Below are 56787 nucleotides of genomic sequence, written 5' to 3' on the forward strand. Positions count from 1 at the left end.
CAGGACTGCTCCGGAGAGTGCGGCGACACCGAGGAACTTGGCGGCCTGCTGGGTCGTGGTGAGACCCCCGCCCGAGCGCTTCTTTGGCATGGGGGCAGCCTAATCCGTAGTTATGAGCGTTCTGTAGGAACGGGGGCCTCTCGGAGCGTTCGCGTACCAGACCGTGACATCCGGATGCGGACGGGCTCGCGCCCCCGGTGTACAGAAAGGCACGGCGAACGGGCACACCCCCATGAGGCGCCTACGTTCTCATTCGCCGGACAGGCGGACAGGCCTTGGCCTAAGCTGCTCTCAACTGTCACAGCAGTCCGGTTCCGTATCAACCCCCCTGCAACCCCATGCACCTCTTCTGGTCATTCTTCTCCCGGCCGACGCACAGGTGATTCGCACATCCCGGCGCTCCCGAATTCGCCCCGTGTGTCACTGAACGTCCGTTGCCATTCGGGTGTGCTGTCCCGTTTTCGCGGAGTTAGTCGCGCATGTCTTCCCCTCACTCCCCTGGGTGATCTGCCGCATACGCATAGTCCGTTCGGACCATTCAAGATTGGGCCCGAAGGGGGTGTTGTGCTGTCCCCACCTTCCGTAACGTCCTCAACTGGCAGCGGTGAATATGCCGCTACCGCCGTGGGGGAGCCTCGATTCGGGAGAGGACGGCGCCGGCATGGGCTGGGTAACCGACTGGAGTGCGCAGGCAGCCTGCCGCACTACCGATCCGGATGAACTGTTCGTACAAGGGGCAGCGCAGAACAGGGCCAAGGCGGTGTGCACCGGATGCCCGGTGCGGACCGAGTGCCTGGCCGACGCGCTGGACAATCGCGTCGAGTTCGGCGTGTGGGGCGGAATGACGGAGCGGGAGCGCCGCGCACTGCTGCGCCGCCGGCCCACCGTCACGTCCTGGCGCCGCTTGCTGGAGACCGCACGCAGTGAGTACGAGCGGTCCACCGGCATCATGCCCGCGGTGATCGGGCTGGAGGACGACGAACTGCACGAGACGTACGCGGCTGTGGGCTAGGGCGCTGCGGGAGGTCTACGCAGTTCCGGGAGGTCTACGTCGCTCCGGCCGGAGCCGGGGCGGAACCGGAGGCCAGGCGGTCGCCGATGGCCCGCAGCCCGTCCAGGTCGTGCACGTCGCCGGGCAGTGCGGCCACCGCGGTCACCAGGACCTCGGGGTGCAGCTCGATGAAGCGGTCGCGGGTGTGCTGTTCCCGCGCGACGACCTGCATGCGCTCGGCGTGCAGACGCAGCAGACCTGCCGTCAGTTCGTCGATGTCCACAGGGACTTCGGCGGTGGAGTCCGTCGTGCCCTTCGCATGCGGCTCGGGCTGGTTCGCGTGGCTGTTGCTCTGGCTGTGTGCGTTGGCCTGGGCGTCTTCTTCGGTGTTCTCGGGGTCGTGCTCGTGCTTGTGTTCGGGGGAGAGCTGCGTCGTGCCGGCTTCGGGGGCGGTGACCACAGGGTCGGGGGCCTCCGGGTCACCAAGGCCAGCCTTCCCGGCCGCCTGATCCACAATGCGGGCGTCGTCAAGATTTTCTGCGGCGGTCAGCGCCTGCTCGGCGGAGAGCCGGGCGGCCTCGCTGCCGTGCGCCCGGTTGAGGACGAGACCGGCCAGCGGCATGTCCTCCGCCGCCAGCCGCTCCACGAAGTACGCGGCCTCGCGCAGTGCGTCCCGCTCCGGGGTCGCGACCACGAGGAAGGCCGTACCGGGGGCCTGGAGCAGTTTGTACGTGGCGTCCGCCCGGCTGCGGAAGCCGCCGAACATGGTGTCCATCGCGGCGACGAACGTCTGCACGTCCCGGAGGAACTGGCCGCCGAGCAGCTTGCCCAGGGTCCCGGTCATCATCGACATACCGACATTGAGGAACTTCATCCCGGCCCGGCCGCCCACCTTCGCGGGCGCCATCAGCAGCCGGATGAACTTCCCGTCCAGGAACGAGCCGAGCCGCTTCGGCGCGTCCAGGAAGTCCAGCGCGGAGCGCGAGGGAGGGGTGTCGACGATGATCAGGTCCCACTCGTCGCGCGCCCGCAGCTGCCCGAGCTTCTCCATCGCCATGTACTCCTGCGTACCGGCGAAGCCGGCCGACAGGGACTGGTAGAAGGGGTTCTCCAGGATCGCGCGTGCCCTTTCCGCGTCCGCGTGCGCCTCCACGGTCTCGTCGAAGGTCCGCTTCATGTCGAGCATCATGGCGTGCAGTTCGCCGTCGCCCGCGATGCCGTCGACCCGGCGCGGGACGTTGTCCAGCTGGTCGATGCCCATGGACTGCGCGAGCCGGCGGGCCGGGTCGATGGTGAGGACGACGACCTTCCGGCCGCGCTCGGCCGCCCGTACGCCGAGGGCGGCGGCCGTCGTGGTCTTGCCGACGCCGCCGGAGCCGCAGCAGACGATGATCCGGATGCCCGGATCGTCGAGCAGCGCGTCGGTGTCCAGCCCGGGGGCCGCCCCGAGGGCCGGCTCCGGGATGTGGTCCGTGGCCTGCGTCATGCGTCCGCCCCTTCCCCTACGCCCTGTTTACGGAGCTCCGTGGCCAGGTCGTGCAGTGCGGCGAGGTCCACCCCGTCGCCGACCAGCGGCAGCTCGGCGGTCGGCAGGCCGAGCCCGGCCAGGACGGCACGCTGCTCGCGCTCCAGGCCGACGCGCTGGGCATGTTCGGAGGCCTGCTCGATAAGGGGCCGTACGAGGGCGGCGGAGCCGGTCACCCCGGCGCGGGTCAGCGCCTTGGCGATCTCCTTGCGGCGGCCGGTCGCGCCGGTGCGCAGGGTCTCCTCGTCGACCAGGTGCGGGCGCACCATGTTCACGATGACGCGGCCCACGGGGAGGTCGGCGGCGCGCAGTTCGGCGATGCCGTCCGCGGTCTCCTGGACCGGCATCTCCTCCAGCAGGGTCACCAGGTGGACGGCGGTCTGCGGGGACTTCAGGACCCGCATCACGGCCTGGGCCTGGTTGTGTATCGGGCCGATCCTGGCCAGCCCCGCGACCTCGTCGTTGACGTTCAGGAAGCGCGTGATGCGGCCGGTGGGCGGGGCGTCCATGATCACGTAGTCGTAGACGAACCGGCCCTGCTTGTCCTTGCGGCGTACGGCCTCGCAGGCCTTGCCGGTCAGCAGGACGTCCCGGACCCCGGGCGCGATGGTGGTGGCGAAGTCGATCGCGCCGAGCTTCTTGAGCGCCCGGCCCGCGCCGCCGAGCTTGTAGAACATCTGGAGGTAGTCGAGGAGCGCCTGCTCGGCGTCGATCGCCAGCGCGTGCACCTCGCCGCCGCCCGGCACGACGGCGATTTTGCGCTCCTCATAGGGCAACGCGTCGGCACCGAAGAGCTGCGCGATGCCCTGTCTGCCCTCGACCTCGACGAGGAGGGTACGCCTGCCCTCGGTCGCGAGGGCGAGCGCGAGGGCGGCGGCGACCGTGGTCTTACCGGTACCACCCTTGCCGCTGACGACCTGGAACCTGCTCACGTATTCGAGCCTAACCAGTCAGGCCCCGGCCTACGCACGGGACCGGACGTGCCAGGCGTTACAGTCAGGCCCATGACCAAGTGGGAATACGCGACCGTGCCCCTTCTCGTGCACGCGACCAAGCAGATTCTGGACACCTGGGGCGAGGACGGCTGGGAGCTGGTCCAGGTCGTTCCCGGCCCGAACAACCCCGAGCAGCTCGTGGCCTACCTGAAGCGGGAGAAGGCCTAGTGGCGGGCGCCGTCGAGGCTCAGCTCGCCGAGCTCGGCCTGACCCTGCCCGCCGTCGTGCCGCCGCTGGCCTCGTACCAGCCGGCAGTGCAGTCCGGGGTGTACGTGTACACCTCCGGCCAGCTCCCGATGGTGGACGGCAAGCTCGCCGTCACCGGCAAGGTCGGCGCCGAGGTCACGCCGGACGAGGCGAAGGAGCTCGCGAAGACCTGCGCGCTCAACGCCCTGGCCGCCGTGAAGTCGGTCGCCGGTGACCTGGACCGGATCAAGCGCGTCGTGAAGGTCGTGGGCTTCGTCGCCTCGGCCTCCGACTTCACCGGGCAGCCCGCCGTGATCAACGGTGCGAGCGAGCTGCTGGGCGCGGTCCTGGGCGACAAGGGGGTGCACGCACGCAGCGCCGTGGGCGTCGCCGTGCTGCCGCTGGACGCCCCGGTGGAGGTCGAGGTCCAGGTCGAGCTCGTCGACGCCTGAGGGCCCCTTCCCGTACGCGCCTGAGGGCCCCTTGCCGTACGTCCTTCTCGTACGCTCTCCGATCCCGCCCGGTCCCCGCGACCGGGCGGGATCGCGTGTGTGACGGGCGGATGGTGGGTGCGGCGGGCACGATCGGGTGTGTACGGGGCATGTCGGGTCCCTGTGATGATCACGGAGCCTCTCGAACATCGACGCGGTTCCGGATAGCCTCCGGCCATGTCCCAAGGTCAGTGGTACCCCCCGGAATGGCCCGAGCGGATCCGGGCGCTCGCCGCCGGTGAGCTGACGGCCGTGGCACCCCGGCGGGCGGCCACCGTGATGCTGCTCCGCGATCCGGGGCCCCAGGGCGCGACGCCCGGCCCTGTGGTGCACATGCTGCGCCGGCGGACCTCCATGGCGTTCGCCGGAGGCGCGTACGCCTATCCGGGTGGCGGTGTCGATCCGCGCGACGACGACCGGCTGATCGGGTGGGCCGGGCCCTCGCTGGAGCACTGGGCCGCCCGGCTCGGCGTGGCGTCGGTCACCGAGGCGCAGGCCATCGTCTGTGCGGCGGTCCGCGAGACCTTCGAGGAGGCGGGCGTCCTGCTCGCCGGGGAGAGTGCCGGGACGGTGGTCGGCGATACGACCGGGGCCGACTGGGAGGCCGACCGGGAGGCGCTGGTCGCCCGCGATCTGTCCTTCGCGGAGTTCCTGGACCGGCGCGGGCTGCTGCTCCGCTCGGACCTGCTGGGCGCCTGGGCGCGCTGGATCACCCCGGAGTTCGAACCGCGGCGGTACGACACCTGGTTCTTCGTCGCCGCGCTCCCCGAGGGGCAGCGCACCCGGGCCGTCTCCACGGAGGCGGACCGTACGGTGTGGATCGCCCCGGCCGAGGCGGCCCGCCGCTACGACCTGGGCGAGCTGCTGATGATGCCGCCCACCGTGTCGACGCTGCGGGCCCTGACGCCGTTCAGGACGGCCGCCGAGGCGCTCGGGGCGGCGGACGTCCAGGACATGACTCCCGTACTCGCGCAGGCCCGTCTGGAGGGGGATGAGCTGGTGCTGAGCTGGCCGGGGCACGACGAGTTCACCAAGCACGTACCGACGGCGGGCGGGATGTCCACGGCGGGCGAGGGCTCCAAGGCGGGCGAGAGCGGGGGTGCGGCATGAGCGACGCAGCCGCCCTCCCGGGACAGCCGCGCGGAATCGTGGCCTCCGGGCCCGCGACCGCCCGTACGGTCAACGTCCTCGCACCGAACCCGTCCGCGATGACGCTCGACGGCACGAACACCTGGATCGTCGCGGAGCCCGGCTCCGATCTCGCCGTCGTCATCGACCCGGGGCCCCTCGATGACGGACACCTGAGGGCCGTGATCGACGCGGTGGAGCGGTCGGGGCGACGCGTGGCCCTTACTTTGCTCACGCACGGCCATCCTGATCACGCGGAGGGCGCGGGGCGGTTCGCCGAGCTGACGCGGACGAACGTACGGGCCCTGGATCCGGCGCTGCGGCTGGGGGACGAGGGCCTCGGGGCGGGCGATGTGATCACCACCGGCGGCCTGGAGCTGCGCGTGGTCCCGACGCCGGGCCACACCGCCGACTCGCTCTCGTTCCATCTGCCCGCCGACCGGGCGGTGCTGACGGGCGACACGATCCTGGGCCGCGGTACGACGGTGGTCGCGCACCCGGACGGGCGGCTCGGCGACTACCTGGACTCGCTGCGGCGGCTGCGCTCGCTGACGGTCGACGACGGCGTGCACACGGTGCTGCCGGGCCACGGGCCGGTCCTGGAGGACGCGCAGGGGGCCGTGGAGTTCTACCTGGCCCACCGCGCGCACCGGCTGGCCCAGGTCGAGACGGCGGTCGAGGCGGGCCACCGTACGCCGTCGGACGTGGTGGCCCGGGTCTACGCCGACGTGGACCGCTCCCTGTGGCCGGCCGCCGAGCTGTCGGTACGGGCCCAGCTGGAGTACCTCGCGGGGCACGGGCTCATCTAGGGCGGCCGTGTGAACGTAAAGGACCCCGCGTCGGCCGGAGTGCATCCGGTCGGCGCGGGGCCTCAGTACGTTCAGCAGGTCACATCACGCGACGGGTCAGCGCGAGCGCTTCGCGAGGCGCTCCACGTCCAGCAGGATGACCGCGCGGGCCTCCAGGCGCAGCCAGCCACGGCCCGCGAAGTCCGCGAGGGCCTTGTTGACCGTCTCGCGGGAGGCGCCGACCAGCTGGGCCAGCTCCTCCTGGGTGAGGTCGTGCACGACGTGGATGCCTTCCTCCGACTGGACGCCGAAGCGGCGCGACAGGTCCAGGAGGGCGCGGGCGACACGGCCCGGCACATCGGAGAAGACCAGGTCGGACATCTGGTCGTTGGTCTTGCGCAGGCGCCGGGCGACCGCGCGCAGCAGCGCGGTGGCGACCTCGGGCCGGGCGTTGAGCCAGGGCTGCAGGTCGCCGTGGCCGAGGCCGAGGAGCTTGACCTCGGTCAGCGCGGAGGCGGTCGCCGTACGCGGGCCGGGGTCGAAGAGCGAGAGCTCACCGATCAGCTCGCCGGGACCGAGCACGGCCAGCATGTTCTCGCGCCCGTCGGGCGAGGTGCGGTGGAGCTTCACCTTGCCCTCGGTGACCACGTACAGGCGGTCACCCTGGTCGCCCTCGTGGAAAAGCGCGTCGCCGCGCGCGAGGGTCACCTCACTCATCGAGGCGCGGAGCTCCGCGGCCTGCTCATCATCGAGCGCCGCGAAAAGCGGGGCGCGCCGCAGAACGTCGTCCACGAGTTCTCTCCTTGTCGGCCTGTTCAGGGAACCGTGGTCCCCATCATGCCGGACGGTAAAACAGTGCGATCAATCACAAACCAGTTTGACGCACGGGCGTGCCGGTCCCTACGGCAGGGGGCCGATCGGGGGTGGATACGCGGTGACCGGGGCGGTTGTCAGTGGCTGGCTCTAGGCTGGCCGGGTGTCCAGAATGCCGGGGAGTACACGGGCCGAGGGGGCTGATGGGGTGTCGGGAAGGCCTGATTCCGCTGTGGGCGAACACTCCCCGGTTCGCCCGGAGAGTGCCGCAAATGGCTCTCCGGAGGGCCCGGGAAAGCGGTCCGTGAGATGGCCAGGAGGCCCGCAGTGACATCGTCGAAGACCGGAACCGCAGCCAAGGCACCCAAGGCGCCCAAGGCACCCAAGACACCCAAGGCGCCCAAGATCCCCAAGGGCGAGTCGCACCTCGCGCTGGTCCGCCGCGCCCGCCGCATCAACCGGGAGCTTGCCGAGGTCTATCCGTACGCCCACCCCGAGCTGGACTTCCGGAACCCCTTCGAGCTGCTCGTCGCCACGGTCCTCTCCGCCCAGACCACCGACCTGAGGGTCAACCAGACCACCCCCGCGCTCTTCGCCGCCTATCCGACGCCCGAGGACATGGCGGCGGCCGATCCGGAGGAGATGGAGGAGCTGATCCGGCCGACCGGCTTCTTCCGGGCCAAGACCAAGTCGCTCCTCGGCCTCTCCGCCGCCCTGCGGGACGACTTCGGCGGCGAGGTCCCCGGCCGCCTGGAGGACCTGGTCAAGCTCCCCGGCGTCGGCCGCAAGACCGCCAACGTGGTGCTGGGCAACGCCTTCGGGGTCCCCGGCATCACCGTGGACACGCACTTCGGCCGTCTGGTCCGGCGCTGGAAGTGGACGGACGAGGAGGACCCGGTGAAGGTCGAGGCGGTGATCGCCGACATCTTCCCGAAGAGCGAGTGGACGATGCTCTCGCACCGGGTGATCTTCCACGGCCGCCGTATCTGCCACGCTCGGAAACCGGCCTGCGGCGCCTGCCCCATCGCGCCGCTCTGTCCTTCGTACGGTGAAGGGGAGACCGACCCCGAGAAGGCCAGGAAGCTGCTGAAGTACGAGATGGGCGGCTATCCGGGCCAGCGGCTCAGTCCGCCCCCCGACTTCCCGGGCAAGCCCGCTCCCGCGCTCGGGGCCGTCTGAGGGAGTGCGGCATCGAGCACGCTCCCGGCGAACCACGGCGAACCACGGCGCATCACGGCGCACCACGACGAACCACGGAATGGCTCGGAACGAAATGGCCGACGACAGGCGTTGTGAAACCAGGGCAACGAGGGGGGTGCCGGTGACACACACGCACACGCACACGCGCACGGATGCGGACGCAGTCGCGGACGCAGTCGTAGACACCGACGCGGACGCGGACACCCGCGCGGCGCTCGACCGCGCGGCGGTCGACGTGACCACCGCGGGCCTGCCCGCCTGGCTCGACCCCGTGGCCCAGGCCGCCCGCAGCGTCCGCCCGCAGCAGCTCAGCCGCTTCCTGCCGCCCGAGAGCGGGGCGGGCAGGCAGTCCGCCGTGCTGATCCTCTTCGGCGAAGGGGCGCGCGGCCCCGAGCTGCTGCTGATGGAGCGCGCCGGCACCCTGCGCTCGCACCCCGGCCAGCCGTCCTTCCCCGGCGGCTCCCTCGACCCCGACGACGGCGACCAGGCCACCACCGGGCCGCTGCGCGCCGCGCTGCGCGAGGCCGAGGAGGAGACCGGCCTCGACCCCCGGGGCGTCCAGCTCTTCGGCGTGCTGCCCCGGCTGTACATCCCCGTCAGCAGCTTCGTCGTGACGCCCGTCCTCGGCTGGTGGCGTGCGCCCAGCCCGGTCGGGGTGGTCGATCCGGCCGAGACGGCCCGGGTCTTCACCGTTCCCGTGGCGGATCTCACGGACCCGGCCAACCGGGCCACGGCCGTCCATCCGAGCGGCCACAGCGGCCCGGCCTTCCTGGTCGAATCGGCCCTGGTCTGGGGATTCACGGCCGGAGTGATCGACCGGATCGTGCACTACGCGGGCTGGGAACGCCCGTGGGACCGGGCCAGACAGGTGCCGCTCGACTGGCGCGCATGACACGCTGGCTGTCCTGCTGCGCTGTACCGGGCCCGGCCCGGACCCCGTCACCCCCGACGGGCCAGGTGACGAAACTGCGAGGCTATTGACGGTGAACGTGCTGGACATCCTGCTGCTGCTCGCCGCCGTATGGTTCGCGGTCATCGGCTACCGACAGGGTTTCGTCGTCGGCATCCTGTCGGTGATCGGCTTCCTCGGGGGCGGTCTCGTCGCCGTCTATCTGCTGCCGATCATCTGGGACCGGGTGACCGAGGGGGCGGAGGTCTCCACCGCGACCGCCATCGGCGCGGTCGTCATCGTCATCGTCTGCGCCTCGATCGGCCAGGCCTTCACCACCCACCTGGGCAACAAGCTCCGCAGATACATCACCTGGTCGCCCGCCCGCGCGCTGGACGCCACCGGCGGCGCCCTGGTGAACGTGGTGGCCATGCTGCTGGTCGCCTGGCTGATCGCCCTGCCGCTGGCCCGTACCTCGCTGCCGACCCTCGGCAAGGAGGTCCGCAACTCCTCGGTCCTCCTCGGGATCTCCCGGGTGATGCCCCAACAGCCGCCGCCCTGGTTCCAGGACTTCTCCTCCGTCCTCGCGCAGAACGGCTTCCCGCAGGTCTTCAGCCCCTTCGCCAACGAGCCGATCACCGAGGTCAAGCCCCCGGACCCGGCCTTGGTGGGCAGCCCGGTCGCCGCCCGCGCCAAGAAGTCGATCGTCAAGGTCGTCGGTACGGCCCCGAGCTGCGGCAAGGTCCTCGAAGGCACGGGCTTCGTCTTCTCCGGCCGCCGGGTGATGACCAACGCCCACGTCGTGGGCGGCGTCAGCGAGCCGACCGTCCAGATCGGCGGCGAGGGCCGGCTCTACGACGCCAAGGTGGTCCTCTACGACTGGCAGCGCGACATCGCGGTCCTGGACGTCCCCGACCTCAGGGCCACGCCCCTGGAGTTCACCGGCCCGAACGACGACGCGCAGAGCGGCGACAGCGCGATCGTCGCCGGCTTCCCGGAGAACGGCGCCTACGACGTCCGCTCCGCCCGCGTCCGCGCCCGTATCGACGCCAACGGCCCCGACATCTACCAGCGGGGCACCGTCCTGCGCGACGTCTACTCCCTCTACGCGACCGTGCGCCAGGGCAACTCCGGCGGCCCGCTGCTCACTCCGGACGGCAAGGTGTACGGAGTGGTGTTCGCCAAATCGCTCGACGACCCGGACACCGGATACGCGCTGACGGCCGACGAGATCCGCGAGGACATCGAGATCGGCCGCACGGCCAACCAACAGGTCGACAGCCAGGGCTGCGCCCTCTGAGGCGGCCCAGGCCCTGAAAGCCCCCCGCCCTGAAAGCCCCCAGCCCTGAAAGACCCCCGCCGGTCAGCACACGCGGATCGGCGGGGGGCGGGGTTGTCAGGAGATGGCGATACCGGAGAGATCAGCTACGGGGGTGGCGCAGCCGCGCAGAGACCCAGCGGGCCCGACGGCGGAGGATGCGCGAGATCCCGAGGCGGTGATTCCCGATCCGGTGATGATGAAGGTCCTGCACTTGGTGCACCCGGCCCAGGGGGCCGCCCCCCTCATGAGTGCTCGCACCGGCTGTCGCGGTGGAGCGGCGGTTGCGTGCTTCGTCAGTGAAGTCGTGCGTCCAGCCCATACCCCGACGTCTGCCCGTGACCCAAGGTCGGTAATCGTGCGCGAGTCAGCCAATTGGCTTATGCGGCAGGCAAGTGGCTGTTCGTCGCACGGCTGTGCCCCTGGCGGGTGCGCGGCTACCGGTCGGGCTCGGGATCCTTGAGCCAGTTGATGAGTTCGGTGGAGAAGGCGATCGGATCCTCCTCGTGGGGGAAGTGACCGACACCGTCGAAAAGTCGCCACCGGTAGGGCGCCTCGACGTACTCGCCGGACCCCGCCGAACTCCGGGTCCGGACCGCCGGATCGAGTGATCCGTGCAGGTGCAGGGTGGGCACGCGCACGGGCCGCTTCATCCGCCGGTTGAACTGGACCCCGTCCGGACGCGCCATCGAGCGGACCATCCAGCGGTACGGCTCGATCGAGCAGTGCGCCGTCGAGGGGATGCTCATCGCCCGCCGGTAGACGGCCAGGGTCTCCTCGTCGGGGAACTCCGGCGTGCGGGGCCCGGCCCAGTCCTGGACCAGCCGGCCCACCAGGGCGGCGTCGTCCGCGACGAGCTGACGCTCCGGCAGCCAGGGGCGCTGGAAACCCCAGATGTACGAGCCTGCCCGCGACTGCGCGAAGTCGGACAGCATCGAGGAGCGCCAGCGGCGCGGGTGGGGCATGGACGAGACGGCGAGCCGGCGCACCAGCTTGGGCCGCATCACGGCGGCCGTCCAGGCGAGGTAGCCGCCCAGGTCGTGGCCGACCAGGGCCGCGTCCGGCTCGCCGAGGGAGCGGATCACCCCGGTGACGTCGAGAGCCAGGTTGGCGGGGTCGTAACCGCGCGGTGTCCGGTCACTGCCGCCCACCCCGCGCAGGTCCATCGCGACGGCCCGGAAGCCCGCGTCGGCGAGCGCGGGCAGCTGGTGGCGCCAGGTCCACCAGAACTGCGGGAACCCGTGCAGCAGGAGGACCAGCGGCCCCTCGCCCATCTCGGCGATGTGGAACCGTGCGCCGTTGGCCGCCACGTCGCGGTGGGTCCAGGGGCCGTCGAGCCGTACGGGGCCTCCGGCGCCGGCCGGGCTCGCCGAGCCCGCCGGACCGGATGCGCTGGAATCGGGAACCGTCATGTGGACGAGCGTGCCACAGCGGAGGGCTTGTCCTTACCCGCCGGCAGGGCCTCCACGCCCGTACCGGCCGCGAGGCTGGAGCCGGAGCGCCGGAGGATCGCGTCGGCCTCGATGGCCGGGCGGGGGTGCGGCTTCGCCTTCTGCAGGACGGCGGCGGTCTGCTTGGCGGAGGCGATGGACTTCTCCGGCGGCTTGATCTTCTTGAACTTCCGCAGGCCGATGAACCCGATCAGGGCGGCCAGCAGGATGAAGGCGCCGGCCACGATCAGGAACGACCACGCCAGGCCGAGCCCCAGGTTGTGGATGCCGTACGCGGCCGCGAAGCTCAGCATCGGCATCGTGAAGAGGAGCAGCACCCCCGCCGCGATGAACGCCGCGCTGCCGATCGCCCCGCGCTTGACGTCCTGGCGTACCTCCGCCTTCGCCAGGGCGATCTCGTCGTGCACCAGCGCGGACATCTCGGCCGTCGCCGCGGCGACCAACTGCCCGATGCTGCGGTCCGCGCTGCCCACGTAGTTGCCGGGGTCGCTCATCCCTGACTCCCTCTCCGTCTTCGACACACCTGATGTCAGATCATGCCGGACTGTCCGGCTCGTTGCGCGTTGCCCCCGCCTGTTGGGCGCGACGGCGGTGTTCGGCCGCCTTCTTCTCGTAGATCGCGGCCATCCGCAGGTGGTACCCCGGATCGTCCTGTTCATAGACGTCCGGCACCCCGGAGCCGTCCTCATCCAGCTCTTCGGCGTCGAGGAGGGCACGGTACTTGCGGACGCGTATCCGGAGCAGTACGCAGGCGAGAAGGGCCGCGGTCAGCGAACCGATGAGCACGGCGGCCTTGATCTCGTTGGTCATCTCGGTGTCGTCCGTGAACGCCAGCTCACCGATCAGGAGGGAGACGGTGAAGCCGATGCCCGCCAGGGACGCGAGAGCGAGTACGTCGGCCCAGGCCAGGTCCTTGTTCAGCTCGGCCTTGGTGAAGCGAGCCGCGAGGTAGGTGCCGCCGAAGATGCCGATGGTCTTACCCACGACGAGGCCCAGCACGACGCCGAGGGTCTCGGACCGGGTGAAGACGCCTGCCAGCGCCTCGCCGTTCATGGAGACCCCTGCCGCGAACAGGGCGAACAGCGGTACGGCGACCCCGGCCGAGATCGGCCGGACCAGATGCTCGATGTGCTCCCCGGGCGAGTGGGATTCGCCCTCCCGGCGGGTGCAGCGCAGCATCAGGCCCATCGCGACACCGGCGATGGTGGCGTGGACGCCGCTGTTGTACATCAGGGCCCAGATCGTCAGCGCCAGGGGCACGTACACGTACCAGCCGCGGACCTCGAAGCGCAGCAGCAGGTAGAAGACGACCAGGCCGGCGACTGCCCCGCCCAGAGCCAGGAAGTTCAGGTCCGACGTGAAGAAGACGGCGATGATCAGGATGGCGAAGAGGTCGTCGACGACGGCCAGGGTGAGGAGGAAGGCGCGCAGCGCCGACGGCAGCGAGGTGCCGATCACCGCGAGGACGGCGAGGGCGAAGGCGATGTCCGTGGCGGTGGGCACGGCCCAGCCGGCGAGTGAACCGCCGCCGATGACCACCGTAAGGGTGTAGACCAGGGCGGGTGCCGCCATGCCGCAGAGGGCCGCCACCACGGGCAGGGCGGCTGCCTTCGGGTCCCGCAATTCGCCGGCCACCAGTTCCCGCTTCAGCTCGACGCCTGCCACGAAGAAGAAGATCGCGAGCATTCCGTCCGCGGCCCAGTGCGCCACGGAGAGGTCCAGTCCGAGGAAGCCGGGCCCGAAGTGGAAGTCACTGACCGCTTCGTACGAGCTGCCGAAGGTGTTGGCCCAGATGAGTGCCGCGACGGCGGCCACCAGGAGCAGGACACCGCCGACGGTCTCGGTGCGGAGCGCGTCGGCCAGATAGGTGCGCTCGGGGAGAGGGAGCCTGCCGAGCAGGGTGCGCCCGGGCGGCGTGGGCGGGGCAGGGGTGGGCGGTGCCACGAGGGGGAACCTCCGGTTGGGGAACGGCATGATGCCATGGTTGATGACCCTGCCGACCAGACTTCCCGGCGCCCCTGTGAGATTCTTTCGCCCCTACGGCGGTGTCGTGTCGCTACGACGTCGCAGGTGGCACGCCCTTCACTGTACGGGAGCTCCGATGGGCATCCGGCGCGGTGCCGGATGCCCATCGGAGCCGTACAAGAAGATCTTTCTCAGTTTTTGAGGAAGCCTGCTCAGTCCTCGTCGGACGAGGAGGACGGCAGCTGGGTGGTGATCAGGTCCATCACCGAGGAGTCGGTGAGCGTGGTGACGTCGCCCAGCTCGCGGTTCTCGGCGACATCGCGCAGCAGGCGGCGCATGATCTTTCCGGAGCGCGTCTTGGGCAGCTCGGCGACCGGCAGGACGCGCTTCGGTTTCGCGATCGGGCCGAGCGTGGCGCCGACGTGGTTGCGCAGCTCCGCGACCAGCTCGTCGGAGGTGGTCGCCGTGCCCCGCAGGATCACGAACGCGACGATGGCCTGGCCGGTCGTCTCGTCGTTCGCCCCGACCACGGCCGCCTCGGCGACCGACGGGTGGGAGACGAGCGCCGACTCGACCTCGGTGGTCGAGATGTTGTGGCCGGAGACGAGCATGACGTCGTCGACGCGGCCGAGCAGCCAGACGTCGCCGTCCTCGTCCTTCTTGGCGCCGTCGCCCGCGAAGTACTTGCCCTCGAAGCGTGACCAGTAGGTGTCGAGGAACCGCTGGTCGTCGCCCCAGATGGTGCGGAGCATGGAGGGCCACGGCTCGGTGAGGACGAGGTAGCCGCCCCCGCCGTCGGGCACCTCGTTCGCCTCGTCGTCGACGACGGTGGCGGCGATGCCCGGCAGGGCGCGCTGGGCGGATCCCGGCTTGGTCTCCGTCACGCCCGGCAGCGGCGAGATCATCATCGCGCCGGTCTCGGTCTGCCACCAGGTGTCCACGATCGGGCACTTGTCGGCGCCGATGTTCTTCCGGTACCACATCCACGCCTCGGGGTTGATCGGCTCACCGACCGAACCGAGGACGCGGAGGCTGCTCAGGTCGAACTTGGCGGGGATGTCGTCACCCCACTTCATGAACGTACGGATCGCGGTCGGCGCCGTGTAGAGGATCGTGACGCCGTACTTCTGCACGATCTCCCAGAACCGGCCCTGGTGCGGGGTGTCCGGGGTGCCCTCGTACATGACCTGGGTCGCGCCGTTGGCCAGCGGCCCGTAGACGATGTATGAGTGGCCGGTCACCCAGCCGACGTCGGCGGTGCACCAGTAGACGTCGGTCTCCGGCTTGAGGTCGAAGACCGCGTGGTGGGTGTAGGCCGCCTGGGTGAGGTAGCCGCCCGAGGTGTGCAGGATGCCCTTCGGCTTACCCGTGGTGCCCGAGGTGTAGAGGATGAAGAGCGGCTGCTCCGCCTCGAAGGCCTCGGGGGTGTGCTCGGCGGACTGCCGGGCGGTGATCTCGTGCCACCAGACGTCGCGGCCCTCGGTCCAGGCGGTGTCCTGACCGGTGCGGCGGACCACGAGGACGTGCTCGACGCTCTCGATACGGGAGACGGCGTCGTCGACCGCGGGCTTGAGCGCGGAGGGCTTGCCGCGGCGGTAGCCGCCGTCGGCGGTGATGACGACCTTGGCGTCCGCGTCCTGGATACGGGTGGCGATGGCGTCGGCGGAGAAGCCGCCGAAGACCACCGAGTGCGTGGCGCCGATGCGGGCGCAGGCCAGCATCGCGACGGCGGCTTCGGGGATCATCGGCAGGTAGACGGCGACCCGGTCACCCTTGCTGACGCCCAGCTCGGTCAGCGCGTTGGCGGCCCGGGAGACCTCTTCCTTCAGCTCCGCGTAGGTGATGGCGCGGCTGTCGCCGGGCTCGCCCTCGAAGTGGATGGCGACCCGGTCGCCGTTGCCCGCCTCGACGTGCCGGTCCACGCAGTTGTACGCGACGTTCAGCTTGCCGTCCGCGAACCACTTCGCGAAGGGCGGGTTGCTCCAGTCGAGGGTCTCGGTCGGCTCGGTGGTCCACGTCAGGCGGCGGGCCTGCTCGGCCCAGAAGCCCAGCCGGTCCGCCTCGGCCTGCTCGTACGCCTCTGCGGTGACGTTGGCATTGGCGGCCAGAGCGGCAGGTGGAGCGAACTTCCGCTCTTCCCGAAGCAGGTTGGCCAGGCTCTCGTTGCTCACGACTTCTCCCAGTCCCAGGGTGTCCGTTGTGTCCCGGGGCATAGCTCATCAGGCGCGAGGCCAGGTGACAAGTGTCTGCCGGGAATTGGTTTAGACCTGTGTCTTCGTGTATGGAAGCATGATCCCGCTCCGCTGGTCAGGGCGGCTTTACGACGCGTGTTCACGACGTTTGGCGCAAAGTCGCTGAGCGGAATGGGGTCATCAGGTCTCACGGGTCCGGGGGCTGTCCGGTTCAGGGCGGGCGTCCCGCGTTGGCTTCGCCTGCCCTTCGCCTGCCCTTCGTCTGTGTGGCATTCAGGTCGTTTCCTCGCCCATTCCAGTGAATAGGCAGCTTTTCATTCGGTATGTCGCTCTCCTCCATGCAGGGTCCCGTGCGAGTTTGGCCGCGCCGCGTCGGCACTCAACGCAAATGACCTGCAAGGAAGAGGGTGGGCGGATGATGGCCGCCACGAAGAGGATCGCCTCGGGCGTCATGACCGCGGCGCTGGTCGCCGTACTCGCGGGCTGTTCCGGTGCGGGCTCCGGAGGTTCCGAGCCCGGCGGGGCGGGTGCGGGCGCGGAGAAGGGGGCCCACGGCGCGAAGGAGAACGCTCCGAAGTCCGCCCCGAAGAACGCCGTCAAGCTCATCGGGGACGGCTCCACCGCCTTCACCGGCGCCCAGCCCAAGCTGCCGGCCGCCCAGCGCCTGGCGCCGGGTCAGAAGCCCCCGCAGTTCGTGGTGTTCTCCTGGGACGGTGCCGGGGAGGACAGCCAGAAGCTCTTCTCGCACTTCCGCGGCGTCGCCAAGAAGTACAACGCCACCATGACGTACTTCCTCAGCGGTGTGTATCTCCTGCCTGAGGAGAAACGATCCCTCTACGCTCCGCCGCAGCACTCGGCGGGCCGTTCCGACATCGGCTTCAACGACACCGAGGGCATCCGCGACACCCTCGCCGAGGTGCGCGCCGCCTGGAAGGACGGCAACGAGATCGGCACCCACTTCAACGGCCACTTCTGCGGCCCGGACGGCGGTGTGGGCACCTGGTCCGTCGAGGAGTGGAAGAGCGAGATCAGCCAGGCGAAAGCTTTCGTCAAGAACTGGAAGACCAACGCCCCGGAGCTGAAGGGCGAGGCCCCGCTCCCCTTCGACTACGACCAGGAGCTGATCGGCGCCCGCACCCCCTGCCTCGAAGGGCAGAAGAACATGGTCGCCGCGGCCCGCGACATGGGCTTCCGCTACGACTCCAGCGGCGTCGGCAACCAGGTCTGGCCCAAGAAGAAGGACGGCGTCTGGGACATCCCGCTCCAGCTCGTCCCGATGCCCGGCCGCGCCTTCGAGACCCTCTCCATGGACTACAACTTCATGGTCAACCAGTCCGGTACGACCACCCAGGGCGACCCCTCCCAGCATGAGTTCTGGGGCAACCAGATGCGCGACGGCCTGCTCCAGGCCTTCGACCGCTCGTACGACGGCAACCGGGCGCCGCTGATCATCGGCAACCACTTCGAGTCCTGGAACGGCGGCACCTACATGCGCGCCATCGAGGAGACCATCGCGAAGGTGTGCACCAAGGAAGAGGTCCGCTGCGTCTCCTTCCGGCAGCTGGCGGACTGGCTGGACGCGCAGGACCCGCAGGCGCTGGCCAAGCTCGCCACGCTCGGCGTGGGCGAGGCGCCCAAGGAGGGGTGGAAGACCTACCTCGGCGCCCAGGCCGCGGCCGCCCCGAAGGCCGAGAAGGGCAAGGCGGCAGGCCCGGAGGCCGGAGAGCCGGCGGCCCGCGACGCCGACTAGGACCTCACGGCCCCTTCCCGTCACCCCGGTCGAATGTGCCGGGGTGACGGCGCGGTGCGGCGGGTAGGGCGGCGCTGCGGGAGGGCGGCCCTGCGGGCGGTTCCGTACGGGCTAGGCGGGTGCCGGGACGCCCGCTCCGGCCCGCCGCTCACCGAGTACGAAGGAGGGGTCGACCTGAGCGGCCAGATCGGCGCCCGTCTTCTCGTTGCCCCAGCTCTCCGCGTTCTTCAGGTGGAAGTGCACCATCTGCCGGGTGTAGCGCTCCCAGTCGCGCAGCCCGTACGAGTCCTCGGCGGCGTCCTGGAGGGCCTGCAGGGCCATCCGGTTGTCCGCCTCCAGCAGCTCGAACCGGGACGGCCGCCCCTTCTCCATGGACCGCACCCAGTCGGAGTGGCCCACCCCGACCAGCAGGTCGTCGCCGACCTCCGCGCGCAGGAAGTCCAGGTCGTCCGGGCCCTGCACCTTGTTGCCGACGACCTTCAGCGCGACGCCGAAGTCCCGTGCGTACTCCTTGTACTGGCGGTACACCGACACCCCCTTGCGGGTCGGCTCCGCGACCAGGAACGTCATGTCGAAGCGCGTGAACATCCCCGAGGCGAACGAGTCCGACCCCGCCGTCATGTCCACCACGACGTACTCGTCCGGGCCGTCCACCAGGTGGTTGAGGCAGAGCTCGACGGCCCCGACCTTGGAGTGGTAGCAGGCCACCCCGAGGTCGGACTCCGTGAACGGGCCGGTGGCCATCAGCCGGATGTCCCCGTCGTCGAGCCGGACCGTACGCGCACAGGCGTCGAAGACCGGGTTGTCCTCGCAGACCCGCAGCAGCCGCGAGCCCTCGCCGGGCGGCGTCGTCTTGATCATCGTCTCGGCGGAGGCGATCCGGGGGTTGGTGCCGCGCAGATAGTCCTTGATGAGGGGGAGGTGCGCTCCCATGGCGGGCAGCGCGGCCGCCTCCGCCTCATCGAGGCCGAGGGCGGCCCCCAGGTGCTGGTTGATATCGGCGTCGACGGCGACGACATGGGCTTCGTTGGCGGCGAGGTGGCGGATGAAGAGCGAGGACAGCGTGGTCTTACCGCTGCCGCCCTTCCCGACGAAAGCGATCTTCATGTTCACCTAGGGTAGTGGACCGATCGCGTTGTGCTGTCGATGTTCGTGAAGATGGCCACTTGAGGGCGGTCCGGGTGTAGGGGGCGCGTAGCCTCGCTACTTATGAGTACGACTGCCTCAGACCCGCTCGCCACGCTCGGTTCCCTGCCCGGAGTGTCCGATGCCGTGGACTCCGTACGTAAGGCCGTCGACCGGGTCTACGGTCACCGCGTCATGCGCCGCCGCAGCAACGAGGTCACGGCCGAGGCCGCGCTGCGGGGCTCTCGGGGGTCGGCGGCGCTCGCCGGTGCCGACTGGAACCTGGAGGAGGTGCGCCGGCGCACCGACTTCAGCGGTGAGGACGAGGCGCGCACGGTCGGAGCCGCGCTGCGGCTCACCGCGGAGGCCGGGCAACTGCTCTCCATCTGGCGGCAGTCGCCGCTGCGGGTGCTGGCCCGGCTGCACCTGGTGGCGGCCGGCGGGGCCGCGCCCGACGACGCGGTCGGCCGCCCGCGGCTGGCCGGGGAGTCCGTCGACGAGCCGCTGATCGAGACGCCGCTCCCCGGCGCCGACGAGGTGGCCGGACGGCTCGAGGGCCTGTCGCAGTTGATCATCGCGGGCACCGCGGCCCCCGCCCTGGTGACGGCCGCGGTGGTCCACGGCGAACTGCTGGCGCTGCGCCCCTTCGGCTCGCACAACGGCCTGGTGGCGCGGACCGCCGAGCGCATCGTGCTGATCGGCAGCGGACTGGACCCCAAGTCCATCTGCCCCGCCGAGGTGGGCCACGCGGAACAGGGGCGGGCGGCGTACGTCGCGGCGTTCGAGGGGTACACGACGGGGACCCCGGAAGGCGTGGCCGCGTGGATCGCGCACTGCGGCCGCTCGGTGGAGTTGGGCGTCCGCGAGTCGACGGCGGTCTGCGAGGCCCTCCAGCGCGGCGCGGCGTAGGCGGCGGGCGGGGCCCGGGGCGTCCGGCCGGGAGGGAAGGCCCGGGGAGGGCCCCGGAAAGGGTTGCGGCGGTACCGGAATGCGGTACCGCCGCTGGCACGTCCGCCCAGTTACCAAGCGTCCTCGTAAATTGCCCATCAGGTCGGGTGCTTTGCCCGTCACCTGGTGCGGCTGGCCCGTAATCGACGGGTCGACGTCGCGTGGGTGCTCGGCTTTCGTGCTCGGTCCGTGGGGCCGTCACAGCGTTGCAGGTCATCCTCACGGATGTCCTTGGTCTCGCGGGCCGTTGAATCCTTTGTACTCCAGGACCCGGGGAAGGGAAAGCCCTGGCCGCACTTCTTTACTTTTAGGTTCAATAAAGGGCGAATCGGACGGTGGTGCGGGTGGTCCGGCTGCCCGGCTGCCCGGTAGCCCGGTAGCCCGGTAGCCCGGTAGCCCGGGGGCTCCGTTCCCCCGGGTCGCGTGTCGCTCGGCTTCGCGGGTCGCGGGTTGCCTCAGCAGGGGAGTGCCGACCCGGCGGTACGCCTACGGCTCGCGTACCAGACGAGCCCTGCGGTGATGGCTGCGGCGCCGACCGCGGCGGCGGCCACGAGTGCCGGACGCGGCGGCATGGAGAAGTCAGGGAGCCGTTGTTTCAGTCGGACCGGGCGGTTGAAGACGAGAATCGGCCACTCGCGAAGGGTCGCTTCGCGGCGCAGCGCGCGGTCGGGGTTGACGGCGTGCGGGTGGCCGACCGCTTCCAGCATCGGCACATCGGTCGCCGAGTCGCTGTAGGCGTAGCAGCGCGAAAGGTCGTACCCCTCCGAGACGGCGAGCGCCCTGACCGCTTCGGCCTTGGTCGGCCCGTAGGCGTAGTACTCGATCTCTCCCGTGAAGCAGCCGTCGTCGCCGACGACCATGCGCGTGGCGACGACACGGTCGGCGCCCAGCAGTTCGCCGATCGGTTCGACGACCTCCGCGCCGGAGGTCGAGACGATGACCACGTCGCGGCCGGCCGTGTGGTGTTCCTCGATGAGGGTGGCCGCCTCGTCGTAGATGATCGGGTCGATCAGGTCGTGCAGGGTCTCGGCGACGATCTCCTTGACCTGCTGGACGTTCCATCCTTTGCAGAGGGCGGAGAGGTAGGCACGCATCTTCTCCATCTGCTCGTGATCGGCGCCCCCGGCCAGGAACACGAACTGTGTGTACGCGGTGCGCAGTACGGCACGGCGGTTGATCAGTCCGCCTTGGTAGAAGGACTTGCTGAAGGTCAGCGTCGAAGACTTCGCAATGACCGTCTTGTCCAGGTCAAAGAAGGCTGCTGTGCGCGGCGAGAAGCAGTTTTCCACAACGCTGAGCATAGGGGGCCGCCATTCGGCGTAAAATCCGGCGCGTGGGTTTGCCTGAGAGGGCCCTCGGGTACACCATGGAAGTCACGGATCGTTCGCGACCGTGCCAACCCCGGTCCGGCTCCTCCCCCCCCGAGTCGGCCGTGGGGACGACCCCCGCTCTCCCCCCCGGCGGGGGTCGTCGCATGTCCGGATGCATTTCCGACGCCCGGGCTCCATGCCTCCCTCCCTTCCGGACCCTGCGGGGCCCTCTCGTGCGAGGCGTCGACGTGAGCCTCGTCTCGTCACAGTGTGTAGCAGTGGGGCTGCGCTCCGGAAGTCGCTGGTTCGGGTGACGGAGTTATTCACAACGCCGAAGTTGTCCACAGTTTTCGAGCAAGATCCACATGTTTTTCCGGGGTGCTGCACGTTGATTCCTCCCGCGAAGTCCGCGGGTACCGGAATCGCGCATCTCGGAAACGCCCGAGATCGCCGCGAACCGCACTGAAGGGGCAGTGAGAAGGGGGCGGAGATCGTGGCTGGATCCCTCACGCGAGAAGGGCTGACGGTCGCCGAAGGGCGACGCGGCGGACCGCTGATCGTGACGGAAGACGTGGAGTTGCTCGATGATCTGCTGCGGCTCTGCGCCGCGGCCGGCGCGGAGCCGGAGGTTCATCACGGGCCGCCCGGGCAGCGGGGTGGCTGGGAGCGGGCTCCCATGGTCCTGGTGGGCGACGACGCCGCCGCACGGTGCCGCGGGGCCGCCCGCAGACGGGGGGTGATGCTGGTCGGGCGGGACCAGGACGACCCGGACGTCTGGCGGCGGGCGGTCGAGATCGGGGCCGAATACGTGTTGCGGCTGCCGGATTCGGAGGGCTGGCTCGTCGACCAGATCGCCAATGCGGCGGAGGGCGTCGGCAGGCCCGCGCTCACCGTCGGGGTGATCGGCGGACGGGGCGGCTCCGGCGCGTCGACGCTGGCCTGTGCCCTCGCCGTCAGCGCGGCGAGGTCCGGCCGGCGGACGATGCTGATCGACGCGGACCCTTTGGGCGGAGGTATCGACGTCCTCCTCGGCGGAGAGCGGGCCGAGGGCATGCGGTGGCCGGATTTCGCCCACTCCAAGGGGCGCCTCGGCGGTGGGGCCCTGGAGGATTCCTTGCCCGCGCTCCATGGACTGCGGGTGCTGAGCTGGGGCCGTGACGACGAGGTGACCATCGCCCCGCAGGCCGTGCGGGCGGTCCTGGCTGCCGCGCGCCGGCTCGGCGGGGTGGTGGTCGTCGATCTGCCGCGCCGGGTGGACGAGGGCGTCGCGGAAGCCCTGGCCCAGCTCGACCTCGGCCTGCTCGTGGTGCCGGGCGAGCTGAGGGCGGTCGCGGCTGCCCAGCGCGTGGCGTCCACGGTTCGCATGGTGCTGGACGACATGCGGGTGGTGGCGCGGGGACCGTATGCGGCAGGTCTCGACGAGCGCTGGGTGGCCCAGGCCATCGGCCTGCCGCTCGTCGGTGAACTGCCCCCGGAGCCCGACCTCATGGCCGCCCAGGACGCCGGAATGCCACCGGGCGGCAGCGCCCGCGGCCCGCTCGCCCGCTTCTGCGCGGAGTTCTGGGAGCAGGCGGTGGCAGCAGCGGGGGAGCCCGGTGCCACCGTGGCTCCGGCCGGGGGAGGCACCCCATGACCGATACGCTCCTGGATGCCGTGCGCCAACGGCTGGCGCGCAGTGGTGACGCGCCGACACCTGCCGGTGTGGCGGCCGCGCTTCGGGCCCAGGGGCGGCTGCTGGGCGATGCGGAGGTGCTCGGGGCCGCGGCCGAGCTGCGCGGCGAACTCGTCGGGACCGGCGTGCTGGAGCCGTTGCTCGCGGACCCCGAGGTGACCGATGTGCTGGTCTCCGCGCCCGACCGGGTGTGGGTGGACCGGGGCGGCGGGCTTCAGCTGACGGGGATCACCTTCCCGGACGCGGCGGCGGTCCGGCGGTTGGCCCAGCGGCTTGCCGCCGTCGCGGGCAGGAGGCTGGACGATGCCCGGCCGTGGGTGGACGCGCGGTTGCCGGACGGGACGCGGATGCACGCCGTGCTGCCCCCGGTCTCCGTCGGCTCGACCTGCCTCTCCCTGCGGGTGGTGCGCCCGCGGGCCTTCTCCCTGGTGGAGCTGGTGGAGGCCGGGACCGTGCCGCCGGGTGGCGACCGGATCCTGCGGGCCATGGTGGAGGCCCGTCTCTCGTACCTGATCAGCGGTGGGACCGGGGCGGGCAAGACGACCCTCCTCGCCAGCATGCTGGGCGCCGTCGGTGCGGACGAACGGATCGTGCTCGCCGAGGACTCTGCCGAACTGCGCCCCGATCACCCCCATGTGGTGCGCCTGGAGTCCCGCCCCGCCAACCAGGAGGGCGCGGGCCGGGTGACCTTGCGCGACCTGGTGCGCCAGGCGCTGCGGATGCGGCCCGACCGACTGGTGGTGGGTGAGGTCAGAGGTGTTGAGGTGACGGAGCTGCTGGCTGCCTTGAACACCGGCCATGAGGGCGGCTGCGGCACGGTCCACGCGAACGCCGCCGAGCACGTGCCCGCCCGGCTGGAGGCGCTCGGGACCGCCGCAGGCCTCGACCGAACGGCTTTACACAGCCAGTTGGCGGCCGCGCTCTCGGTGGTCGTCCATCTCGTACGGGACCGGGCCGGACGGCGACGGATCGCCGACGTGCACGTCCTGGAGCGGGACGCGGCCGGCCTGGTGTTCACCGTGCCCGCTCTGAGCTGGGGCGCCGACGGGTTCGTCCCGGAGCCCGGCTGGGCGCGGCTGGAGCCGCTGATCGGGGGTGCGCTGTGACGGGGGGAACCGCGGGATACGCGGCGCATGCGGCGGCCCTCTGCGCGGGCGCGGCCGTATGGCTGGTCGCGATGCGGAAGCCCGGGGCCCGACGGGCGCGGGTGCTGTTCGTGGACGGTCCGGCCGAGCCGTGGCGGGCGTGGCGATCGTGGCGCGTCCTGCTCAAGGCGCGAGGGCTGGTGGTGGAGCGGCGCGAGTGGTGGTGCGTTCCGGTGGCGGTGGTGCTGGCCGTGCTGGGGGCTTCGGTGCTGCCGCTGATCGCCGGAGCCGTGGCGGTGCCGTTGGTACGGAGATGGATGCGGGGTCGTGCCCGGCGACGGCAGTGCGAGCGGGCGGCGGACTCGGTGGCGGCGTTGTGCGCGGCCGTGGTCGGGGAGCTGCGGGCCGGCCACGAGCCGGGCCAGGCCCTGTCGGCCGGGCTGAGGGAGTGCGCGGCGGACGGGGAGCCACGGGGCGGAGGCGGGCCGGGCGGCGGGGCGTGGCTCGGGGATGCGGAGGCAGCTGTGCTCGCGGCCGCGCGCTTCGGGGGAGACGTGCCCGGGGCGTTGCGGCAGGCGGCGGCCGGGCCGGGGCTGGGAGGCCTGTCCGGGATGGCGGCGTGCTGGCAGGTGGCGGTGGACGGCGGAGCCGGTCTCGTGGCGGGCCTGGACCGTCTGGAAACGGCGTTACGGGCCGACCGGCGCAGACGGGAGGAGCTGCGGGCCCAGTTGGCGGGGGCCTGGTCGACCGTCGTGGTTCTGGCCCTGCTGCCGGTGGCGGGTCTGGGGCTGGGCGCCGCGCTGGGAGCGGACCCGCTGAGGGTGCTGCTCCATACGCCGGGCGGACTGTTCTGCCTGGCGGTGGGGGGCCTCCTGGAAGCGGCGGGACTCTTCTGGGCTTGCCGGATCGTGCGGGGAGGGGAGGCGCCATGAGCGCGACGGGAGAAGTTCTCCACAGCCTGGGGATGGTGGGGGCGCTGTCGGGGTCCGCGGCGCAGCTGGCGCTCACCGTGGCGGCGGGGCGCCGGAGCCGGGTGGTGCGTGGCCGGGGCGCCCTGCTGCTGGAGGCCGCACCGGCTGTGGGGGCCGGCTGGTGGTCCCGGACGGCGGTCGTACGGGCCTGGAAGGGCGGCGGAGATCGGATGGGTGGGGAGGGTTTCCGGGCGGCTGGGGATGCTGCTCGGACGGGGGACGGCGCCCGGACGGTGCTTGGCGCCGGTGCCGGTGCCGGTGTGAGTGCTGATTCCGGGGGCGGGGCCGGGGCTCGTGCCGGTGTCCTGCGGTGGGCCGCTCCGGCCGGCGCCTGGCTGGCCGGATGGTTCCTGATCGGCGGCCTGATGGGGTGTGCCGTCGGTGCGGCGGCGGCGTACGGGACGTGGCGGTGGCTGCGGTCCCGGCCCCGGCCCGGCCCGGGCGAGTCCCGTGAGGAGCGGGCCGCGATCGCCGGGCAGCTCCCTCTGGCCGCCGATCTGCTGGCGGCGTGCATCGCCGTAGGTGCCGGGCCCCGAGAGGCGGCGGAGGCGGTCGGTGAGTCCATCGGCGGCCCGGTCGGCGACCGGCTTGTCCGGGTCGCCGCGGAGATCCGTCTCGGAGGGGAGCCCGCCGAGGCGTGGGGGCGGCTCGGGGCGATACCGGGCGCCGGACCGCTGGCCCGCTGTCTGCACCGGGCCGGGTCTACCGGGGCCCCGGCGGCGGAGCCGGTCGCCAGGCTGGCCGAGGCGATGCGCGCCGAGCAGGCCGGTGCCGCTGTGGCTCGCGCTCAGCGGGCCGGGGTCCTGATCACCGCGCCGGTCGGACTGTGCTTCCTCCCCGCCTTCCTGGCGGTCGGGGTGGCGCCGGTGATCATCGGCCTGGCCGGCGGACTGCTGGCCACGGGTTAGGCCGCACGGCCTCTGTTCACGATTCACGGGCGTTCCGTTCGGACGCCTGCTCGCTGTCGATCGATGCCCGTCGGGGGACGAAATGAACAAGAAGTTCGAAGGACGCACGGAACTGACGGAGCGAAGGGAAGGCGAGGGGCGAACGGGAGGAGAGGGGCACGCGGATGGCGTGCTCTGCCGCACAGCGCGGGCGACTCGGTCGGCGGGCCGCTCGGCGGCGACGCGGGTCGCGCGGTGGCAGGGACGGCTGGGCGAGTCGTCCGATCGCGGGATGACCACGTCCGAGTACGCGGTGGGCACCATCGCCGCGTGCGCCTTCGCCGCGGTGCTCTACAAGGTGGTCAACAGCGGGCCGGTCATGTCGGCGATGCAGTCCATGATCGAGGGCGCACTCGATGCGAAGTTCTGAGGCCGGAGCCGGAGCCGGAGCCGGACGCCGGCGCAGACGTCCTGAGGCCGGGTCCGGACGTCAGAGCGTGTGCAGGCTTCGGGATCGTGGGGCGGTGACGGCGGAGGCGGCTGTGGTGATCCCGGTGCTGGTGGCCTTCGCCATGGCGTTGCTCTGGGCGCTGGCGGCGGCCTCGGTCCAGATCCGGTGTGTGGACGCGGCACGGGCGGGGGCCAGGGCTGCGGCCCGTTCGGAGCCTGAGGCGGCGGTGCTTACGGCCACGCGTGATGCCGCGCCCCGTGGGGCCCGGGTCGGGGTGGGGAGAGCCGGGGGGATGTGGCGCGTAACGGTGGAGGCGCCCACTCCGGGGCCGGCGGCGCTGGCCGTGACGCTGCGCGCCGAGGCAGCCGCCCTGGCCGAGGAAACGGTGGGGGGTGTTGTGCCGTGAAGCTGATGGGCTCTGAAGGCGGGGGGCTGGGTGGGGAGCGGTTCCGGGGAGCGGACCGGGGGGTGGCGACGGTGTGGGTGGCTGTCACCACCGTGGCCCTGTGCGCGGTGTTCGCCCTTGTGCTTGAGCTGGGGCAGGCCGTGACCGCACGTCACCGGGCCGGTGGTGCAGCGGATTTGGCGGCACTCGCGGCAGCGGACCGGGCGCTGGAGGGGCCGGAGGCCGCGTGCGAGGCGGCCCGCAGGGTGGCCCTGGCGCAGAAGGCGGTGCTCGTCCGTTGCTCGGTGCAGGGGGAGATCGCCGATGTGGTCGCCCGGTCGAGCCTCGGGCGTTACGCGCCCGCTGTCCGGGCCCGGGCCGCCCCTCCGGCGGGTCCCCGAGCGCCACCCGGACAAGCCCCCACGCCGCCGGGGCTGGAGGCTGAAGAGGGCGAAGATGCCCGTCACGAACGCGCTGTCCACCGGCGCTTCGTCCCCCGGAACGGCAGGTTCTCACTCCGACCGGGTGCACTCCGAGGTCTGCGTGATCGGCGCGATGAGGGCCGAGAGCTCGCCGAGGATCTCGTCGGGTGCCTTGGGGGAGTGAGTGACGGTGACCTCTGTGGCCGGGGTGCGGCCGTAGGTGAGGATCACCTTCTGGGTGTCGGTGGACCGTGTGGTGTCGATGACCCAGTCGACGCCGCCGGCCGCGAAGCAGGGGTCTGAGATGGGACCGATGTCGGTCACGCCGCAGCGCAGAACGATGTTGCTGTCACCCCAGAGCGCGACGCCCGCCAGTTTGGTGGCGTTCTTGGTGTGCCCTGCCAGTTTGGCGGGAGCGTTTTCCGCTATGCGTCCGCAATGGGCGTTGCCGGACTGGGCGCCCGGCCGGACGTTGTAATGGGGCTCTTTGGTGACGACGAAGACCAGAACGGCGGCGACAGCCACGCCGGCAGCGGCCAGGGGGAGGGTCGTGCGTTTGCTGGGCATGCTCAACAGTTCGTCTTCCCGCTCCGGGGGAGGTGGTCGTGCGACACGTTATGGCATGGGGTGAGGCGTTCTGAATGCGGGTCTCCCCTTTGCCCTTTGAGACAATGCCTCTTCGGGTTCCTCCCCAAGGGACCTGATGTGAGCAGGAGTTCATTCCTGTCGAAGATCTGCAACAAGTCGGCGGGCAAGGCCGTCGCCTCCAATTCCACGAGAGCCGGTTCGCACGCGTACCTGCCTGGAGAAGCTCAGCGATTCGAGCAGGGCCCGCGCTCGGCAGGAATGGGGTTTGTCCGTGCCGCCGACCTGATCTGTCAGGTTTCCGGCCGGGCCTCCGGTGGCGCCCCCCTGAGGAGTTCGGTCAGGAGGCGTACGGCGCCCCGCTTGTGCAGGGGCTCGTTGCCGTTGCCGCATTTGGGGGACTGGATGCAGGACGGGCAGCCCGCCTCGCACTCGCACGAGGCGATGGCTTCCCGGGTCGCGGTCAGCCACGTACGGGCGGTGTGGAAGGCGCGTTCGGCGAATCCGGCGCCGCCCGGGTGGCCGTCGTACACGAAGACCGTCGGCAGCAGGGTGTCCGGGTGCAGCGGTATCGAGACGCCGCCGATGTCCCAGCGGTCGCAGGTGGCGAAGAGCGGGAGCAGGCCGATCGACGCGTGTTCGGCGGCGTGGAGTGCGCCGCCGAGGATCTCCGGGTTGATCCGGGCGGCGTCGAGCTGGTCCTCGGTGACGGTCCACCAGACCGCGCGGGTGCGCAGGGTGCGCGGCGGCAGGTCGAGCTTGGTCTCGCCCAGGACCTCACCGGTCATCAGCTTGCGGCGGAGGAAGGACACGACCTGGTTGGTGACCTCGACGGAGCCGTAGCAGAGCCGCCCCTGACCCCAGGGGATCTCGGTGTCGGTCTCCAGGACGGAGATGGCCGTGGTGTCGCGGGCGACGGTGGAGTACGGGGGGTCGGCCTGCTCGACCAGGGCGACGGAGTCCTCCAGGTCCAGCTTCCGGACCAGATGGGTGCGGCCCTGGTGGAGGTGGACGGCGCCCTCGTGGACGGCGGTGTGGGCCGCGGCCGCGTCGACCGTGCCCAGCAGACGGCCGGTGCCCTCCTCGACGATCTGGACGGGACGGCCGCCCCCGCCTCGGATGTCGGTGAGGTCGGCGGCCCGTTCGCGGCGGGTCCAGTGCCAGCCCGAGGTCCGACGGCGGAGCAGCTTCGCGGTTTCCAGCTGCGGCAGCAGCTCGGGCACGGCGGGGCCGAAGAGGGCGATGTCGGGCTCGGTGAGGGGCAGCTCGGCGGCCGCGGCGCACAGGTGGGGGGCCAGGACGTAGGGGTTGTCCGGGTCCAGCACGGTCGACTCCACGGGCTGCCGGAACAGCGCCTCGGGGTGGTGCACCAGGTAGGTGTCCAGCGGGTCGTCCCGGGCGACCAGGACGGCCAGGGAGCCTTGCCCGGACCGGCCGGCGCGGCCCGCCTGCTGCCAGAGGGAGGCCCGGGTGCCCGGGTAGCCGCAGATGACGACGGCGTCGAGGCCGGAGACGTCGATGCCGAGTTCGAGGGCGGTGGTGGCGGCCAGGCCGAGGAGCTCGCCGGAGTGCAGGGCCCGCTCCAGGGCGCGCCGCTCCTCCGGGAGGTAGCCGCCGCGGTAGGCGGCGACCCGCTTCGGCAGGGAGCGGTCCACCTCCGCGAGGCGTTCCTTGGCGATGACCGAGATCAGCTCGGCGCCACGCCGGGAACGTACGAAGGCGACCGAGCGGACCCCCTGGACGGTCAGGTCGGTGAGCAGGTCGGCGGTCTCGGCCGTCGCGGTACGGCGTACGGGGGCGCCCTTCTCGCCGTGCAGGTCGGTCAGCGGGGGCTCCCAGAGGGCGAAGACCAGCTCGCCGCGCGGGGAGGCGTCGTCGGACACCTCCGTGACCGGCAGGCCCGTCAGACGCCCGGCGGCGACCGAGGGGGCCGCCGCGGTGGCGGAGGCGAGCAGGAAGACCGGGTTCGCCCCGTAGCGGGCGCAAAGGCGGCGCAGCCGGCGCAGGACCTGGGCCACGTGGGAGCCGAAGACGCCCCGGTAGGTGTGGCACTCGTCGATCACGACGAACCGCAGCGCGCGCAGGAAGGACGACCAGCGGGGGTGGGACGGCAGGATTCCGCGGTGCAGCATGTCGGGGTTGGTCAGGACGTAGTTCGCGTACTGGCGCACCCATTCGCGTTCCTCGACCGGGGTGTCGCCGTCGTAGACCGCGGGCCGTACGGCGTTGCCCAGGGGCGCCGCCAGGGCCTTCACCGAGCGCCGCTGGTCGGCGGCGAGCGCCTTGGTGGGGGCGAGGTACAGGGCGGTCGCCCCGCGGCCGTTGGGGGCCTCGGAGCCCTCCAGCAGGGTGCTGAGGACCGGGGCGAGGTAGGCGAGCGACTTGCCGGAGGCCGTACCGGTCGCGATCACGACCGATTCGCCGTCCAGCGCGTGCTCCGCTGCGGCGGCCTGGTGGGCCCACGGATGGTCGATTCCGGCTTTTTCGATCGCCGAGATCACTTCTGGCCGGATGCGATCCGGCCAGATGGCATGGGTTCCCGATCTAGGGGGCAGGTGCTCCGTATGAGTGATGCGCGCGGCCCGGCCCGCCCCTGTGGCGAGCCGGTCGAGGATCATGGCGGGAGAGGGGCGCGTGTCCCCACTCTCGGGTGGTCGTCCGGGACGGTGATTCTTGGCCATCGGCACCGAGTGTGTCACTGGCGTGACGGACAATGGTCCCAAGGCGTCGTGCATGGCTGCTGGTAAGTGATTGAATGCCATCGCGGCTGGCGATCCGTCCCCTGGCCTCCGTCGGGGAGACCGAGGGGCGACCGCTCGATAGCAAGGTGCTGGAGGATCCGTGGACCTGTCCCTGTCGACTCGCAATGTGTCCGGGCCTGGTGGCGACCGTACGGTCGTCGAGGTCGGTGGCGAGATTGATGTGTATACCGCGCCCAAGCTGCGCGAGCAGTTGGTCGAGTTGGTGAATGACGGCAGCTACCACCTGGTTGTCGACATGGAAGGTGTCGACTTCCTCGACTCCACCGGCCTCGGCGTGCTCGTGGGCGGCTTGAAGCGTGTCCGGGCCCATGAGGGCTCGTTGCGCCTGGTCTGCAACCAGGAGCGCATTCTCAAGATCTTCCGGATCACGGGCCTGACCAAGGTGTTCCCGATTCACACCACGGTCGACGAGGCTGTCGCCGCCACCGACTGAGGTCGGTTTCCGACCGGCCTCCGGGCCGGTCGTCAGGCAGTGAATCGGACCGACAACGGCAGAAGCCATGCCGTGGCGGGCAGGCGGTCGACCTCCGGGTCGGCTGTCGGTTCCGTCGATCCCTGTGGATCCGTCGGTTTCCGGAGTGAGGAGAGCAGAGGTGCCGGGCTTCAGGCCCGGGACCTCTGACGCGTACGCCCGAACGTTCCAGGGGGATCGCATGGCCACCGTTGAACTCCGCTTCAGTGCCCAGCCTGAACATGTCAGGACGGCCCGCCTGGTGGCGGCCGCCGTGGCGCGCCGGGCCGGCGTCGACGAGGCGGTGCTCGACGAGGTCAGGCTCGCCGTCGGCGAGGCGTGCAGCCGTGCCGTGGGGCTGCACCGCAGCCATGGCATCACCGCGCCCGTCAGCGTCGTGCTGACCGAGGAGGAGAAGGCGTTCTCCATCGAGGTCGGGGACGGCGTTCCCGATCCCGGGAGCGACCCCGCCACGCCCGGAGCGCGCGGCGGTGCGTCCGGGGGGCCGGACGAGCCCGAGGGCGACGGCGGCGAGGACGAGATGGGCCTCGCGGTCATCAGTGGTCTCGTCGACGACGTGGAGGTCCGTTCCGGTGCGGACGGCGGAACCATCCGGATGAGCTGGCCGACGGCCCTCGCCGGGGTGCGCCCCTGAGGCCTGCGGTCCTGAGAGTTGCGGCCTGTGCTCCTGAGGCCCGCGGTCCTGAGAGCTGCGGCCTGCGGCCCTGAGGGCTGAGGTCCTGTACGGCGCCCTGCTGGTGTCCCGTGTGCCGCTTCCTTTCCACCTTTTCCAAGGCCCTGCTGAGCAGGGCCTTTCCCATGCCGTCCCGCGCCGCCCCTCTCCGTAATGCATCTGGGCAGGGAGCCGGAGTAATGCGCCTGCCCCGTTACTGCATTCGGGGAAATACCTCCGTCGATCTTTCGGCGTTGGGGGGAGTGCGATCAATTCTCTTCCGGACCACTGTTTTGATCCGGTTCCGCTCCCTACAATCCGTCCACGTCTTGAGCGCTGAGCGTCAAGGAGGACGTATGGCGGAGTTCTTCACCACCCCAATGGCTGCACCGGCCGTACCGGCTGCACCGACGCAGGAATCCGCACTTTCCGACGGGCCCGTCTCCCTCGCGGCGGCGGTCCTCACCGACGACAACCGGCTGATCGTCATCATCGTGGCGGTCGTCGCCGTCGCCGCGCTCATCGTCGCCCAGCTGCTGGTGCGCCAGGTCCTGGCGGCCGGCGAGGGCACCGAGCGTATGAAGGAGATCGCCGCGGCGGTCCAGGAGGGCGCCAACGCCTATCTCGCCCGGCAACTGCGAACGGTCGGCGTATTCGCCGTGATCGTGTTCTTCCTGTTGCTGGTGTTGCCGGCCGACAACTGGTCGCAGCGCGCGGGGCGTTCGCTCTTCTTCCTGGTCGGTGCGCTTTTCTCGGCGGCGACCGGATACATCGGTATGCGACTCGCCGTACGGAGCAATGTGCGCGTGGCCGCCGCCGCGCGTGAGGCGACTCCGGGAGAAGGCGAACCGGAAAAGGATCTCACCACCGTTGCGCACCGGGCGACGAAAATCGCCTTCCGTACCGGTGGGGTGGTCGGAATGATCACGGTCGGGCTCGGGCTGCTCGGCGCCTCCTGTGTGGTGCTCGTCTACGCGGCCGACGCGCCCAAGGTGCTGGAGGGATTCGGCCTTGGTGCGGCGCTGATCGCCATGTTCATGAGGGTCGGTGGCGGCATCTTCACCAAGGCCGCCGATGTGGGCGCCGACCTCGTCGGCAAGGTGGAACAGGGCATCCCGGAGGACGACCCGCGCAACGCCGCCACCATCGCGGACAACGTGGGCGACAACGTCGGTGACTGCGCGGGCATGGCCGCCGACCTCTTCGAGTCGTACGCCGTGACGCTCGTCGCCGCGCTCATCCTCGGCATGGCCGCCTTCGGCGACTTTGGCCTGGCCTTCCCGCTGATGGTCCCGGCGATCGGTGTCGTCACCGCGATGATCGGGATCTTCGCCGTCGCCCCGCGCCGCGCCGACCGCAGCGGGATGACCGCGATCAACCGGGGCTTCTTCATCTCCGCCGTGGTCTCGCTCGTCCTGGTGGCCGTGGCCGCGTTCGCCTATCTGCCGTCCTCGTACGCCGGACTGACCGGGGTCACCGATGAGGCGATCACCACGCACGGCGGTGACCCGCGGGTCTTCGCCCTGGTCGCGGTGGCCATCGGCATCGTCCTCGCCGCGCTGATCCAGCAGCTCACCGGCTACTTCACCGAGACGAAGCGCCGCCCCGTCCAGGACATCGGTAAGTCCTCGCTGACCGGCCCGGCGACTGTGGTGCTGGCCGGTATCTCCATCGGCCTGGAGTCGGCCGTCTACACCGCGCTGCTGATCGGCCTCGGCGTCTACGGGGCGTTCCTGCTGGGCGGTACGTCGATCATGCTGGCGCTCTTCGCGGTGGCGCTCGCCGGGACCGGGCTGCTCACCACGGTCGGCGTCATCGTCGCCATGGACACCTTCGGGCCGGTCTCCGACAACGCCCAGGGCATCGCCGAGATGTCCGGCGACGTCACCGGCGCCGGGGCCCAGGTGCTCACCGACCTGGACGCCGTCGGCAACACCACCAAGGCCATCACGAAGGGCATCGCCATCGCCACCGCCGTTCTCGCGGCGGCCGCGCTCTTCGGCTCCTACCGTGACGCCATCGCCTCGGCCGTCGCCGACGTGGGGGCCGGGGCGGGGGAGCTGGGGCTGAGCCTGGACATCTCGCAGCCCAACAACCTCGTCGGCCTGATCCTCGGGGCGGCGGTCGTCTTCCTCTTCTCCGGGCTCGCCATCAACGCGGTCTCCCGGTCCGCCGGAGCGGTCGTCTACGAGGTCCGGCGGCAGTTCCGCGAGCACCCGGGGATCATGGACTACACGGAGAAGCCGGAGTACGGCCGCGTCGTCGACATCTGCACCAAGGACGCCCTGCGCGAGCTGGCCACGCCCGGCCTCCTCGCGGTCCTGGCGCCGATCGCGGTCGGGTTCAGCCTCGGCGTCGGCGCGCTCGGTTCGTACCTCGCGGGCGCCATCGCCACCGGCACCCTGATGGCGGTCTTCCTCGCCAACTCCGGCGGGGCCTGGGACAACGCCAAGAAGCTCGTCGAGGACGGGCATTACGGCGGCAAGGGCAGCGACGCCCACGCCGCGACCGTGATCGGCGACACCGTCGGTGACCCCTTCAAGGACACGGCGGGCCCGGCGATCAACCCGCTCCTGAAGGTGATGAACCTGGTCGCGCTGCTCATCGCCCCGGCGGTGGTGCAGTTCAGCTACGGGGCGGACGCGAACCCCTGGATCCGGGCGCTGGTCGCCGTCTTCGCCGTCGTGGTCATCGTCGGCGCGGTCTACGTGTCCAAGCGGCGCGGCATCGCCGTGGGCGACGACGACAGCGGTGCGCCGGACGGCGGCGGTCCGTCGCTCCCGTCACCGAACCCGGCGGCGGCCCCGTAGCCCGGAGCTGCTGGAGCGGGTGACCTTCCGTCACTGTGCGCGCGGGTGGTGCGTGTTGACGCACTGCCCGCCCGCGCGGTGCGTGGTGGCGTACCGCCCGCCTGTGCTCCTTTATGGGGGCCGGTGATCGAATCCCGTCGTTCAGGTGAGTGACCGAACGGGTGTAGGAATCTCCGGCCGAGTGGCGTCTCCCTCATTTCCCTTGGTGCAAATGGCTGCAAAAGGGTGTACATCGGATGCCCGGCACCCGGATGGAGCCCCCTCGGCGTGTAAGTTCCGGGGCCGAGAGCCTTGGAAGGGACCCATCCGGTGAACAAGAAGCTTGCAGCCGCACTGTCCGGCGGTGCGGTACTCGTACTGACGCTGTCGGGTTGCAGCGACGACAGCGACGACAAGGTGAACGACTGGGCCAAGAAGGTCTGCGACCAGGTCCAGCCCCAGCTGCAGAAGATCGCCAACGCCAACGCCTCCATCCAGCAGCAGACCGCGGACAACAGCAAGCCCGCCGACGTCCAGAAGACGGACTCGGCCGCCTTCCAGCAGATCTCCCAGGCGTACAAGTCGCTGGGCACGGCCGTGGACTCGGCCGGTCCGCCGCCGGTCGACGACGGCGAGACCACGCAGAAGGAGGCCGTGAAGGAGCTCAACGCCTCCTCCGCGGCGTACGCGGATCTGAAGACCAAGGTCGACGCCCTGGAGACCAAGGACCAGGCGAAGTTCGCCGACGGCCTCAAGGGCATCGCCGACGAGCTCAACAAGATCAGCACCAGCGGTGACCAGGCGCTGAAGAAGCTCCAGTCCGGTGAGGTCGGCGCCGCGATGTCGAAGCAGAAGGGCTGCCAGAAGCCGGCGCCTTCGACCGGGCCCGCCAGCCCCGGGGGATCCGCGGCGCCGGAAGCGGGCGCGGCGACCCCCTCGACGGCCCCCTCGGCGTCGGCCTCGGAGGAGAAGAAGGCGTAGCCCCCGGCTCCAGGCTTCTGGCTCCCGGCTCCTGCGCTCCTGGTCTCCCTGAGGAGACCAGAGCTCCTGGCCTCCCTATGGAGACCAGAGCTCCTGGCCTCCCTATGGAGACCAGGAGGCCTCAGGACCGCGAGAACGGCCTCGGTGCGGCGGCCCGGACACCCGGTGGGTGCCCGGGCCGCCGCCGTTGTCGGTGGGACCGGACACAATGGTCGGGTGAGTGAGACCAGCCTTCCCGCACCCGACCACACCGCCGGCCTCCGCGAGGCGCTGCTCGCCGCCGCCTTCACCGCCGACGGCCTCCTCGACCGGCTCGGCGCGCCCGCCTACGCCGCGCTCGCCCGCAGCGAGACCGTGCCCGCCCTGCGCGCCACCCGGGGCGGTTCGCCGCTCGACACGCTGGTGCGGCTGTTCCTCCTCCAGCGCCCCGTCCCCCAGGAGCAGGCCCGCGCTGCCCTGCCGCTGGAGGAGTGCGTCCAGGACGGCTGGGTGAGCGTCGCGGACGGCCTGGTCCGCGCCACCGTCGACGTACGTCCGTACGGCGGTCCGGACGGCGAGGACTGGTTCATCGTCTCCGACCTCGGCTGCGCGGTCGGCGGAGCGGGCGGGATCGGCTCGCACGAGGAGGGCGTCGTCCTCGGCGTCGGCGGGGCCTCCACCACCCTCGCCTCCATCACCGTCCGTACGCCGGTCGCCTCGGCCCTCGACCTCGGTACGGGCTCCGGCATCCAGGCGCTGCACGCCGCGCAGCACGCCACCCGCGTCACCGCGACGGACCTCAACCCCCGCGCCCTGGAGTTCACCCGGCTCACCCTCGCCCTCTCCGGCGCCGCCCCCGCCGACCTCCGCGAGGGCTCCCTCTTCGAGCCGGTCGGCACGGAGACCTTCGACCTGATCGTCTCCAACCCGCCCTTCGTCATCTCGCCCGGCGCCCGCCTCACCTACCGGGACGGCGGCATGGGCGGCGACGACCTCTGCCGCACCCTCGTCCAGCAGGCGGGGAGCCATCTGAACGAGGGGGGTTACGCCCAGTTCCTCGCCAACTGGCAGCACGTGGAGGGCGAGGAGTGGCAGGACCGGCTGCGCTCCTGGGTGCCCGCCGGCTGCGACGCCTGGATCGTGCAGCGCGAGGTCCAGGACGTCACGCAGTACGCCGAGCTGTGGCTGCGCGACAGCGGCGACCACCGCAGCGATCCGGCCGCGTACGCCGAGCGGTACGAGGCGTGGCTCGACGAGTTCGAGGCGCGCGGGACCACGTCCGTCGGCTTCGGCTGGATCACCCTGCGCCGGTCCGCCGCGGCGGCCGCGGGGAACCCGTCGATCGTCGTCGAGGAGTGGCCGCACACCGTGCAGCAGCCGCTGGGCCGGGCCGTGGAGGAGCACTTCGCCCGCCAGGACTATCTGCGCGAGCAGGACGACGCCGCCCTGCTCGCCGGGCACTTCACCCTCGCCGCCGAGGTCGTGCAGGAGCAGGTGGGGCTGCCCGGGGCGGAGGATCCCGAGCATGTGGTGCTGCGCCAGCACCGCGGGATGATGCGGGCGACCAAGGTGGACGCGGTGGCCGCCGGGTTCGCCGGGGTGTGCGACGGCTCGCTGCCCGCCGGGCGGATCCTGGACGCCATCGCCCAGCTGATGTCCGAGGACCCGGTGCTCCTGCGCGACCGCACCCCGCAGGCGATCCGGCTGCTGGTCGAGGAGGGCTTCCTGGAGCCGGTGCCGGTGCCGGGGGCCGTTTCCGGCTAGGGCTCCGGGCCGGGGGCCCGGGCTGGGGCTCCGGCTTCGGCTTCGGCCGGGGGCGGCGCGATCCGGATCGGACGGGGCGTCACGTGTTCACCGCCATCGGACTCCGCTCCGGATCGGACGGGCCGCGCCCCATGTCCTCGACACCCTTCCCAGCAGCGCCTTCACGCTGGACGTCGACCGCCTCCTGCCCGGTCCACGGATTCCGCTCGGCGCGCCGCGAGCGCTCCGCAAGGGCTCGGGCCCGGCGCCCGCGAGGTGTTCCTGATCTCCCGGGCCGCCCGATTCCTCCGCCCCGCGCCGTGGCCGGATCCGTACCGCTCCTGACGGCTCCTGACCGCTCCTGTGGCCCGGAGCCGATGCGCGCCCTCGCCCCCGAGGGCCCCTGACGTCATGTGACGGCCCCGGTACTCCCTGTGGGTGCGTGCTGTTCACCCGGGGTTCGTGTCGGCGACGCCCCGGGGTGGCAGCCTCCCCCATGATCGAGCCGTACGACGCGTACGACGGGCTTGGGCGGTACGACGAGGGTCGAGGGGTACGACATGGAGAGCGTCGCAGCAGTCTTCGCCGGCACGGCCTTCGCGCTGTTCGGTGCCGCGCTCCTCATCTGGACCGGGGCGCGCGCCGTGCACCGCGCGCCGGTGCTGCACGGTGTGAGCCCCGTCGCCTCCACCGCACTCACGACACTTTTCGGCGTAGTTTTCCTCGCCCTCGGCGTGTGGTGCTTCACGCTCGTCTGATCCCCGCCCCCGCCGGGGCCCCGCCCGGTCGAGGGGGCGCCCGGCGATCACCGCGACCACCCCGGAAAAGCCGCAGGCCCGGGCTTCGCGCGGCGCGGACCCGACGGTCCGGGCGGCAGGAATGGCGGAAGTCGGGTTACCGTTCGAGTGGCCGTTGCGGGCTTTTGCCGTTTGACACGGGGGCGGGTTGTACCGTCACACTCCGCAGCGACAGCACCGCGGGAAGCGTTCCGACGCTGCCCGGATGCCCATCGAGTGTCGACCGGAGAGAAGAGCGAAGTTGTCCCCGACCAGCGAGACCGCACAGGGCGGCCGCCGACTCGTCATCGTCGAGTCGCCTGCCAAGGCGAAGACGATCAAGGGCTATCTCGGCCCCGGATACGTCGTCGAGGCGAGCGTCGGGCACATCCGCGACCTCCCGAACGGCGCGGCCGAGGTCCCGGACGAGTACACCGGCGAGGTACGCCGCCTCGGAGTGGACGTCGACAACGACTTCCAGCCCATCTATGTGGTCAATGCCGACAAGAAGGCCCAGGTCAGGAAGCTCAAGCAGCTGCTGGCCGAGTCCGACGAACTCTTCCTCGCCACCGATGAGGACCGCGAGGGCGAAGCCATCGCGTGGCACCTCCAGGAAGTCCTGCGGCCCAAGGTCCCGGTCCACCGGATGGTCTTCCACGAGATCACCAAGGACGCGATCCGGGCCGCCGTCGCCAACCCGCGCGAGCTGAACCAGCGCATGGTCGACGCCCAGGAGACCCGCCGTATCCTCGACCGCCTCTACGGCTACGAGGTCTCGCCGGTCCTGTGGAAGAAGGTCATGCCGAAGCTCTCGGCGGGCCGCGTCCAGTCCGTCGCCACCCGCCTCGTCGTCGAGCGGGAGCGCGAGCGCATCGCCTTCCGCTCCGCCGAGTACTGGGACCTGACCGGGAAGTTCGCCACCGGCCGTACCGGTGACGCCTCCGACCCCTCGACCCTGACCGCCCGCCTCAGCGCGGTCGACGGCCGCCGCATCGCCCAGGGCCGCGACTTCGGCGCCGACGGCCAACTCAAGGCCGGTTCCGCCCAGACCCTGCACCTGGACGAGGTGAACGCCCGCGCCCTGGCCGCCGCGCTCGCCGACACGTCCTTCGCGGTCCGGTCCGTCGAGTCGAAGCCGTACCGGCGCTCCCCGTACGCCCCCTTCCGTACGACGACCCTCCAGCAGGAGGCGAGCCGCAAGCTGGGCTTCGGGGCGAAGGCGACCATGCAGGTGGCGCAGAAGCTGTACGAGAACGGCTTCATCACCTATATGCGTACGGACTCCACGACCCTCTCGGACACCGCGGTCTCCGCGGCCCGGGCCCAGGTCACGCAGTTGTACGGGGCGAACTACCTGCCCGAGAAGCCGCGTACGTACGCGGGGAAGGTCAAGAACGCGCAGGAGGCGCACGAGGCGATCCGCCCCTCCGGCGACCGCTTCCGCACCCCTGCCGAGACCGGCCTCACCGGCGACCAGTTCCGGCTCTACGAGCTGATCTGGAAGCGGACCGTCGCCTCCCAGATGAAGGACGCGACCGGAAACTCGGTCACCGTCAAGATCGGCGGCCGGGCGAGCGACGGCCGGGACGCCGAGTTCTCCGCCTCCGGCAAGACGATCACCTTCCACGGCTTCATGAAGGCGTACGTCGAAGGCGCCGACGACCCGAACGCCGAGCTGGACGACCGCGAGCGCCGGCTGCCGCAGGTCGCCGAGGGCGACGCGCTGACCGCCGACGAGATCACGGTCGACGGGCACGCCACCAAGCCCCCGGCCCGCTACACCGAGGCCTCGCTGGTCAAGGAGCTCGAAGAGCGCGAGATCGGCCGCCCGTCGACGTACGCCTCGATCATCGGGACCATCCTCGACCGCGGCTACGTCTTCAAGAAGGGCACGGCACTCGTCCCGTCATTCCTCTCCTTCGCCGTGGTCAACCTGCTGGAGAAGCACTTCGGCCGGCTCGTCGACTACGACTTCACCGCCCGCATGGAGGACGACCTCGACCGCATCGCGCGGGGCGAGGCCCAGTCCGTGCCGTGGCTGAAGCGCTTCTACTTCGGAACGACCGGTTCCGGTGACGACCCGGCCGGTGCGGGCGCCGCCTCCGACGCGGGCAACGGCGACGGCGACCACCTCGGCGGACTGAAGGAACTGGTCACCGACCTCGGCGCGATCGACGCCCGGGAGATCTCCTCCTTCCCGGTCGGCAACGACATCAAGCTCCGCGTCGGCCGCTACGGCCCGTACATCGAGCGGGGAGAGAAGGACGCCGAGGGCCACCAGCGCGCCGACGTGCCCGAGGACCTGGCGCCCGACGAGCTGACCGTGGAGCTGGCGGAGGAGCTGCTGGCCAAGCCCAGCGGCGACTTCGAGCTGGGCGCCGACCCGGTCAGCGGCAACCAGATCATCGCCAAGGACGGGCGCTACGGCCCGTACGTCACCGAGGTGCTGCCCGAGGGGACGCCGAAGACCGGCAAGAACGCGGTGAAACCGCGGACCGCCTCCCTCTTCAAGTCCATGTCCCTGGACACGGTCACCCTCGCCGACGCCCTCAAGCTGATGTCGCTGCCGCGCGTCGTCGGCGAGGACGCCGAGGGTGTCGAGATCACCGCGCAGAACGGCCGGTACGGCCCGTATCTCAAGAAGGGCACCGACTCCCGGTCGCTGACCTCCGAGGACCAGCTCTTCGACATCACCCTCGAAGAGGCCCTCGCGATCTACGCCCAGCCCAAGCAGCGCGGCCGGGCCGCGGCCAAGCCGCCGCTGAAGGAGCTGGGCACCGACCCGGTGAGCGGTTCGCCGGTCGTGGTGAAGGACGGCCGCTTCGGCGCGTACGTCACCGACGGCGAGACCAACGCCACCCTGCGGACCGGCGACAGCGTCGAGGAGATCACGCCGGAGCGCGGCTACGAGCTGCTCGCCGAGAAGCGCGCCAAGGGACCCGCCAAGAAGAAGACGGCGAAGAAGGCCCCGGCGAAGAAGGCGACGGCCAAGAAGACGGCCGCGAAGAAGACGACGGCGACCAAGACCACGGCCGCCAAGAAGACCGCGGCGAAGAAGACGACGACCACCAAGAAGGCGACGGCCGCCAAGAAGACGGCGACGGTGAAGAAGACAGCTTCCGCGTCGGCTTCTTCTGCCTCCTCCGAGGACTGACCGGTTCTGTTGTTGTGACGTGCTGCTGCCCGGCACCTGATCCAGGTGCCGGGCAGCAGCACGTCAAGAGGGCTCTCCGCGAGCTGGCCGGAAGTGATCTACGACCATATGTTCGGACGGGCCGACAGTCACCACACCGCTGCCGATAGGCTGGGCGGATGACGCGAGCCGAGCAGCCAACGGTCGTGAGCCCCACCTCCGACACACTTGCCGCAGACTCACGCGAGCGCGCCGTACGAGCCCTGTTGCGTGTTCCCCCGCTGAAGCGGTTGTGGAGCGCCCAGCTCGTCGGCGGTATCGGCGATGCACTCGCCCTTCTCGTGCTGGTGCTGTTGTCGCTGCAAGCAGCGGTCCTGGAGGGCTCATTCGGGGCCGGATACCGCGGGGCGGCCTTTGCCGTCGCCGCCGTGTTCGGTGCCCGCATCCTGTCCACCGTGCTCTTCGGAGCCGTACTCCTGGGGCCTTTGACGTCGCTCACCGCGCCCGGCGGAAAACTGGACCGACGATGGCTGATGATCGGGACGGACGCGCTGCGGCTCGCCCTGCTGATCATCGCCCCGCTGTGGATCGACTGGGTGCCGGACAAGGCGCCCATGATGATCCTCATCACCGTCTTCGTGACCGGCGCCGCCGAGCGCCTGTGGACGGTGGCCAAGGAGAGCGCCGCCCCGGCGCTGCTGCCGGCCCCCCCGATCGAGGGCGCCGCCGTCCGTCCGCTCCCCGACCACCTCGACGCCCTGCGCAGGCTGTCGCTCCGTACGAACTTCCTCGCCGTTCCCGCCGCCGCGGTGGTGCTGCTGATCGCCACGCTGATCGGCAACCTCCTCGGCACCGGCCTGGAGTGGTTCTCCTTCCACCAGGCGGCCCTGGCTTCGTATGTGGCGGCCGGTCTATTCTCGGCCTCCATCTCCACCCTGTACTTCCTCGAACTGCCCGACACCCAGACCCCCCGGCCGCGCTCGCCCCTGGAAGGCCTGCGCCGCCCCACCACCGGCAGCGGGCCCGACAAGGGCCGCACCGGCGCCCTCCGGCTGGTCGTCGCCGTCAGCGCGACCGTCGCCGGGGCGATCGCCGCGGCCGCCGCCGTATCCGTCCTGCACGCCTACGACCTGGGCGGCGGACCCGTCACGTTCGCGCTGCTGATCCTCGCGCTGACCGGCGGCACCGCCCTCGGTATCCGTACGGCGCAGAAGGTGCTGCCCGCCCTGTCGCGGCGCCGCCTGCTCGCGCTGGCCGTCACCGTCACCGGCATCGCGCTCCTCGCGCTCGGCCTGGTGCCGGACACCGCGACCGGGATCGGGATCGCGCTGCTGGCCGGTTACGCGGCCGGGGTCGCCGCGAACATCGGGCACGCGATCATCGACCAGGAGACCGAGGCGGCCCGGCAGGCCCGGACCACCGAGCACCTCCAGGCCCTCGTCCGGGTGCTCGTCGCGCTCGGCGCGGTCGCCGGTCCGCTGCTCGCCGCCGCGATCGGCCAGCACCGTCTGGCCTCCGCCTCCGGTGACTTCGTCTTCGACCACGGCGGGGCGGCCTTCACGCTGATGCTGATCGGCGCACTGCTGCTGCCGGTCGCCGCGATCGTCCTCGCCAAGACGGACGACCGGTCGGGCGTACCGCTCCGCCGCGACCTGCGCGAGGCGCTGCGCGGCGGCGACCCGGCCGTCGCGCCCGCCGCCACCGGCTTCTTCCTCGCCCTGGAGGGCGGCGACGGAGCGGGCAAGTCCACCCAGGTCGAGGCGCTCGCCGACTGGATCCGGTCCAAGGGCCACGAGGTCGTCGTGACCCGCGAGCCCGGGGCCACCCCGGTCGGCAAGCGGCTGCGGTCGATCCTGCTGGACGTCTCGTCCGCCGGACTCTCCAACCGCGCCGAGGCGCTGCTGTACGCCGCCGACCGCGCCGAGCACGTCGACTCCGTCGTCCGCCCTGCGCTGGAGCGCGGCGCGATCGTCATCTCCGACCGCTACATCGATTCCTCCGTGGCCTACCAGGGCGCCGGACGGGACCTGGCGCCGACCGAGATCGCCCGGATCTCGCGGTGGGCGACGAGTGGCCTCGTACCGCATCTGACGGTGCTGCTGGACGTCGACCCGCAGACCGCGCGGGAGCGGTTCACGGAGGCGCCGGACCGGCTGGAGTCGGAGCCGGCGGAGTTCCACGAGCGCGTACGGTCCGGGTTCCTGACCCTGGCCGCCGCCGACCCGACGCGCTATCTGGTGGTGGACGCCGGGCAGGAGCCCGAGGCGATCACCACCGTCGTACGCCACCGGCTCGACCGGCTCCTGCCGCTCTCCGAGGCCGAGATCGAGGCCATCGAGGAGGCCCGGCGCAAGGCCGAGGAGGAGGCCCGGCGCAAGGCGGAGGAAGAGGCCGCGCGCAAGGCCGAGGAGGAGCGCCTGGAGAAGGAGCGCCAGGAGCAGCTCGCCCGGCTGCGCGCCGAGGAGGAGGAGCGCAAGCAGCGCGAACTGGAGGAGGCCCGCCGCCGCGAGGCCGAGCGCCAGGCGGAGGAGGCCCGGCAGCGTGCCGAGGAGGCCCGCCGCCGCGCCGAGGAGGACCGCCGCCGGCTGGAGGCCGAGGAGCGGGCCCGCGAGGCCGAGCAGGAACGCCTCCGCAAGCAGGCCGAGGAGGAGGCGCGGCTCCGCAAGGAGGCCGAGGCGCTCCGCCTGGAGAAGCAGCGGAAGGCGGAGGAGGCGCTGGTACGGGCCGAGGAGGCGCGCCGGCGTGCTGAGGCCGAGGCGGCGGAGCGTACGGAGGCGGCTCGGGTCGAGGCTGAGCGGGCGGAGGCGGCTTCGCGTGCTTCCCGTGAGTCGCGTGACTCGCGGCCTGAGGCGTCCTCGCGGTCGGAGGGGCACGGGCCGACCGGTCCGACCGTTCCGGAGAACGAGCTCACGGTGCCCACGCCGATCGTGAACCCGAACGAGATCACGCAGCAGGTGCCCGCGGCGCGTCCGGAGGAGGACAAGCCGTCCGGGGACGACGAGACGACGATGCTGCCGCGGATCACGGACGAGCGGTCGGGGCGTGACGGGAGTGGCGGGCGCGACACCCGTGACGCCCGGGGCACCTCTGACACCCGGGACACCCGCGACACCCGTGACGCCCGTGACGCTCGGGCCGCCGACGAGACGGCGGTGCTGCCGCCCGTACGGGACGACCAGCCCTCCGACCGGGTGCCCAAGGGCTACTTCCGGGACGAGGGCCCGGCCTCCCCGCTGGCGGAGAGCGAGAACGAGCGCACCCGGGAACTGCCGCAGGTCGAGGACCCGCGAGCCGCCGGCCAGGCCGGTGACGAGTCCCGCGCCCGCCGCAAGCGTCCCCGTCCGGACTGGGCCGAGGAGACCCCGCTGGACGATCTGCCGACGCTGGCGGACGAGCTGCTCGGCGGCCAGGACGACGACGACCGTCCCACGGGCCGGGGGCGCCGCCCGCGCGGCTGACCCGCATCTGCCGGGAGTCCGGCCCGTCCGCCCTGAGGGGTGGGCGGGCCGGACTTGTCAGTGGTGTCCCCCACAATGGGAGGGCACAGGGATCCGGCGACGGATCCCGCGATGGGATGGGAAGGGCGGCGCCCATGACCGTATGGGACGACCTGGTCGGACAGGACCGGGTGAGGGAACAGCTCGCCGCTGCCGCCAAGGACGCCGACGCACTGGTCACGGCCGTCTCCGACGGCAAGCCGCTGGAACAGGGCTCGAAGATGACCCACGCCTGGCTGTTCACCGGACCGCCGGGTTCCGGGCGGTCCACCGCCGCCCGCGCCTTCGCCGCCGCGCTCCAGTGCACCAGCCCGGACCGGGCCCTGGGCGGGGAGCCCGGCTGCGGTTTCTGCGACGGCTGCCACACGAGCCTGATCGGTACGCACGCCGACGTCCAGGTGATCCGTACGGACCTGCTCTCCATCGGTGTGAAGGAGACCCGCGACCTGGTCCGCCGCGCCCAGCTCTCCCCGGCGGTCGGCCGGTGGCAGGTCATCGTCATGGAGGACGCGGACCGGCTCACCGAGGGCGCGGGCAACGTGCTGCTGAAGGCGGTCGAGGAGCCGGCGCCGCGCACGGTGTGGATGCTGTGCGCCCCCTCCCTCGAAGACGTCCTGCCCACGATCCGCTCGCGCTGCCGCCACCTCACCCTGGGCACCCCGCCGGTGGAGGCCGTGGCGGACGTCCTGATCCGCCGCGACGGGGTCGACCCCGAGCGCGCGCACTCCGCGGCGCGGGCCACCCAGGGCCACATCGGCCGGGCGCGCCGCCTCGCCACGGACGAGCGGGCGCGGGCGCGGCGGGCGGCGGTGCTCAAGGTCCCGCTGCGGGTCGCCGATGTGGGCGGCTGCCTCAAGGCGGCCCAGGAGCTGATCGACACGGCCACCGACGACGCCAAGCAGATGGCGGAGGAGGTGGACGCCAAGGAGACCGAGGACCTCAAGGCGGCGCTCGGCGGGGTCGCGGGCGGCCGGATGCCACGCGGCACGGCGGGGGCGATGAAGGAGCTGGAGGACAAGCAGAAGCGCCGCAAGACCCGGACGCAGCGCGACAGCCTGGACCTGGCGCTCACCGAGCTCACCGGCTTCTACCGCGATGTGCTGGCGCTCCAGCTCGGTTCGCGGATCGCCATCGCCAATGTGGACGTGCAGGACTCGCTGGACCGGGTCGCGGAGTCCTCGACGCCCGCGCAGACGCTGCGCAGGATCGAGGCGGTGATCGCGTGCCGGCAGGCGATGGACCGGAATGTGGCGCCGCTGCTGGCGGTGGAGGCGATGACGATGTCGCTGAGAGCGGGCTAGGGGCTTTCCGTCCGGTCCCGGTTCACCCGATTGAGCAGGGAATCGGACGACACGTCACCCGCCGGATACGCTCCCAGGATGGATACCAGGCGCCTGCTCCGCACCTTCGCCATCGGGATCGGCACTGCCGGCCTGCTCATCTCCGGCTGCAGCGCCGGCGGCTCCTCGCCGAACGCCTCGGCCACCGGCACGGCGGCGCCGGAGGGGCTGTCGGCGTACTACACGCAGAAGCTGAGCTGGCGGGACTGCGGGGTGGAGGGGTTCGAGTGCGCGACGATGAAGGCGCCGAGGGACTACGACAAGCCGGGTGACGGGGACATCGACCTCGCCGTCTCCCGTAAGAAGGCGACCGGCCCCGGGAAGCGGATCGGCTCGCTCCTGGTGAACCCGGGCGGCCCCGGCGGCTCCGCGATCAGCTATCTCCAGGGGTACGCGGCACTCGGCTACCCGGCCCCGGTCAGGGCCCGCTACGACATGGTGGCCATCGACCCGCGCGGCGTGGCCCGCAGCGAACCGGTGGAGTGCCTGACGGGCAAGGAGATGGACGCCTACACGCAGGTGGACCAGACGCCGGACGACGAGGCGGAGGTCCAGAAGCTCAGCGCGGCCTTCGAGAAATTCGCGCAGGGCTGCGAGAAGAGGAGCGGCGAGATCCTCCCGTACGTCTCCACGGTCGACACGGCCCGCGACATGGACGTGCTGCGCTCTCTCCTCGGCGACGAGAAGCTGAACTACGTGGGCGCCTCGTACGGCACGTTCCTGGGCGCCACGTACGCGGACCTCTTCCCGCAGCGGGCCGGCCGCCTGGTCCTGGACGGCGCGATGGACCCGTCCCTCCCGGCCGTCGACATGAACCGCGACCAGACGGCGGGCTTCGAGGGGGCGTTCCAGTCCTTCGCCGCCGACTGCGTCAAGCAGCCGGACTGCCCGCTGGGCACGACGTCCACGGCGGACGCGGCGACCGCGCTGAAGCAGCTCTTCAAGGACCTGGACGCGAAGCCGATCCCGAGCGGCGACGAGGACCGCAAGCTCGGCGAGTCCCTGGCGACGACCGGGGTGATCGCGGCGATGTACGACGAGGCGGCCTGGCCCCAGCTCCGCGAAGCACTGGCGGGCGCCCAGCGCAGCGACGGCTCCGGCCTCCTCTCGCTGGCGGACAGCTACTACGAGCGCAGCCCGGACGGGAAGTACGCGAACCTGATGTACGCCAACGCCGCCGTGAACTGCCTCGACCTCCCGCCCGCCTTCGACACCCCCGACGCGGTGGAGAAGGCGGTCCCGGACTTCGAGAAGGCCTCCCCGGTCTTCGGCCGGGGCTTCGCCTGGGCCTCCCTGAACTGCGCCTACTGGCCCACCGAGGCCACCGGCACCCCCCACCGCACCGAGGCGAAGGGCACCGCCCCGATCGTCGTGGTCGGCACCACCCGCGACCCGGCCACCCCGTACAAGTGGTCCCAGGCCCTCGCCTCCCAGCTTTCCTCCGGCACCCTGCTCACGTACGACGGCGACGGCCACACGGCGTACGGCCGAGGCAGCGACTGCATCGACACGGCGATCAACACGTACCTCCTGGAAGGCACCCCGCCCACCGACGGCAAGAAGTGCACCTGACCCCCTCAGCGCCACTCTGACCAGGGCAAACGCCCCCGGGGGTGCCGTGTACGGAGCACCCCCGGAAACTGTGTAGACTTGGCCCCGCTGCTGATCGCACCATAGTGCGACAGGGCGTGCCGCCTTAGCTCAGTTGGCCAGAGCAACGCACTCGTAATGCGTAGGTCTCGGGTTCGAATCCCGAAGGCGGCTCCATCCGAAGCCCAGCTCAGACCTTCTCTGAGCTGGGCTTCTTTGGTTCAGCGGATGCGGCGGCGACGCCGTGAGCGCTCCATGCGGCTGCCAGGGGTCTCACTTCTGGTCTCAGATGGGCCTGTCGGCTGCTCCGGTGCGAAGGCGTTGCCCATGCGGAGCATGGCGTCCTTGGACAGAGTGGAGCGGCCCTTCACGTAGCGGCGGGTCTGGCTGATCTGGGTGTGGCGAAGGATCTCCATGATGGTCGGCATGTCCACCCCCAGTTCGTTGAGGATGGTGCCGGCAGTGTGGCGGCTACCGTCGTAGAGCCGCCGGTCGCTGATCCCGGCCTCTTCGAGGAGTTCCTTGAATTCCTCCCAGTCGTCCCGGGGGTCGATCGGCCGGCCGTCCGGTCGCGTGAATACCGCGTCGAACTCCTGCCACTCCTCCCCGGCCGCCGCCTGTAAGGCGGTCTGCTGCTCCTTGTGGTCGCGGAGGTAGGGGATGAAGGGGACGGGGATGGGGACGGCGTTACGGCTCTTCTTGGTCTTAGGCCGGGTGAAGGCGAGTCCGCCGCCCTTCCGGTGCGGGCAGGTGCTCGCGTGACGGGTGCAGCCGGGCGGGCACGGCTTCGGGCAGCCGCGCTTGTAGCCCTTATGTCGTGTGCACTGGGGCGGGCAGGGATCGAAGCGGTGGAGGCGCTCGCCACAGAGGTGCGGGTCTGCGCAGCCGTGGCGCCACGTGAGGCGCTGGAGCTGCCACTGCGGGTGGAACAGCTCGGCTTCCAGGTCCACGTACTTCCACCGGAGTCCGAGGCTCTCGCCCTGCCGGAAGCCCATCCCGACGCCGACGAGCCAGCGCATGAAGGTGGGCCGCTTTGCTGCGGCGAGCAGGAAGGCTTTCGCCTCCTCCATGGTGAACGGGTTCGCCTCGGTCTCATCGACGGTGGGCGGGTCGACGAGGGTGGCGACGTTCTCCACGATCATCCGGCGGCGGTGGGCGATCTTCAGGGCGCGGGAGAGGATGCGGTGCACCTTGAGCACGTGGGACGGGGCGTGGCCGGCGCGGAGCATGTCGGCATAGCAGCGTTCCAGGTGCTCGGGCTGAAGCTTGTCGATCCGGTGCTGACCGAGTCCGGGGATGATGTCGTTGCGGGTCTTGGACCAGTAGTCGTCCAGGGAACGGGGCTTGAGTTTCAGGCTCGCGATGGTGGTCAGGTAGGTGGTCATCCACTGTTCGACGGTGGGCTTGCGTCCGGCGACGGGTGCCCGCCCCTCGTCGCGGAGCTTCTCCAACCCCCGCACCTTGCGCTTGATCTCGGTCTCGGTCTTAGCGCTTCGGTGACGGCGGTCGGGGCTGCCGTCGTTCTTGGTGCCCATGGTGACGCGGCCGTGCCACCTGCCGTCGTTGCCGAGGTAGATGGACGATTCGAGGTTGGCTTTGCGGGGGCTCATCGTGCTCCTTGCACGCCGAAGCGCGGGCCGGAGGAGGTCTCCCGGCCCGCGCATCGGGGTCGTGGTCAGTGGGTGGTGGTCTCCGACGGCATCCCGGCGACGAATGCCTTCAGCACGGCGACCTTGATGCGGCGGCAGCGGCCCTGCTTCACGTACGCCAGGGCACCGTCGGCCATCAGCTCGTAGACGGTTGACCGGCCGAGCCGGAGGGCTTCGGCGGCTTCCTCGGGGGTGTAGAGAAGGGGCTCGATAACTCGCGCGGCGGTGCTCAACAGAACATGCCTCCTCGGTGGCGGTGCCGGGGGCTTCCCGCCCCCTTCCTGTCAGGTCCGCTACCTCCGCTACCTCCGCTACCGCCCTGGTCAGGGGCCTGTTCGTGGTAGCGGATGGGGTAGCGGTAGCGGATGGGTGCCGCTACCGGACCCGCCCGTGGCGGAGGTGGGGCCGGTAGCGGGTAGCGCTCAGGTAGCGGAGGGGAAGAGGGTTGCCGCTACCGTTTCCGGGTCGCTGACCTGCGCGGTAGCGGAGGTAGCGGAGGTAGCGGCTCCTGAGGGGGGTGGGGGGCAGTACCGCTGCCAGGCGTCGTGGAGATCGGCGGCGTAGTAGCCCTTGAGGACCGTTCCGGCGGTCTTGATGTTGCGGGCCTTGACCGGGGTGTTGTCCTCGGTCATGTACTCCCCGAGCATCTTGGCCAGCCCCCGGGAGTCGAGCGGGCGCCCGCTCATGTCCGCCCACGGGGCTTCGTCCAGCGCGCAGAGCCGGTCCAGGATCGCGACGGTCGGCATCCGGTCGATGCCCGCCATCACGTGGTCCCGCAGATCGGTCAGCAGCCGGATACCGACGCTGCCCTTGTCGTCGGCGCGGGCGGCGTTGACCAGTTCCAGGCAGGCGGTGCGGGCGCGTTCGGGCCAGTCGCCCCCGGCCGCGTCCGCGACGGACAGCAGCGGTTCCCACACATCCGCCGGCCGGTCGGTGACCCCGTCGGGCATCTGCGGCCAGCGTCCCGCGATGTCCTCCCGCACGGTGTCGGCCCACTGGGCGAGCCGCTCGCGCAGCGCCTGCCCCTCGGCCTCGTGGAGGCGGGCCCGGAAGGGCTCCACGGTCTCGTTCCGTGCGCGGCGGCGCATGCGGATGATGACGGAGCGGGTGGTGATGGTGTCGGGCAGGTAGCCGAGACCGGCGACCGCGACGGCGGTGTAGGAGGGGAACTCCACCACCGTCTGATTGCCCCCGTCCCCGACGCATCGGTAGGTGACCCCGGAGCGGCGGTGCCCGGCATTCAGGAAGCCGCGCAGCTCCTCGTTGTCCCCGGCCTTGGGACCGAAGACGGTGTCGATCTCATCGAACAGGATCGTCGGCCGTCCGGCGGGGTCGGAGACGGACCGGAACAGAGCTGCGGCCCGTGCGTTCACGGCGAGCATGGGGCGCGGGACCAGGGTCTCCACCACCTCCAGCGCCCGGGACTTCCCCGAACCGGGTTCCGGGGAGAGGAAGGCGAGACGGGGGGTGGAGTCGAACGCGTCCAGCAGGTGCGCGTGCGCGTCCCACAACGCCACCGCGACATAGGCGGCTTCCCGGGGGAAGACGTTGAAGCGGCGGTGGAAGGCTTCCACCTCGTTCAGCAGCGCCGCACCGTCGATGGGCCCGGCAGGCTGCGAGTTGGGGGTGTTCATGCGGCGTTCCTCCGGTGCTGCTCAGTGTGCGGGCAGTGGTCGACGCGGGCACGGGCGGTCAGGTCGGTCACGGCGTTGCGCCCACGGGCGTGCTCGTGGTGGCCGCAGGCGCACAGCCAGTCGGCCGCCGGGATCTGGTTGCGGCCGAGCCCTCGCACCGTCAGGCCCGGGCGGATGCCGGTCACCGTGATCGGGTGCGGGTCAGGTCGAACAGCAACGGGGACGGCCTTGCGGCCGACGACCTTCGGCGCGCCACTGCCGGATGCGGCCGGGGCCGGTTCGGCGGAGCGGGGGCCGGTGGTGGTCGGGGTGAGGCTCTTCAGGGCGGAGCGGGGAGGGGTGTTCATGCCGTCCTCGCCTGCGGGCTGTTGCGGGCGATGGACCAGTTCAGACCGCTGCGCACGGTCGAGGTGCACTGGCGAGCGGACAGGCCGGCGGCCTCCCCTGCCTCCTGAAGAGCCTCCTCCACCACCGACCGGTCCAGGTCGCCCCACGCGATGAACCGCCCCAGGGCTCGCGCCGCCGACAACAACGTGCAGTCGCGCTGACCGGTCGGAGCGCTCCGTACGGTCGCGGTTTCCGCCCTGAGGGCCGCAGCCGCGTACCGGGAGGCCCGAGGAGCGGCGGCCACGGCCGTCAGTGCCCGCGACGCCTGACGGGGCGCCAGAAGGGCGCACAGCCAGTCCGGGAGCGGGGCGGGGGGTGTGGGGTCGGTGACGGTGTAGGGGCCGGTGGCGGTGAAGCTCCCGGCGGCGACGACGTACCCGCCGTGGGCGCGGGTGTCGATGAGCTTGCCGAGCCTGCCCGCACTGTTTCCCAACCGGCCCCCGGCCGGGGTGGTGAAGTACAGGTGATGTCCGCCGGACGCGGTCCGGGTCCGGTAGGTGGTCGGGACGGGCTGTCCGGCGCGCTCGCAGAGCGCTCCAAAGGTCGTCACGCCGCAAGGCGTGTCCGTGCTGCTGTTCCGCTTGGGCATGTCCAGGTCCACGACCAGCAGCCCGGAAGGGCCGGTGGCGATCCCGATGTTGAACGGGCGGTCGGCCCACGCGCGGCGGATGCGGTCCGGGTCGATGGTGGCCCGGTCCTCCCACTTACGGTGACCACCCGCGCAGTCCCCGATCAGCGGGCATACGGCCTCACCGTGGAGCGCGGGCCGCTTGTCGGCAGGGCGGAGCGGAAAGACGTGCCACCCGCGCTCGGCAGCCTCCAGAGCGGCGTTGAGGTGTGCGTTCATGCGGCGACTCCCAGCGTGGCAGTCAGGAGCCCGCTCCCGATGTGCTCCGAGAACGCGGGCGGGATGGCCTCGGTCAGCTCCTCGCGCACGTCGGTCCACGTGATGCCCATGGCCTGCTGCATCTCCGGGACGGTGGCCTTGCCGCCGCCGGCGCCGTACGGGGCCACGTAGGGGCCATCGCGGTAGACACCGTGCCGGTAGCCGCGCACGTACCCCCGGTGCTTCGGGTGCGCCGGCTGCGGCATGGTCCAGCGGCCCAGCTCGAAGTTGCGGTGGCGCAGGACACCGAGGCCGAACATCTCCCCGCACAGCCACACGTCCCGCCGCACGGGTGCCTTTCCGGTGGGCTGCTCGATGACGTACGGGAGGCCGGTGGCGTCCAGCAGGGTGCGCAGTTCGGGGATGAGCTGGACGTGCTCCCGTCCCCAGCCGCGCGACTTGTTGGTGCCGATGGTGAGCGCGCATCCGGCCTGGCACGGCGGGGAGGTGTGCACGGCGGCGAACCGGCCGATCTCCCCGGACGCGATCAGCCCGGCGAGGTGGTCGAGAGCATCCGCCCGGACGAACGTGAACGGATAGTTGGGGCGGTCGATGATGTCGACGCCGACGACGTCGAACCCGGCTCGCTGGTAGCCGGTGGCCGCGCCGCCGGCGCAGCAGAACAGGTCGAGTAACAGCGGCCGGTGGCCGGGCACTCGCCGGATGGGGGTGGGGTGGGTCATGCTGGGTGTCTCCAGTTCTGTGAGGTTCTGGCAGACGAGAGCGGCCCCGACTTCATTGGCGTGAGAGGGGGCCGCTTTCGGCTTGCCGGGCGGTATCCGGAAGCCCTGCCGCTGATACAGCAGGGAGGCTTGGGCACCCCCTGCCGGGGTGCGTGTGTAGGGGGTTTCGAGGGTCTGACCTGCGGCGCCTCCCTGACTCCCTGGCAGATCATTTGTGCTGGTCAGGGCCAGGGAGGCGGGTCAGGGAGGGGTTCAGGGACTTCTCCCTGCCTCCCTGAACCGGCGGGTGGCGCCTCCCCCTGCTACTCGACAGCGGAAACGGAACCCCCGGCGTCCCGGTTGGCGAGGTGGCGGGCGAGCCGCTCGCGGCCGATGGTCATGCGGCCGTCGGACTTGTAAGGCTCGGCCCCGGTGCCGTCCAGGACCCGCTTCAGGTCGAGGAACGACCACTCCCCGTACGCGTCCTCGTTCAGTGCCGCGAGGCGCTTGAGGACGTCCTGGGTGAGGACGCGGGAGGTGTCTCCGAGGACGGTCATGATGTCCGCGAGCGGGTCACGCTCCTCGCCGTGGTCGATGGCGGTCAGGGTGGTGACCCCGTCGCGCAGAGCCTTGGCCCGCTCCGCGACCACGGCGGCGTCGTCGGTGCTGACGTAGTGCGTCCGCACCGTGATCGCGGCCTGCCCGGCGGGAATCTTGATCCCGTCCGAGGCGACCACGACGGTGCCCTTGTCCAGCCCCGGGCGCAGGAGGTTCGGGGCGGCCCCTCCGTCGACTGCCTTGTCCCCCAAGGCCATGCGGGCCTGGGATTCGGTGCCGAGCGCGAGGGAGGCGCGGGTGTGGGCGCCTTCACGGACCAGCTTGGGGAGGTTCTGGTCGGTGGGGTCCTGGGTGCCCTCGTAGAGCAGCACGTCCACCGCCCGGCCCTGGTTGTGGATCTTCCGTGCGGCCATGAAGTACCGGGAGGTGGCCTTGGACCCGCCGTAGGGGCGCTTCTTCTTGTCGACGACCGGGCACATGAACGCGACCTGCGCTTCGTCCACGATCCCGATCAGCGGTGTGAACACGGTCCCGGGCGGAGCTTGGATGCGGCGCTCCATCTCCCTGACCAGCCCTTCGAGCATCTCCGTTGCCTCGATGACGTGGTCATCGGTCGGCCCCTGGATCAGCACCGTGGCGAGGCCGTCGAACATGCCCCAGTCCCCGACGCCCTTGAGGTCCGCGATCCGGAACTCCACCCGGGCGTCCAGGGCGAGCCACAGGGCCAACGCCCTGAGTGCGGCGGTCTTGCCCTGGTTGGACAGGCCCGTGATCAGGAAGTGCCGCTGGTACAGGCTGATCAGGGCGGCATCCCCGCGCAGGTCCTGACCCCAGGGGGCCCGGCCCTTGGCGTAGTCGGCGGTGAGGGTGGTGTCGGTCAGGAGCGGGGAGGGGCCGATCGGCTCGTCCAGCGCCCCGGAGTCCGCGATCCACAGCCGCACGGTGCGGGCGGCCTGCGGGATCGTGATGAACACCTCGTGCTCGTGCCGGGCCAGGTTTTCCGCCAACTTCCGCCGGCGCCCCTGCACTTCATTGGTGGCCACCCCGGAGGGGAGGGTGACGTCGACTTCGACACCGCACCCGGCGATGCGGATGGGGCCGAGCATCGCGGCCCCGGCGTCGCCCATCTCCTTGACCGCCGCGCGGAGCGGGGCGATCCCCAGGTCGCGCAGGGCGGTGACGACGACGGACGGGGTGATCGGCGCCCCCGCATCGGCCGATCGGGCGGGCAGTACCCACTGCGGTGCCGCCTGCTGGTGACGTCCCACACCCCACAGGGCGAGTAATGCGGCCCACGGTCCGAGGGTGACCAGCGGCCCCCACACCACGGTGATGACCACGACGATCCACCGGACCAGTTCGATCAACGCGAGTGTCGGGGTGGCGAGGTCGGCGAAGTTCTTGTTGGCGATGGCGAGGAAGATGCCGAGCACCAGCAGCCCACCGGCCGTGAGCCCGGCTGCTGCGGCGGCGCCCTTGGCGGCCTTGACCGGGGCGGAGAGCAGGTCCATGCGGCGCTGGTGGCGGGCGGCGCGGAAGCGGGAGAGGCGCTCTTCCCACTCGGTGGCGAGGTCGAGGTTCCCCGCGGCTTCCGCCGCCCGCAGCATCCGCTCGTACCGGGAGGCGGTACGGCCCTCCCACGCACGGCGGGCAACGATCCGGCCCCCGCCCACCACATACATGCCGTGCCGGACGGCGAACCGGGCCGTGGAACGCGTGCGGTCATGCGTGGCGACCCTGCGCACGGCACGGCCGGTGCGGACAATCCGCGACCCCTGCGGCACGGCCCGGGTCTGCGGGCTGGTCGGCTCGGTGTCGGGCTTGGTCAGGTCCACCACCGGTTCGGCCGGCGGGGTGGGGCGGTGGTCGTCGAGGTGGTGCACGGTCCCCATTCCGGGGTCCGCGACGGCGGGTTCGGTCATGATGAACGTGCCTCTCCTGCTCAGTGAATCGGGCTGGGGTGAAAGTGGGGGTGGTCGGTTTCCTTGGCCGGGGCCGGCCACCCCCGCTCAGCTCTGCTCGGCCTTGTGTACGGCCCGCTCGGCGAGGCGTACGCGCTCCTCGGCCTGCCTCCGGGCCTGACGGGCGGCGGGCTTGTCGGCGCGCGACGCGGTGCGCTCTACGGCCTTGGCGGCGGCCAGGTCGGTGCGGGCGTCGGCCTGGACCTTGTGGAGGGCGGCCAGCTCCAGGGCGCCGCGTTCGGCCGCCGTCTGGTCGATGCTCTCGATCCGGCGCTTGATGTCCGGGTCGACGCAGTCCGCGAGGGACTGGCGGAAGCCCTTGCGGAACAGCTTGGCGCGTTCGCGGGACTCGGCTCGGGTGTAGCTGTGCACGGTGACCTCCCGTGGTGAGGCCGGACTGTCCGGCTCCCCAACCACCCCCGAACCGTGTTGGGTTCGGGGGTGGCGGGCAGCCGTCAGGCGAGCCGCAGTTCGCGGGTGTGGCACAGGACGGGTCCGATCAGCAGCCCGACCCGGTGCACGGTCCACCGGCCGTTCGTCAGCGGCCCCGGGGGAACCTCATCGGCGATCCGGCCTCTACGTCCGACCGCACGCGGGTCGTCCTCGCACGCGACGATCAGCACCTCTTGACCTGCCTGGAACATGCGATGTCCCTCCCTCTCAGCGGCGTTTGCGGCCGGTCGGGGTGGTCTTGCCGCCGACCGACTTCACGACGGTGACGACGCCCCAGGCGCAGACGGCGGCGAGCAGGGCGAGCAGGGCGAGGTTCGCGGCGATCGCGGTGAGGACGCCGACCAGCAGCGGGCCGAAGTAGACGCCGGCGGCCACCATCCCGGCGCCCATGCCGGAGCCGAGCGCGAGACGCTGCACCGTCCGGTCCGGGGGTGCCTGGTGGACGTGCACCACCTGCGGCACGGCCGTGGACTGCTGGTAGGTGGCGGGGAGGTGGTCGGTGTAGGCGGGGGTGCCGTCCGGGAGCTGCACGACGGCCGGCGGACGGGGGGCGGGCAGGTGGGGTTCCACGCGGGTCCTTCCCTAGGCGGGGTGGTGCGGGAGTGCCCCGGGCCGGAGTCGAACCGGCTGACCACCCCCGCGTTCATCGGATGGCTGGGGCGGTGTTGCGTCAGGCGTTCGTCGGCTGCGCGGCGGTGCGCGTCTCGGTGGCCTCGGAGGTCGCGGCGGAGACGGCGAGCTGGGCGAGGATCTCGGCCTTGCGGAAGTCGTAGGGGGTGATGGCCTGGTAGCGGTCCCGGTCCTTGGCGAGGAGGCGTTCGGCGGCGGCGCGGTACTCGGCGGCGTTCATCAGGCGATGTCCTTCCGGATGGGCGGGGTGTCGTGGCAGGGGACGCACATGCCGAGCGAACGCGGGATGCAATACCCCACGTCGGTCCGGCAGATGGGGCAGGTGCGGCGGGCTCGCATCGCCGCAGCGAGCGCGGCCACGCGGGCGGGGGTCATGGGGCGTACCGGCTTGGCCCGGTCGACGCGGTAGAGGTAGGCGACCAGCGGGGCCTTACGGCGGCGGGGCCGGTGGACCTCGGCCACGACGTCCTGACCACCCGGCCGCAGCCCCAGCGCGCGGAGCTGACGGCGGGTGGCCAACCCGTCCGGGGCCAGGCGCCACCGGTAGACATCGGCCATCAGGCGGCCACGACGCGCTTCCACGCCCCCCGGAGCCGGACCTCGGATGCGGAGTGGCCGGCGGCCCGGAACCGGGTGGACATCTCCCGATAGGACAGAGCCGGGGTCTCGCTGTGCCGGATCTCATCCACCAACCGGTCCAACTCCGCATCCGTGAGCGCGGGCGCACTCT

General features: G+C 71.3%; 52 protein-coding genes, 1 tRNA gene and 1 pseudogene (2 of these 54 only partly in view). 28 read left to right on the forward strand and 26 right to left on the reverse strand.

The features are described from left to right. On the reverse strand, nt 1-90 hold the start of the coding sequence (locus tag R2B67_RS19615; protein ID WP_317819857.1) for a transglycosylase domain-containing protein. It extends 2142 nt beyond the left edge of the window; the window shows 90 of its 2232 coding nt (coding positions 1-90); the start codon lies at nt 88-90; the stop codon falls past the left edge of the window. A gap of 571 nt (nt 91-661) precedes the next feature. On the opposite strand from R2B67_RS19615, the gene R2B67_RS19620 reads away from it, so the two are divergent. Then, the gene (locus R2B67_RS19620) at nt 662-1012 is read left to right on the forward strand and encodes a WhiB family transcriptional regulator (RefSeq protein WP_317819858.1); all 351 of its coding nucleotides are present in this window, start codon (nt 662-664) and stop codon (nt 1010-1012) included. 34 nt (nt 1013-1046) lie between these two features. Here the strand turns inward: R2B67_RS19620 and R2B67_RS19625 are convergent, their stop codons facing one another. Both R2B67_RS19625 and R2B67_RS19630 read right to left on the reverse strand, forming a co-directional pair. Continuing rightward, the gene (locus tag R2B67_RS19625; RefSeq protein WP_317819859.1) at nt 1047-2477 is read right to left on the reverse strand and encodes an ATPase BagB; all 1431 of its coding nucleotides are present in this window, start codon (nt 2475-2477) and stop codon (nt 1047-1049) included. Next, nucleotides 2474-3448, reverse strand: coding sequence for an ATPase BagA (locus R2B67_RS19630; RefSeq protein WP_317819860.1), 975 nt, complete (start codon nt 3446-3448; stop codon nt 2474-2476). Before R2B67_RS19630 ends, R2B67_RS19625 begins: the two co-directional genes overlap by 4 nt. 72 nt (nt 3449-3520) lie before the next feature. On the opposite strand from R2B67_RS19630, the gene R2B67_RS19635 reads away from it, so the two are divergent. The 4 genes from R2B67_RS19635 to R2B67_RS19650 all read left to right on the forward strand — a co-directional run bounded on the left by R2B67_RS19635 (nt 3521) and on the right by R2B67_RS19650 (nt 6125). Further along, entirely contained in the window at nt 3521-3679 is a 159-nt protein-coding gene (locus R2B67_RS19635) for a Sp36 family protein (protein WP_003967454.1), read from the forward strand. Beyond that, a complete protein-coding gene (locus tag R2B67_RS19640) occupies nt 3679-4149 on the forward strand; it encodes a RidA family protein (protein ID WP_018514204.1) in 471 nt (156 codons plus the stop codon). The genes R2B67_RS19635 and R2B67_RS19640 overlap by 1 nt, the downstream gene beginning before the upstream one ends. Nucleotides 4150-4365: 216 nt before the next feature. Beyond that, the gene (locus R2B67_RS19645) at nt 4366-5298 is read left to right on the forward strand and encodes an NUDIX hydrolase (RefSeq protein ID WP_317819869.1); all 933 of its coding nucleotides are present in this window, start codon (nt 4366-4368) and stop codon (nt 5296-5298) included. Then, on the forward strand, nt 5295-6125 hold the full coding sequence (locus R2B67_RS19650) for an MBL fold metallo-hydrolase (RefSeq protein ID WP_317819870.1): 831 nt from the start codon (nt 5295-5297) through the stop codon (nt 6123-6125). Before R2B67_RS19645 ends, R2B67_RS19650 begins: the two co-directional genes overlap by 4 nt. A 96-nt stretch (nt 6126-6221) precedes the next feature. Here R2B67_RS19650 and R2B67_RS19655 read toward each other — a convergent pair whose 3' ends face one another. Next, nucleotides 6222-6896: a Crp/Fnr family transcriptional regulator gene (locus R2B67_RS19655; protein ID WP_003967450.1), complete on the reverse strand. Its 675-nt coding sequence runs from the start codon at nt 6894-6896 to the stop codon at nt 6222-6224. A 453-nt stretch (nt 6897-7349) separates the two neighbouring features. On the opposite strand from R2B67_RS19655, the gene nth reads away from it, so the two are divergent. From nth to R2B67_RS19670, 3 genes are all read left to right on the forward strand, one after another. After that, nucleotides 7350-8096, forward strand: a complete 747-nt coding sequence (gene nth, locus R2B67_RS19660) for an endonuclease III (protein WP_381074631.1) — start codon at nt 7350-7352, stop codon at nt 8094-8096. A gap of 136 nt (nt 8097-8232) precedes the next feature. Next, nucleotides 8233-9009, forward strand: coding sequence for an NUDIX hydrolase (locus R2B67_RS19665; RefSeq protein ID WP_381074620.1), 777 nt, complete (start codon nt 8233-8235; stop codon nt 9007-9009). A gap of 91 nt (nt 9010-9100) precedes the next feature. Continuing rightward, the gene (locus tag R2B67_RS19670; RefSeq protein WP_076967212.1) at nt 9101-10306 is read left to right on the forward strand and encodes a MarP family serine protease; all 1206 of its coding nucleotides are present in this window, start codon (nt 9101-9103) and stop codon (nt 10304-10306) included. 121 nt (nt 10307-10427) lie between these two features. Here R2B67_RS19670 and R2B67_RS19675 read toward each other — a convergent pair whose 3' ends face one another. The 5 genes from R2B67_RS19675 to acs all read right to left on the reverse strand — a co-directional run bounded on the left by R2B67_RS19675 (nt 10428) and on the right by acs (nt 15953). Further along, nucleotides 10428-10646, reverse strand: a complete 219-nt coding sequence (locus R2B67_RS19675; protein WP_317819874.1) for a hypothetical protein — start codon at nt 10644-10646, stop codon at nt 10428-10430. Between the two features lie 115 nt (nt 10647-10761). Next, entirely contained in the window at nt 10762-11736 is a 975-nt protein-coding gene (locus R2B67_RS19680; protein WP_018514210.1) for an alpha/beta fold hydrolase, read from the reverse strand. Next, nucleotides 11733-12269: a phage holin family protein gene (locus R2B67_RS19685; RefSeq protein WP_317819876.1), complete on the reverse strand. Its 537-nt coding sequence runs from the start codon at nt 12267-12269 to the stop codon at nt 11733-11735. Before R2B67_RS19685 ends, R2B67_RS19680 begins: the two co-directional genes overlap by 4 nt. Nucleotides 12270-12309: 40 nt before the next feature. Then, complete coding sequence (gene nhaA / locus R2B67_RS19690; protein ID WP_317819878.1) at nt 12310-13749, reverse strand: Na+/H+ antiporter NhaA; 1440 nt, start codon at nt 13747-13749, stop codon at nt 12310-12312. A gap of 203 nt (nt 13750-13952) precedes the next feature. Then, nucleotides 13953-15953 carry an acetate--CoA ligase gene (acs, locus tag R2B67_RS19695; protein WP_317819879.1) on the reverse strand — a complete coding sequence of 667 codons (2001 nt, stop codon included), beginning with the start codon at nt 15951-15953 and terminating at the stop codon, nt 13953-13955. Nucleotides 15954-16347: 394 nt separating this feature from the next. Here acs and R2B67_RS19700 point away from each other — a divergent pair, with 394 nt between their 5' ends. Beyond that, on the forward strand, nt 16348-17682 hold the full coding sequence (locus R2B67_RS19700; protein ID WP_317824910.1) for a polysaccharide deacetylase family protein: 1335 nt from the start codon (nt 16348-16350) through the stop codon (nt 17680-17682). A 111-nt stretch (nt 17683-17793) separates the two neighbouring features. Here the strand turns inward: R2B67_RS19700 and R2B67_RS19705 are convergent, their stop codons facing one another. Continuing rightward, a complete protein-coding gene (locus R2B67_RS19705) occupies nt 17794-18789 on the reverse strand; it encodes an ATP-binding protein (protein ID WP_237326601.1) in 996 nt (331 codons plus the stop codon). Nucleotides 18790-18891: 102 nt separating this feature from the next. On the opposite strand from R2B67_RS19705, the gene R2B67_RS19710 reads away from it, so the two are divergent. Continuing rightward, nucleotides 18892-19716, forward strand: a complete 825-nt coding sequence (locus R2B67_RS19710; RefSeq protein ID WP_317819881.1) for a Fic family protein — start codon at nt 18892-18894, stop codon at nt 19714-19716. 494 nt (nt 19717-20210) lie between these two features. Here the strand turns inward: R2B67_RS19710 and R2B67_RS19715 are convergent, their stop codons facing one another. Continuing rightward, nucleotides 20211-21056, reverse strand: a complete 846-nt coding sequence (locus R2B67_RS19715) for an HAD family hydrolase (RefSeq protein WP_317819882.1) — start codon at nt 21054-21056, stop codon at nt 20211-20213. Between the two features lie 502 nt (nt 21057-21558). On the opposite strand from R2B67_RS19715, the gene ssd reads away from it, so the two are divergent. The 7 genes and pseudogenes from ssd to R2B67_RS19750 form a co-directional block, all read left to right on the forward strand. Next, nucleotides 21559-22698: a septum site-determining protein Ssd gene (gene ssd, locus R2B67_RS19720; protein ID WP_317819884.1), complete on the forward strand. Its 1140-nt coding sequence runs from the start codon at nt 21559-21561 to the stop codon at nt 22696-22698. Next, on the forward strand, nt 22695-23843 hold the full coding sequence (locus R2B67_RS19725) for a TadA family conjugal transfer-associated ATPase (RefSeq protein ID WP_317819885.1): 1149 nt from the start codon (nt 22695-22697) through the stop codon (nt 23841-23843). Before ssd ends, R2B67_RS19725 begins: the two co-directional genes overlap by 4 nt. Beyond that, a complete protein-coding gene (locus R2B67_RS19730; RefSeq protein WP_317819887.1) occupies nt 23840-24754 on the forward strand; it encodes a type II secretion system F family protein in 915 nt (304 codons plus the stop codon). The genes R2B67_RS19725 and R2B67_RS19730 overlap by 4 nt, the downstream gene beginning before the upstream one ends. Then, entirely contained in the window at nt 24751-25701 is a 951-nt protein-coding gene (locus R2B67_RS19735) for a type II secretion system F family protein (protein WP_317819889.1), read from the forward strand. Before R2B67_RS19730 ends, R2B67_RS19735 begins: the two co-directional genes overlap by 4 nt. Nucleotides 25702-25870: 169 nt before the next feature. Then, the gene (locus tag R2B67_RS19740) at nt 25871-26110 is read left to right on the forward strand and encodes a DUF4244 domain-containing protein (RefSeq protein WP_381074628.1); all 240 of its coding nucleotides are present in this window, start codon (nt 25871-25873) and stop codon (nt 26108-26110) included. 142 nt (nt 26111-26252) lie between these two features. Then, on the forward strand, nt 26253-26537 hold the full coding sequence (locus tag R2B67_RS36050) for a TadE family type IV pilus minor pilin (RefSeq protein WP_398869627.1): 285 nt from the start codon (nt 26253-26255) through the stop codon (nt 26535-26537). Between the two features lie 5 nt (nt 26538-26542). Then, nucleotides 26543-26902, forward strand: a pseudogene (locus R2B67_RS19750) (Rv3654c family TadE-like protein); the annotation flags it as partial. Nucleotides 26903-27028: 126 nt separating this feature from the next. Here the strand turns inward: R2B67_RS19750 and R2B67_RS19755 are convergent. Next, complete coding sequence (locus tag R2B67_RS19755) at nt 27029-27505, reverse strand: DUF3515 family protein (RefSeq protein ID WP_317819891.1); 477 nt, start codon at nt 27503-27505, stop codon at nt 27029-27031. Nucleotides 27506-27816: 311 nt separating this feature from the next. After that, a complete protein-coding gene (locus tag R2B67_RS19760) occupies nt 27817-30285 on the reverse strand; it encodes a DNA 3'-5' helicase SftH (protein ID WP_317819892.1) in 2469 nt (822 codons plus the stop codon). A gap of 79 nt (nt 30286-30364) precedes the next feature. On the opposite strand from R2B67_RS19760, the gene R2B67_RS19765 reads away from it, so the two are divergent. The 11 genes from R2B67_RS19765 to R2B67_RS19815 all read left to right on the forward strand — a co-directional run bounded on the left by R2B67_RS19765 (nt 30365) and on the right by R2B67_RS19815 (nt 47414). Further along, nucleotides 30365-30718: an STAS domain-containing protein gene (locus R2B67_RS19765; RefSeq protein ID WP_003967428.1), complete on the forward strand. Its 354-nt coding sequence runs from the start codon at nt 30365-30367 to the stop codon at nt 30716-30718. A 220-nt stretch (nt 30719-30938) separates the two neighbouring features. Further along, nucleotides 30939-31391, forward strand: coding sequence for an ATP-binding protein (locus tag R2B67_RS19770; protein ID WP_030565003.1), 453 nt, complete (start codon nt 30939-30941; stop codon nt 31389-31391). A 374-nt stretch (nt 31392-31765) separates the two neighbouring features. Next, nucleotides 31766-34219 (forward strand): sodium-translocating pyrophosphatase, encoded by a 2454-nt coding sequence (locus R2B67_RS19775; RefSeq protein ID WP_317819898.1) that lies wholly within the window; start codon nt 31766-31768, stop codon nt 34217-34219. Nucleotides 34220-34528: 309 nt separating this feature from the next. After that, nucleotides 34529-35179: a prolipoprotein diacylglyceryl transferase gene (locus tag R2B67_RS19780; protein WP_317819900.1), complete on the forward strand. Its 651-nt coding sequence runs from the start codon at nt 34529-34531 to the stop codon at nt 35177-35179. Nucleotides 35180-35395: 216 nt separating this feature from the next. Continuing rightward, nucleotides 35396-36922 carry a DUF7059 domain-containing protein gene (locus R2B67_RS19785; RefSeq protein WP_317819901.1) on the forward strand — a complete coding sequence of 509 codons (1527 nt, stop codon included), beginning with the start codon at nt 35396-35398 and terminating at the stop codon, nt 36920-36922. Nucleotides 36923-37461: 539 nt separating this feature from the next. Continuing rightward, on the forward strand, nt 37462-37659 hold the full coding sequence (locus R2B67_RS19790; protein WP_032758760.1) for a hypothetical protein: 198 nt from the start codon (nt 37462-37464) through the stop codon (nt 37657-37659). A 280-nt stretch (nt 37660-37939) separates the two neighbouring features. Further along, nucleotides 37940-40831 (forward strand): type I DNA topoisomerase, encoded by a 2892-nt coding sequence (gene topA / locus R2B67_RS19795; RefSeq protein WP_317819904.1) that lies wholly within the window; start codon nt 37940-37942, stop codon nt 40829-40831. 158 nt (nt 40832-40989) lie between these two features. After that, on the forward strand, nt 40990-44268 hold the full coding sequence (gene tmk / locus R2B67_RS19800) for a dTMP kinase (RefSeq protein ID WP_317819906.1): 3279 nt from the start codon (nt 40990-40992) through the stop codon (nt 44266-44268). A 134-nt stretch (nt 44269-44402) separates the two neighbouring features. Next, complete coding sequence (locus R2B67_RS19805) at nt 44403-45608, forward strand: DNA polymerase III subunit delta' (RefSeq protein ID WP_317819908.1); 1206 nt, start codon at nt 44403-44405, stop codon at nt 45606-45608. A 78-nt stretch (nt 45609-45686) separates the two neighbouring features. Then, on the forward strand, nt 45687-47219 hold the full coding sequence (locus R2B67_RS19810; protein ID WP_317819910.1) for an alpha/beta hydrolase: 1533 nt from the start codon (nt 45687-45689) through the stop codon (nt 47217-47219). A 118-nt stretch (nt 47220-47337) separates the two neighbouring features. Next, a tRNA-Thr gene (locus R2B67_RS19815) sits at nt 47338-47414 on the forward strand. Nucleotides 47415-47458: 44 nt separating this feature from the next. On the opposite strand, the gene R2B67_RS19820 is transcribed toward R2B67_RS19815, so the two are convergent. The 13 genes from R2B67_RS19820 to R2B67_RS19880 all read right to left on the reverse strand — a co-directional run. Beyond that, nucleotides 47459-48847 carry a tyrosine-type recombinase/integrase gene (locus R2B67_RS19820; protein WP_317819911.1) on the reverse strand — a complete coding sequence of 463 codons (1389 nt, stop codon included), beginning with the start codon at nt 48845-48847 and terminating at the stop codon, nt 47459-47461. Between the two features lie 65 nt (nt 48848-48912). Further along, nucleotides 48913-49119: a helix-turn-helix domain-containing protein gene (locus R2B67_RS19825; RefSeq protein ID WP_317819912.1), complete on the reverse strand. Its 207-nt coding sequence runs from the start codon at nt 49117-49119 to the stop codon at nt 48913-48915. A gap of 189 nt (nt 49120-49308) precedes the next feature. Next, nucleotides 49309-50520: a DUF3631 domain-containing protein gene (locus R2B67_RS19830; RefSeq protein WP_317819914.1), complete on the reverse strand. Its 1212-nt coding sequence runs from the start codon at nt 50518-50520 to the stop codon at nt 49309-49311. Then, a complete protein-coding gene (locus tag R2B67_RS19835; RefSeq protein ID WP_317819915.1) occupies nt 50517-50867 on the reverse strand; it encodes a hypothetical protein in 351 nt (116 codons plus the stop codon). Before R2B67_RS19835 ends, R2B67_RS19830 begins: the two co-directional genes overlap by 4 nt. After that, the gene (locus R2B67_RS19840; RefSeq protein WP_317819917.1) at nt 50864-51754 is read right to left on the reverse strand and encodes a bifunctional DNA primase/polymerase; all 891 of its coding nucleotides are present in this window, start codon (nt 51752-51754) and stop codon (nt 50864-50866) included. Before R2B67_RS19840 ends, R2B67_RS19835 begins: the two co-directional genes overlap by 4 nt. Then, a complete protein-coding gene (locus R2B67_RS19845; RefSeq protein ID WP_317819919.1) occupies nt 51751-52476 on the reverse strand; it encodes a DNA cytosine methyltransferase in 726 nt (241 codons plus the stop codon). The genes R2B67_RS19840 and R2B67_RS19845 overlap by 4 nt, the downstream gene beginning before the upstream one ends. Nucleotides 52477-52778: 302 nt before the next feature. Further along, nucleotides 52779-54935, reverse strand: coding sequence for an FtsK/SpoIIIE domain-containing protein (locus R2B67_RS19850; RefSeq protein ID WP_317819920.1), 2157 nt, complete (start codon nt 54933-54935; stop codon nt 52779-52781). Between the two features lie 87 nt (nt 54936-55022). After that, entirely contained in the window at nt 55023-55346 is a 324-nt protein-coding gene (locus R2B67_RS19855) for a hypothetical protein (protein WP_317819921.1), read from the reverse strand. Between the two features lie 83 nt (nt 55347-55429). Further along, the gene (locus R2B67_RS19860; protein ID WP_317819923.1) at nt 55430-55618 is read right to left on the reverse strand and encodes a hypothetical protein; all 189 of its coding nucleotides are present in this window, start codon (nt 55616-55618) and stop codon (nt 55430-55432) included. 16 nt (nt 55619-55634) lie between these two features. Continuing rightward, nucleotides 55635-55997 (reverse strand): DUF6251 family protein, encoded by a 363-nt coding sequence (locus tag R2B67_RS19865; RefSeq protein ID WP_317819924.1) that lies wholly within the window; start codon nt 55995-55997, stop codon nt 55635-55637. Nucleotides 55998-56097: 100 nt separating this feature from the next. Further along, entirely contained in the window at nt 56098-56277 is a 180-nt protein-coding gene (locus R2B67_RS19870) for a hypothetical protein (RefSeq protein ID WP_317819925.1), read from the reverse strand. Beyond that, nucleotides 56277-56615 carry an RRQRL motif-containing zinc-binding protein gene (locus tag R2B67_RS19875; protein WP_317824911.1) on the reverse strand — a complete coding sequence of 113 codons (339 nt, stop codon included), beginning with the start codon at nt 56613-56615 and terminating at the stop codon, nt 56277-56279. Before R2B67_RS19875 ends, R2B67_RS19870 begins: the two co-directional genes overlap by 1 nt. After that, nucleotides 56615-56787: the 3' end of a protein spdB gene (locus R2B67_RS19880; RefSeq protein ID WP_317819927.1), read on the reverse strand. It continues 721 nt past the right edge of the window; the window shows 173 of its 894 coding nt (coding positions 722-894); the start codon falls outside the window, past its right edge; it ends in the stop codon at nt 56615-56617. Before R2B67_RS19880 ends, R2B67_RS19875 begins: the two co-directional genes overlap by 1 nt.

Source organism: Streptomyces cyaneofuscatus, assembly GCF_033109485.1.
In the GTDB taxonomy this organism is placed as follows: Bacteria; Actinomycetota; Actinomycetes; order Streptomycetales; family Streptomycetaceae; genus Streptomyces; species Streptomyces cyaneofuscatus.

Bases quoted from the DNA above. Each gene is read 5' to 3' on its own strand.
- R2B67_RS19620 (WP_317819858.1), top strand. From the start codon at position 662: ATGGGCTGGGTAACCGACTGGAGTGCGCAGGCAGCCTGCCGCACTACC.
- R2B67_RS19625 (WP_317819859.1), bottom strand. From the start codon at position 2,477: ATGACGCAGGCCACGGACCACATCCCGGAGCCGGCCCTCGGGGCGGCC.
- R2B67_RS19635 (WP_003967454.1), top strand. From the start codon at position 3,521: ATGACCAAGTGGGAATACGCGACCGTGCCCCTTCTCGTGCACGCGACC.
- R2B67_RS19645 (WP_317819869.1), top strand. From the start codon at position 4,366: ATGTCCCAAGGTCAGTGGTACCCCCCGGAATGGCCCGAGCGGATCCGG.
- R2B67_RS19650 (WP_317819870.1), top strand. From the start codon at position 5,295: ATGAGCGACGCAGCCGCCCTCCCGGGACAGCCGCGCGGAATCGTGGCC.
- R2B67_RS19675 (WP_317819874.1), bottom strand. From the start codon at position 10,646: ATGGGCTGGACGCACGACTTCACTGACGAAGCACGCAACCGCCGCTCC.
- R2B67_RS19680 (WP_018514210.1), bottom strand. From the start codon at position 11,736: ATGACGGTTCCCGATTCCAGCGCATCCGGTCCGGCGGGCTCGGCGAGC.
- R2B67_RS19685 (WP_317819876.1), bottom strand. From the start codon at position 12,269: ATGAGCGACCCCGGCAACTACGTGGGCAGCGCGGACCGCAGCATCGGG.
- nhaA (WP_317819878.1), bottom strand. From the start codon at position 13,749: ATGCCGTTCCCCAACCGGAGGTTCCCCCTCGTGGCACCGCCCACCCCT.
- acs (WP_317819879.1), bottom strand. From the start codon at position 15,953: ATGCCCCGGGACACAACGGACACCCTGGGACTGGGAGAAGTCGTGAGC.
- R2B67_RS19700 (WP_317824910.1), top strand. From the start codon at position 16,348: ATGATGGCCGCCACGAAGAGGATCGCCTCGGGCGTCATGACCGCGGCG.
- R2B67_RS19705 (WP_237326601.1), bottom strand. From the start codon at position 18,789: ATGAAGATCGCTTTCGTCGGGAAGGGCGGCAGCGGTAAGACCACGCTG.
- R2B67_RS19710 (WP_317819881.1), top strand. From the start codon at position 18,892: ATGAGTACGACTGCCTCAGACCCGCTCGCCACGCTCGGTTCCCTGCCC.
- R2B67_RS19715 (WP_317819882.1), bottom strand. From the start codon at position 21,056: ATGCTCAGCGTTGTGGAAAACTGCTTCTCGCCGCGCACAGCAGCCTTC.
- R2B67_RS19725 (WP_317819885.1), top strand. From the start codon at position 22,695: ATGACCGATACGCTCCTGGATGCCGTGCGCCAACGGCTGGCGCGCAGT.
- R2B67_RS19735 (WP_317819889.1), top strand. From the start codon at position 24,751: ATGAGCGCGACGGGAGAAGTTCTCCACAGCCTGGGGATGGTGGGGGCG.
- R2B67_RS36050 (WP_398869627.1), top strand. From the start codon at position 26,253: ATGGCGTTGCTCTGGGCGCTGGCGGCGGCCTCGGTCCAGATCCGGTGT.
- R2B67_RS19755 (WP_317819891.1), bottom strand. From the start codon at position 27,505: ATGCCCAGCAAACGCACGACCCTCCCCCTGGCCGCTGCCGGCGTGGCT.
- R2B67_RS19760 (WP_317819892.1), bottom strand. From the start codon at position 30,285: ATGGCATTCAATCACTTACCAGCAGCCATGCACGACGCCTTGGGACCA.
- R2B67_RS19770 (WP_030565003.1), top strand. From the start codon at position 30,939: ATGGCCACCGTTGAACTCCGCTTCAGTGCCCAGCCTGAACATGTCAGG.
- R2B67_RS19775 (WP_317819898.1), top strand. From the start codon at position 31,766: ATGGCGGAGTTCTTCACCACCCCAATGGCTGCACCGGCCGTACCGGCT.
- R2B67_RS19790 (WP_032758760.1), top strand. From the start codon at position 37,462: ATGGAGAGCGTCGCAGCAGTCTTCGCCGGCACGGCCTTCGCGCTGTTC.
- tmk (WP_317819906.1), top strand. From the start codon at position 40,990: ATGACGCGAGCCGAGCAGCCAACGGTCGTGAGCCCCACCTCCGACACA.
- R2B67_RS19805 (WP_317819908.1), top strand. From the start codon at position 44,403: ATGACCGTATGGGACGACCTGGTCGGACAGGACCGGGTGAGGGAACAG.
- R2B67_RS19810 (WP_317819910.1), top strand. From the start codon at position 45,687: ATGGATACCAGGCGCCTGCTCCGCACCTTCGCCATCGGGATCGGCACT.
- R2B67_RS19820 (WP_317819911.1), bottom strand. From the start codon at position 48,847: ATGAGCCCCCGCAAAGCCAACCTCGAATCGTCCATCTACCTCGGCAAC.
- R2B67_RS19830 (WP_317819914.1), bottom strand. From the start codon at position 50,520: ATGAACACCCCCAACTCGCAGCCTGCCGGGCCCATCGACGGTGCGGCG.
- R2B67_RS19835 (WP_317819915.1), bottom strand. From the start codon at position 50,867: ATGAACACCCCTCCCCGCTCCGCCCTGAAGAGCCTCACCCCGACCACC.
- R2B67_RS19840 (WP_317819917.1), bottom strand. From the start codon at position 51,754: ATGAACGCACACCTCAACGCCGCTCTGGAGGCTGCCGAGCGCGGGTGG.
- R2B67_RS19845 (WP_317819919.1), bottom strand. From the start codon at position 52,476: ATGACCCACCCCACCCCCATCCGGCGAGTGCCCGGCCACCGGCCGCTG.
- R2B67_RS19850 (WP_317819920.1), bottom strand. From the start codon at position 54,935: ATGACCGAACCCGCCGTCGCGGACCCCGGAATGGGGACCGTGCACCAC.
- R2B67_RS19860 (WP_317819923.1), bottom strand. From the start codon at position 55,618: ATGTTCCAGGCAGGTCAAGAGGTGCTGATCGTCGCGTGCGAGGACGAC.
- R2B67_RS19870 (WP_317819925.1), bottom strand. From the start codon at position 56,277: ATGAACGCCGCCGAGTACCGCGCCGCCGCCGAACGCCTCCTCGCCAAG.
- R2B67_RS19875 (WP_317824911.1), bottom strand. From the start codon at position 56,615: ATGGCCGATGTCTACCGGTGGCGCCTGGCCCCGGACGGGTTGGCCACC.